A 55,545-nucleotide genomic window follows, 5' to 3' on the forward strand; every position below is an offset into this window, starting at 1 on the left:
CGAGGTTCAGCATCGCGGCGTCCTCCCCTCACACGTCCAGCAGCGGGCGGTACTTGATGTGCCGGGCAAAGACCTGCATGAACTGCGGATCAACGCGCGCACCCCACACCGCCAGCGAATGGCCGACGATCCAGAGCACAACACCCGGAATCCACAGTTGCAGGCCCAGGCCGACGGCAGCGGCCAGCGTGCCGTTGGCAATCGCCACGGTGCGCGGCGCACCGCCCAGCAGGATCGGCTCGGTCAGCGAGCGATGCAGCGGCACCTCGAAGCCGTCCGCGAAGGTGTCCAGGGCACTCATACGACCGCCCCGCCGGAGAAGCTGAAGAACGACAGGAAGAAGCTCGACGCGGCGAACGCGATGGACAGGCCGAACACGATCTGGATCAGCTTGCGAAAGCCGCCCGAGGTATCGCCGAAGGCCAGCGCCAGGCCCGTGGCGATGATGATGATGACCGCGACGATGCGCGCCACCGGACCCTGGATGGATTCGAGGATGGATTGCAGCGGGCCTTCCCACGGCATCGAGGAACCGGCGGCCTGCGCCGTTCCGGCCAGGAACAGCAGCAGCGCGGCCAGCAGCAGCCCTTGCCCCGCAGGGCGTGCCAGGCTGCGCAGCCGTGCCAGGCCGGTCAGATGAGAAAGCGGATTTACGGAAATACGGAAAGCAGGAACGTGCATCTGCGTCATGGCAGTTCTCCAAGGTGGTTGAGGGACGGGGAAGAAAAGTCGGACTGCGATGGCAGCTCGGGAAACGGCATATCCATCGCGTCCGCCAGTTGGTAGCCCACGCCGTCAAAGCCGACGACGCGGGCAATGCTTTCGACGTGGCGATTGCGGCCACGGCCAGCGATGTGGATCACCACATTGACCGCCTCGGCGATCAGCGCACGGGGCGGATTCACCGCCACTTCGAGAATCAGTTGCTCCAGGCGCAGCAGCGCACCCAGCGCGGAGCCGGCATGGATCGTGGCGATGCCGCCGGGATGACCTGTGCCCCACACCTTGATGAGATCCAACGCCTCGGCGCCGCGCACTTCGCCAACGACGACGCGATCCGGGCGCAGGCGCATCGAGGAACGCACCAGCTCGGTCATCGACACCACGCCTGCGCGGGTGCGCAGCGGAACGTGGTCGCGCGCCGCGCATTGCAGCTCCACCGTGTCTTCGAGCACCAGCACGCGGTCGCCCGTGGCGGCGATCTCGGCCAGCAGCGCATTGGCGAGCGTGGTCTTGCCGCTGCTGGTGGCCCCGGCGATCAGGATGTTCTGGCGCTCGCGCACGGCGCGAACGAGAAAGCCCGCCTGGGCGCTGGTCATCATCCCGTCGATGACGTACCGCTCCAGCGGGATCACGCCGATGGCGCGCTTGCGCAACGCGAAGGCAGGCCCCGGCGCGGCGGGCGGCAAGATGCCCTCGAAGCGCTCGCCGGTTTCGGGCAGCTCGGCCGACAGCAGCGGCTGGCCGCGATGCACTTCCGCGCCGACGTGGGCTGCCACCAGCCGGATGATGCGTTCACCGTCCGCTTCGGACATCTCCACGCCCATCGGCGCACGGCCTGATGAAAGCCGATCCACCCATAGCGTCCGGTCGGGATTCAGCATGACTTCAACCACGTCCGGGTCTTCGAGCGCGGCGGCGATCAGCGGCCCCATCGCCGTGCGCAGCATCTGGATACGGCGATCCATCGAAGTCGCAGCGGACGAACGTGGTTCGGGCGGGATTTTCGGCACCGCGCTCATGACGCGCGCTCCTGCGCTTGCGTGGCCGCCGCCGCGTCCTCCATTCGCATCGGGTCGGGATGCAGTTCCTCCACCACGTCGCGCACCAGGCTGCGGCCCCGCAGCAGGTGGCGGCCAAGCTGCTCGGTGAACTGCTCGAAGCGCGCTTTGCCCTGCGCGCGTGCCGCGTCTTGGTGCGCCTCGGGAACCGGCGTGCTCACGGTCAGGTAGTAGCGGATGAACAGAGCCAGCGTCTCGATGGCGATGTTCTGGTCGCGCTCCATGCGCTCGGCCTGGCGCGACAGACGATCCAGCCGCTTGGCAATCGCCGCTTCGCGCTGGTCGGCCGCACCGGGCGACAGCCACGATGCGAGCGCCGCCGCGACGATGGACGACTTGGACACGCCTTTCTTGGCGGCCAGCTCGTCCAGGCGCTTGGCGTGCTCGTTCTGGATGAACAGATTGAGGCGGTATTGGCTCATAGGTCGATTCCGTCGTTGGGGTTCAGCGATGCCAGCCGGGCCGTGCGCTGCATGGCCGGATCGAGCTGGCGAGGAAGTGGAAGCGGAAGGTCGTCGTCGTCATCGAGCAGCCCAAGGTCGGCCACGGGCGCGGCCAGCCCGGGGTCGTAGGCGACGGCCTCAGTTAGCTCGGGCTGACGGCGTGGGCCGCCGTCGTCGGCCGAACCCAAGTTCTCCAGGCCATCGGCAGATGCCGTGGCAGACGCTGCGGGCACCGACGGAATCGCCAGCCCGCTCCAGTCGTCGGGCCGAGACGGCGGCGTGTCTGCGTACAGCCCGTCCGCCAGCGTGGGCGGGGGCAGCACGCGCCGCTTGAAATTGGCGTCCGCGTAATAGCGCAGCTTTTTGGCCTTGATCGGCGCCACACTGGAGACCATCACCACCGCTTCATCGGGTGGCAGTTGCATGACTTCGCCCGGCGTCAGCAGCGGACGGGCCGTTTCCTGGCGCGACACCATGAGGTGCCCCAGCCACGGCGCCAGCCGGTGGCCGGCGTAGTTGCGCTGCGCGCGCAGTTCGGTCGCGGTGCCCAGCGTCTCGGAAATCCGTTTGGCGGTACGTTCGTCGTTCGTGGCGAACGTCACGCGCACATGGCAGTTGTCGAGGATCGAATGGTTCTGCCCATACGCCTTGTCGATCTGGTTGAGCGACTGCGCGATGAGGAAACTGCGGATGCCGTAGCCGGCCATGAAGGCCAGCGCCGTCTCGAAGAAATCGAGCCGCCCGAGTGCCGGAAACTCGTCGAGCATCAGCAACAGCTTGTGGCGACGCTCGATGCCGTCGGAGCCATCGAGTGATTCCGTGAGCCGCCGCCCGATCTGGTTGAGGATCAGGCGAATGAGCGGCTTCGTCCGCGAAATGTCCGAAGGCGGAACCACCAGATACAACGACACCGGATGCTCGGCGGCGATCAGGTCGGCGATGCGCCAGTCACAGCGCGATGTGACTTCGGCCACCGTGGGATCGCGGTACAGGCCGAGGAACGACATGGCGGTGCTCAACACGCCGGAACGCTCGTTCTCCGACTTGTTGAGCACTTCGCGCGCAGCCGAGGCCACGACCGGATGCGTCCCATCGCCGAGATGCGGCGTGGTCATCATCCGATGCAAGGTCAGCTCGAATGGGCTGGCTGGATCGGAGAGGAAGTTGGCGACGCCGCGCAGCGTCTTGTCCTCGCCCGCGTAGAGCACATGCAGGATGGCGCCGACCAGCAGCGCGTGCGAGGTTTTTTCCCAATGGTTGCGCTTCTCCAGCGCGCCTTCGGGATCGACCAGGATGTCCGCGATGTTCTGCACGTCGCGCACTTCGTGCGCGCCGCGCCGCACCTCCAGCAGCGGGTTGTAGGCCGCCGACTGCGCATCGGTCGGGTTGAACAGCAGGCAATGCGAGAAGCGCGAGCGCCAGCCTGCGGTGATGCTCCAGTTCTCGCCCTTGATGTCGTGGATGACGGCCGATGCTAGCCAGCTCAACAAAGTGGGCACCACCAGGCCCACGCCCTTGCCCGAGCGCGTAGGCGCGAAGGTCAGGACGTGTTCCGGACCTTCATGCCGCAGGTACTGGCGGTCGTGCTGGCCGAGGAACACGCCGGCCGGCTGCGTGAGGCCCGCCTTGCGAATGTCCTGCGCGTTAGCCCAGCGCGCAGAGCCGTAGGTGGTGACGAGGCGCGCTTGGCGCGAACGCCAGACCGACATGGCGATGGCAACGCCCACGGCGGCCATACCGCTGGCGCCCGCAATGGTGCCGCCAGTGTCGAAGACCTCCGGCGCATAGGCGCCGAAGAAGAACCACCACTCAAACAGCTTCCACGGGTGGTAGATCGACGTGCCAAGGAAGTCGAACCAGGGCGAGCCAAGGCGTACTTGATAGCCAAGGGCCGCTGCTGTCCATTGTGTGGCGCCCCACACGCCGGCGATCACGGTGCCGAATACGACGGCGATCTGACCGAACAGCACGTTCGTCCCTTGCATGACCTGGCCTCCGATTTCTCCTGCGCTGATTCCTTATGGAAATCGCGGCACAGGAACGTGCCGCAGGCGTCAGGATCGGTGCCGGGTCAGTGCCGGTCAAAGGCCGTTATGGCGGGGATTGAGGCTGAAAGAGCCAGATTTCGCGCGGAAGCGAAAGCAATAGAAACACCACAGACGCGAGCGCGTTACGGCGTGGTGAGGTATCAGCGAGAACTTCGTGCTGTGAAACGGCGGCAAGGAAGTTACTTGGATTTTTTCTCAGGCCGATCACCGAAGAAACGCCGGTTGGCGGCTTCCGCCGCACGCAAGCAGAGTTCGTCGCCGACCTTCGAGCGATCTTCCTTGCATTGGCGCTGAATCTCCTTGATGCGGTCGGGATTGGCGACGAGCGTGTCCACGGATTCCGAAGGTTGAGAGGGGCCACATGCAGTCAAGGTGGCGGCCAGCATCAGCAACATCACGTTGTTCACGGTTCCAATCCTTTCATCGGGTGGATCGGGGATTCCCGATACTGCTCAGAGGTTCTGCTGAATCAATGGAGGCTACCCGGTCGATGAATCGGGCCAACATCTCTGGAGCCTCCGTATCCCGACACAGTAGATAGGTCGTCAGCATTGGCGGTTTACCCGCCAACGGCCGAGCCACTACACCAAGCTCACGGCTGGACGCAACGTGTGCCGCTCCGGCCAAGCCCAAGGCCAGCCCGGCGGAAACCAAGGTCATCATGAGGTCAAAAGAGGCAACGTGCTGAACTATGAGCGGCTCCCGTTCGTACTTGCGCAAGATTCGATCGACCTGACGTGCATGCCCTTCGCAAATCGACGGGTCGCCCAGCACCAGCGGGTAGTGCAGAACCTCCTCCAGCGGAATCTGCTTGAAGGCCAGAACGGGATGGCGAGCTGGCACCGCCACCATCAACTCATCCTCCCAAGCAGGTGTGACCACGATGCCATCACCTACGTCTTCGGCCATCGAAAATCCTGCGTCGTATAGCTCATCGTGCAGACCCTTGATTTGCTGGGCCATCGAAACTTCAAATAACCGAACCTCGACCTCGGGGTCTTCTTCGCGGCACTGCGCAAGTAGCGCCGGCAAGCGGGATGGCGTGATGCCATCGGACAAGGCAATGCGCAATTGCCCGTGATAGCCATTGGAGGCAGACCTGACGCTATCGCGTGCTTGCTCCAGCGCAGCGAAGATGCGCGGTACGTGCTCCAACAGCAATCGACCCGCACGGGTCAATTGCGTGCTGCGGGTAGTACGAACGAACAGGCGCGCACCAAGGTCTTCCTCCAGCTCCTTGATGGTGCGAGATAGCGGCGATTGGTCGATGTGTAACCGTTCAGCAGCCCGAGCAAAATGAAGCTCTTCCGCGACTGCGGTAAAGCATCGAAGGTGGCGTAACTCCACTTCTGCCCTTCCTAGCGTTTCAGATCGTCCACGTCCCGTGGGATGCAGCCGGATGCTCCACGCATGTGAGAACACCAAGAACGCTGTCCTTCCAAACCGAAAATGCCCAAGGTGCGATGCAAGTGATTCAGCCAAGACTGCATAGTAAGTGATATATTACTTACTATGCTTCGGAAAATCAATGACTAAATTCACCGTTGGACTGGGCAGCTCCCTCCCCGGACGGAAGACGAATCAGCGGCTGTCAACCGATGCTTGGAAATATCTTCGCGCAGGATTCGCCGGATTTCGACGATGGATGCGGCGGTTTCCTGCACGCTGTGTCCGGACACGATGATTTTTTCCGACTCGGCGCCATCCAGATGCGCGCTTCGATAGGGAACCAAACCATCGTCCGATTCAGCGAGAGGACCGTTAGCCTGCCGCCTCGCAACGATCGAGTGATAAGCCACCTGATCCGAGATTGGAAGCTCGCTCGTAGCTTTGACGAAGGGGTCGTTTTCGTCGAGTTGGTCAATGCTGTTGGGGATGTTCTGCAAGATCGTGGCGTGTGCCGTGGTCTCCGCGCGCGCCGGGAAGGCGTCGCCGAGGGTTGACAGCAGCGTCAATGGCAAGCGGATCAATCCGGCAACCCAACGCCCAAGTCCTTGTCCGGCAACCACGGTTCCACGGTGCGGTGTGGCAACGAATACCACGCGATCAACACCTGGAAATGGCCGAAAGCGCAAAAGAGGGTCAAGTTGAGAGCGGGTGCTCCCAAGACGATCCAGATCGATCCTGGGGTCCGATGCGGCCCACTTCCACAGTTGCTGGTCAGCCGTGGAGACCATCAGCCGCGCCAGCATTCCTCCCATGCTGTGACCAATCAACACCAGCCCGTGGGAAGCCAAGGTTTCCTCATCAGGGTCGAAGTGATGCAAAGCGGCCGCCAGAACTTGGCGGATTGCTGCATGACTGGCTGGTACAGGCATATTCGTGGGGTAATAGACCTCCCACACTTGGAATTCGCATCGCAGCTCTTCATCGGCCAGAAGCTCATTGGCAACGTTGACCCATGCTTCGGGGCTGCTCGCCAATCCATGCATCATCACGATGATGCGCCGCCGCGGGTCGAACGGCTGCATCAGATACAGATGCGGGTGATCGATGCCACGCTCACGCCCAAACAACCCTCGCACGGATTGCTGGTTGAACCCCGAACGCGCCAACCACAAGCCGTAGCCAGCCGTAAAGTTACCAGCCAGCGGAACGCGTTGGCCGTGGAGTTGCAAATAGTCCTGGACCAGGGGGTCATACACACCGACGATGAGTTCATGCGAGGCAAGCAGCTCATCGACGGTGAGTGCATCAAAGCGAAGCACTACCGTCACGTTGGGCGTTGGCATTTCGCTCCAGGCGGGAAATGTCCTCGGGCGCTCGTTGCCGGCGGGAGACCCGTCTGAGTCGTTCAGTGATATTGGCTCTGCATCCGTTACGGCCACCAATTCGGCACCCAAGCCATCCCTGCGATAGATGCCGCGCAGGCCTTGGAATGCCAGAACGTTCGCAGGCAGCAACTCGCGTGGCGTGGTCGCATCATTGGGCAGCCGGGCGTTCAAGTCGACTCGCAAAACCCAGTCACCCAAGCGGAATACCGCTTTGGCTCCGCCAGCATGCGCACGAAGTGCTTGGTGCTGTAGGCCAAACAATTGCGTGACCGTTTTTTGCACCGCGTAGTTGTACCAATCGCGCACCTGCGTCTGCCGCTCCTCAAACGCGCGCTCGCCGGGCGAGCGCCCAGTGAAAAAGAGATACGCGTAAGCGTGCCGAGCTGTCTCGATCCAAGCGGAAGTAGAAGCGGTGCGACTGTTTGGGACTGTTGTCGAGATCGACATGGCATGCTGCAGCCATAGTTCAGCCAGTGCCGACAACCTGGTTTCTCCATCCAAGTCCTTCATCATGGTCAACGCCTCGATACAAGTGAGCGAGGCGTTCGCTGCGCAGGCCCGTTCATCGAGCCCGGTAACGCGAATCGTCTGCACGGTCAGGGCGCTGAGTTTGCCTTTGCCGAGGAGATCGCCGCGTCGTAGGGCGACGTATTCATCCGGCGTCATCGCGCGTACAGCGACAGAAGGTTTGAATTCACTGACAACCGCGCAACCACCGAGCGCAAACGCGGCAGCGATCACGATCAACCATCGCCAGAAAAATGCAAGGATCACGTGGATTACGTGGATCATGACCGGGAGCTGCGTACCAGCATCGCAGAATCAACACCTGAAGCGAGCGCGACATTACCCGTGAAATTGCATTTCATACGCGGTTCTCTTTGCCCTGAACAAGAGCACGCTGACGATGCGCCAAGATCAGCGCAATGGCGCATGAGGCTATTCGCGTGCGGCGCGAGTCCGCGCGACTGGTGAGCACAATCGGCACACGCGCGCCCATCACGATCCCCGCACTGTCGGCTTGGCCCATGTATTCCAGTTGCTTGGTCAGCATGTTGCCGCTTTCCAGGTCGGGAACGACCAAGATGTCAGCTTGCCCGGCCACGTTCGACTTGATGCCCTTGACGCGCGCGGCATCGGGAGAGACGGCGTTATCAAAGGCCAGCGGCCCGTCGAGCACACCTCCGGCAATCTGGCCGCGATCGGCCATCTTGCACAGTGCCGCTGCGTCCAGGGTCGAAAGCATGCGCGGGTTGACGGTCTCGACCGCCGCCAGGATCGCTACCTTGGGCTCGGCAATGCCGATGGCGTGCGCCAAGTCGATGGCGTTGCGCACGATGTCGGCCTTGATTTCGAGCGTTGGAGCGATGTTGATGGCGGCGTCGGTGATGATGAAGGGCCGTGGGTAGCTGGCCGTCTGCATGATGTAGCAGTGCGTCAATCGGCGCTCGGTGCGCAGGCAGGCTTCGGGCGCCAGGATGGCACCCAGGTACTCGTCGCTGTGCAAGCTGCCTTTCATCAGTGCCTGCACCTCGCCCTTGCCAGCCAGCCGGGCGGCGATGGCCGCTGCAGCGTGGCTGTGCGGCACATCGACGACCTCGCTGTCTCCCAGTTCCAACCCCGTGTCGGCCGCAACGGCACGCAGCTTGCCGAGCGGCGCCACCAATACTGGCGTGATGACGCCGGCATCGCGCGCGTCCAAGGCACCGCCCAAGCTGAGCGCGTCACAAGGGTGCACCACCGCAGTGCGAACCGGGGCCAAGGTTTTGACATGGGCGATAAGACGCTCGACACCACTTGGAGGATCGGCGCGAACGCCCTCAGGGGCTTGTTCATTCATGTGGTTTTTTTAGCTTGTTTGCGCGAGTTGGATGCCGGCGTTGCGTACCGGCGTTGTCGCTGGCCTCGACTGGCGTCCGTGCGGCTGAGCGTGTCTGGTCACCATCTCGGCTCGACTGGCGCACCAGCATTACCGGAACTGGTGCGATGCGCGCCACTTGCTCTGCATCGCTGCCCAGCAGCAGCCGGTTCATGCCGCGACGCCCATGGGTGCCCAGGATGACCAAGTCGCAATCGCTCACCTCGGCCTGCTGTGCGATCTGTTCCGACACGCGTGCGGTGCCGCTTTCAAGCAGCACCGTCTCTGTGGCAATTCCGTTCCGACGAAGCCGACTCGCAGCTTCATCCAGCAACGCCTGGCCGGCTTCGAGGAAGCGTGGGCGGACATCCTTGATGTAGACCTCGGGACGCTCGAAGCCCGTACTATGCCGGGTTGGTTCGACGACATGCAGCAAGATCACGGTGGCGCCGCTCAGGCGTGCCAGTTCTGCCGCATGATCGAGGGCCAGGAAGGATGTGGAACTACCGTCCAGCGGCACCAGAAATCGGGAATACATGGAACTCCTCCAGGAGTTGGTGACTGCCGCGTCGGAAACCGCCCGCGAGGGCCGCGGGTTCTCCCAACTCATGACATGTGCTGGCCACCGTTCATCGCCACGTTGCTGCCCGTCATGAAGGCGGCAGCCTCACTGGCGATGAAGGCCACCAGCGCCGCGATCTCGTCCGGATGACCGAGGCGGCCGACTGGAATCGCATCGATGATCTTCTGGCGCACATCCTCACGCACCGCCATCACCATCTCGGTGGCCAGGTAGCCCGGCGAGACGGTGTTGACCGTCACGCCCTTGCGCGCCACCTCCTGCGCCAGCGCCTTGGTGAAGCCGTGCACGCCGGCCTTGGCCGCCGAGTAATTGGTCTGGCCGAACTGGCCCTTGCTGCCGTTGATCGACGAGATATTGATGATGCGTCCCCAGCCAAGCTCCACCATCGGGTCGATGAACGGCTTGGTGACGTTGAACATGGAGTCCAGGTTGGTGCGCAGCACGGCGTCCCAGCCGGATTTGTCCATCTTGCGCAAGGTCGCGTCACGGGTGATGCCGGCGTTGTTCACCAGGATGTCAACGTGGTAGCCGTCCGCCTGAATCTGACGCGCCAAAGCCTGGGTCGATTCCCAGTCGCCGACATCGACGCCGTAGGCCACGAACCGGTAGCCTTTGGTGTCCTGCGCGTCGAGCCAGGCAGCGACCTTATCGTTGCCGGGCGTGTGCGTGATGATGACGCGGTGGCCCGCGTCGTCCAGGGCGCGGGCAATGGCCGCGCCAAGACCGCGATTGCCGCCAGTGACCAGGGCGGTTCGTCCGGAACTGCTCATGTGCACCTCCTTACTTTTTGGCCTTGCCCTGAGGCGCGGCGCCTGGCGCGCTCCAGGGCTGCGTCCATTGCTGACAAAACTGCGCGAAAGAGGCTGTGCCACCGCTGGCGCCGAATACTTCGGAGACGGATGCCTGCCAGGTCGTCAGCGCCTCGCGCAGGCCATCAGCGAATGCCGCCTGGCTCTTGGCAGCAGCCTGGCCGACCGCCTGTGTATCGCCCATACGGCCCTGACACAATCGCCAGAACACCTCGGATGGCAAGGTGGCAAGCGCCTGCCAGTCCGCCGCCTGTTGGAGGTTCTGGATGCGCGAGGTGGTCTCCAGCACGCCGCCAGCACTGAGCTGTTGCATGGCTTCGAACCAGTGGTGGCCGCTTTCTTGCAGCAAGCGAGTGATCTGAAGCTGCAACTCGGCATTGGCCTTGTAGAGTTGGATGGGCAGTTCGTTGTTCATTTCAATTCTCCACGGTGGTGATGTGCCCCTCTGGGGCGGGTGTGGGCCATGCCTGCGCAACGACCCGATGAAAGTTGAGTGATGTGTTCGTGGACGCGTTTTGCCATGTCATCGCATGGCCACATAGGTTCCCGGCGCATCGCCAAGCGGTGGTTGCGTCCCGCCCATGGCAGGCGGAGCGACGCGCCCGGCCGAGCGCCCGGCCAACCATTGCTGCCATGCCGGCCACCAGGAGCCTTCGTTCAGCGGGGTCTCGGCACGCCACAATTGCGGATCGATATAGCGATCGCCAGCGGCACGGGTCGCAATCTGGAAGCTGCGCCGGGGGTGCCCTGGCTCGCTGACGACGCCGGCGTTGTGCCCGCCGCTGGTCAGCACGAAGGTCAGCTCCGCATCACTGAGCAGATGCATCTTGTACACGGATGGCCAGGGAGCGACGTGATCGCGCACCGTGCCGACGATGAACATGGGCACCTCGATGTCGGCCAGCGCCACGGGTCTCCCGCCGACGCGGTAGCGCCCCTCGGCCAGGTCGTTGTCCAGATACAAGCGCCGCAGGTACTCGCTGTGCATGCGGTACGGCATGCGCGTCACGTCGGCATTCCAGGCCATCAGGTCATTGAAGGTCTGGCGCTCACCCAACAGGTATTCACGCACCCGTCGCGACCAGATCAGGTCGCGCGAGTTGAGCATCTGGAACGCGCCGGCCATCTGCCTGCCGTCGAGATAGCCCTTGTCCCACATACCGGCTTCAAGCCAGGCCAGTTGACTGTCGTCGATGAAGAGCGCGATCTCGCCCGATTCGCGGAAATCGATCTCCGACGCCAACAGCGTCAGGCTTTGCAGCCGCTCGTCGCCATCGCGCGCCATCGCGGCGGCGGCGATCGTGAGCAAGGTGCCGCCCAGGCAATAGCCCACTGCTTGCACTTTGCGCTCGGGCACGATGGCCGTGACCGCATCCAACGCGTCCATGACCCCCAGCCAGCGGTAATCCTCCAGACCGAGGTCGCGATCGGCCGCCGTCGGGTTCTTCCATGAAAGGATGAACACCGTGTGCCCCTGATCGACCAGGTACTTCACCATCGAGTTGTGCGGCGACAGGTCGAGGATGTAGTACTTCATGATCCAGGAGGGCACGATCAGTACCGGCTCCGCATGCACATCCGGCGTCGTGGGTGAGTACTGAATCAACTCGATCAGGTGGTTTCGAAACACCACCTTGCCTGGAGTGATCGCCACGTCCTTGCCCACCTCGAACCCTTCGACCCCTGCAGGCGCATCGTCGAGCGCGAGGCGTCTTGCATCTTCCAGAAAGTTCATGGCGCCGCGCCACAGGTTTGCGCCACCGCTTTGCGTGATGGCGTGCAGCACCTCGGGGTTGGTCCAGATGAAATTCGAAGGCGACCACATGTCCAGCCACTGCCGCCCGGCGAACGTGACCATGTTCTCGTGATGGCGCGACACGCCACGCACGCCCGTGGTGGCGTTGTGCCACCACTGCTGCTGCAGCAAAAAGCCTTGGTGGATCACGTTGAAGGGCCACTGCTGCCAAGCCGGGGCGGCGAAGCGCCGATCCTGCTCCAGGGGCTCGATACAGGTCGGACAGTCGTGCGCACTGGCAACACGCAAGGCATAGCGCGCAAGGCGTTGCTGTTTGTGCAAGCCCTTTTCCATCAAGCTGCGTTGCTTGCCTGGCGAAAGGCTCAGGTGCAGCGCCCAGTCGTACCAAGCCAGCAGGCCAGCCGCCGGCGACAACCCACCCGTGCTGCGCGCCCGCCAGGCGTTCGCAAGCGTATCCAGGGCGTCAGGGCGACAGACTTCGGGCTGCGTCAGATCGGCCCTGCCATGTATTGCGACGTTGCTCATTTCCAGCCTTTCATTTAGCGAGTAACATATTACTATCTTATCGCTTGCAGGAAAAGTTGCAAGCCTTCCGCAGGGGCGCAAACGTTTTCATCCTTCACAAACGCAATCACTGCCGCGGCTGAAGCTCCAGGCCCAACGATCACGCATCTTCCGATCTGCCTTGTAAGCGATCCAGCTTCTTGAGTTGCATCAAGTTGACCGATCCGTTCTTCATATGAAAGGGTCCGCAGTCCTGCCTCACCCGCAAAGTTTCCGATCTTGCGTCATGGTGATTTTGCGTGCTAAGATAGTTATAAGTCACTTACTACATGGAGTCTGAATCGTGAGCCAACGCCCCCAGTACCTGTCCGCCGAAGATCGGCGCGCAGCCACAGTGCAAGCCGTGGTCGATCTGGCAGCCGAACAAAACCCGGCCGAGATCACGACCACCGCGATTGCCGACCGAATGGGCTTGACGCAGGGCGCGTTGTTTCGTCACTTCCCCAACAAGGAAACCATCGTGGAAGCCACGATGTCCTGGGTCGGCGAACGCCTTCTGGTCAGCGTGGACAAGGCGGCCGAAGGCGCCGCATCTCCTGGCGCGGCGCTCGAAGCCATGTTCATGACGCACATCGACTTCGTGTCCAAGCACCCGGGCGTGCCACGCATGCTGTTCGGAGAGTTGCAGCGCTCTGGCGAGACGCTCGCCAAGCGCATGGTGCAAACCCTGATCCGCCAGTACGAGCAGCGCCTGCGCCGCCTGATGGAAGCGGGCAAGGCGCAGGGCGAGCTGGATGCGGATCTGGACGTGGATGCCGCCGCCGTGCTGTTCATCGGCACGATCCAGGGGCTGGTCATGCAGTCCCTGCTGGCCGGCAAGGTCAGTCGGATTCGTCGCGATGCGCCCGCCGTGTTCGCCATCTATCGCCGTGGCATCGAAAGCGGCACATGAAGCACCCGTCCAGTCCTCAAACGGCACGACGATCCAGCAAACCCTCCGAAGAACCGGGAGCAATGAACATGACAGCACACAACGGGCGCGGCATCTGGATGCGTGTGATCGCCCTGATTGCCATCGGTTTTGGCCTGATGACCATCCGGGAAGGCGGCGCCGTCCTGTTTTATGACGGTGCAGGGCGTGACGCGGCCGGAAGCTATGTGCCCTTCGTGCTTTGGTTCAACTTTCTGGCCGGGTTCGCCTACGTCATCGCTGGCGTCGGGTTGTGGATGCGTCGGCGCTGGGCCACATGGCTGGCCATGGCCATCGCAGTTGCGACGGCACTCGTATTCCTGGCCTTCGGAGTGCATGTGGCGCTCGGCGGCGCCTGGGAGCGGCGCACGGTCATTGCCATGACGCTGCGCACGCTGGTGTGGGTCGGCATCGCGGCCATTGCTTGGCGTCGATCAACGGCGAATGCACCGGCCACGCGCGAGCAGTGAGCATCTTTTTTTAGTGGAAACCCATCCATGACAACTCCGAACCTCCCTACAAAAAAAGCCCGTTGGGTCGTGATCATTGTTGTTGCCCTGCTCGTTCTTGGCGGTGCACTGGCGTTTTGGTTCACGCGCGGCCTTGACAATCAAGATGCATTGCGCCTCTACGGCAACGTCGACATCCGCGAGGTTCAACTGGCTTTCCGCCAGCCCGGGCGCGTCACGCAAATGGCTTTCGACGAGGGCGATTCCGTGACAGCCGACGCGCGCCTGGCCACGCTTGACGCGCAGCCGTATCGAGAAGCCCTTGCAGCGGCGCAGGCCCAGGTGCAGGTGGCGCAAGCGGAACTGGCCAAGCTGCGCCGCGGCCTGCGGCCGCAGGAAATCACACAGGCGCGCGAGGCGCTTAAGAAAGCGCAGGCGCTCGCCCTTGATGCCGAGCGCAACTTTCAGCGCCAAAGCGGCCTGCTGTCATCGGGTGCCAGCAGTCAGCGCACGGTCGATGCCGCCCGCACCGTAAGGGATCAAGCCGTCGCGGGCGTCGAATCAGCCAAGGCCGCCCTATCGCAAGCAGCCGAAGGCTTTCGCAAGGAAGACATCGCCGCAGCAGAGGCTCGCCTTGCAGCCGCGCAGGCAGCCGCAGCGCAAGCCACCACGTCCCTGGCGGACACCGAACTCATGGCACCCAGCGATGGAACCATCATCGCGCGGGTGCGTGAACCCGGCAGCATGGTGGCCAGCCAGAGTGCGGTCTACAGCCTGAGCCTGGACAAGCCCGTGTACGTGCGCGCCTACGTGGGCGAGCGGGATCTGGGCCGCATCGCACCCGGCACCGCGGTGCACGTCAAGAGCGATTCCGGGGAAAAGGTCTATCGCGGCCAGATCGGTTTCATCTCGCCGCGCGCCGAATTCACGCCCAAGACGGTGGAGACAACGGACTTGCGCACGGATCTGGTGTATCGCCTGCGCATCGTCATTGACGAAGCCGACAGCGACGCCGCCTTGCGTCAAGGCATGCCGGTGACGATAGAGGTCGATGCCAAACCAGCCTCCAGCACGCGCGTGGGGGAGCGTTGAGATGCAGGCAAACGCAGCCATGACTGCCACGCCGACAAGCGCGAGCGCCGATGCCGCTGCCGTCGTCATCGAAGGCGTGGACAAGCATTTCGGCAAGGTGCAAGCCCTGCGGAGTTTGAGCGCGCATATCCACTATGGGCGGCTGACGGGTCTGGTCGGCCCGGACGGAGCCGGTAAGACGACGCTGATGCGGATTCTGACCGGCCTGCTGGTGCCCAATGCCGGCCGCGTCACCCTGGCCGGCTATGACGTGGTCAAGGACAACGACGCCATTCACGTGGCCAGCGGCTACATGCCACAGCGCTTCGGCCTGTACGAAGACCTGTCGGTGATGGAGAACATGCGCCTGTATGCGCAGCTGCGCGGCATGGATGCGGATCGCAATGCCGATCTATTTGCCGAGTTGCTGGACTTCACGCGGCTGGGACCTTTTACGAAGCGCTTGGCCGGCAAGCTCTCCGGCGGCATGAAGCAGAAGCTTGGCCTGGCCTGTGCGCTCATGGCGCGGCCCAAGGTGCTGCTGCTGGACGAGCCCGGCGTGGGCGTTGACCCGGTCAGCCGCCAGGATTTGTGGCGCATGGTGCAGGCACTGACCGATGAGGGCATGGCCGTGGTCTGGTCTACCGCCTATCTGGACGAGGCCGAGCGCTGCGAGAGCGTGCTGTTGCTGAACCAGGGGCAGCTCTTGTTCGATGGCCCGCCGCAAGCACTGACCGCGCAGCTCGAAGGCCGCAGCTTCCGCCTGGAAAACGTCGGCGCCGAGCGCCGGGCGGTTCTGACCGAGGCACTCGATCTGGAGAGCGTGAGCGATGGCGTGATCCAGGGCGCCGGCGTGCGCGTGGTACTGCGCGAGGGTGCGCAGGCAAGCCAAATCCAGTCGCTGGCTGATCGTGCCCAAGTGCAGCTGGCCCGGGTGCCCGCGCGCTTCGAAGACGCCTTCATCGATCTCCTCGGTGGCGGCCCCGGCGGCACTTCGACACTGGCCGAACGCCTGTCACCGGTCGAACTGGGCTCGGACATTGCCGTCTCCTGCCGCAATCTCACCAAGCGCTTCGGCGAGTTCACCGCCACCGACCAGGTCAGCTTCGAGGTGCGCAAAGGCGAAATCTTCGGTCTGCTCGGCCCCAATGGCGCCGGCAAGTCCACCACCTTCAAGATGCTGTGCGGCCTGTTGAAACCCACTGCGGGCGAGGCGCACGTGGTGGGGCACGATCTGCGCCGCGCCACCGGCGCGGCCAAGAGCCGGCTCGGCTACATGGCGCAGAAATTCTCGCTCTACGGCCTGCTGTCGGTGCAGCAGAACCTGGAGTTCTCGGCCGGCGTCTACGGGTTGGAGGGCAACACCCGGCGCGAGCGCATCGGGGAAATGATCGAAACCTTCGATCTGGGCGACTGGTTGTCCGCCACGCCAGATTCCCTGCCGCTGGGGCACAAACAGCGCCTGGCGCTGGCCTGCTCGCTCATGCATCGGCCTCCCGTGTTGTTCCTGGATGAGCCTACTTCGGGCGTGGATCCGATCACCCGGCGCGAATTCTGGACCCACATCAACGGCCTGGCGCGCAAGGGCGTGACCATCATGGTCACCACCCACTTCATGGACGAGGCCGAATACTGCGACCGCGTCGCCATGCTCTCTCGCGCGCGCCTGATCGCGCTCGACACGCCCGATGCGCTCAAGCGTGCCGCCGCGAATGCCGAACATCCCGACCCGACCATGGAGGACGCCTTCATTCACCTGGTGGAGTCTGCCGACCGTGAGATGGAGGTTGCCGCATGAACGTCGTTGAGAAACACAAGGACGGCGCTGGCCCGATGCAGGGCGACTTGCGCCGTTTTGACCTGCGGCGCCTGGTGGCCTTGGTCACCAAAGAAAGTTACCAGGCGTTGCGTGACCCATCGACGTTGTTGATCGCCTTCGTGCTGCCGGTGGTGTTGCTGCTGCTGTTCGCTTATGCGGTGTCGCTGGACGCCAAGGAGGTTCGTGTCGGTGTCGTACTGGAGTCGCCCGGTGCGTCGGCTCAGTCGCTGGCCGCCGCCTTTTCGGGTACCCGCTTCCTGAATACGCACTTCGCCCATGACCGCCGCGAAGTGGCCGAACAGCTCGTCTCCGGTGCACTGCGCGGCTACGTCGTCATCCCGCAGGATTTCGAACAACGCTTGGCCCAGCGCGGCAGCGAGCCGCTGGTGCAGATCGTCACCGATGGCTCCTACCCAAACACCGCCAACTATGTCGAAAACTACGCCCGCGGCGTGGTGCAAACGTGGCGCGCCGGGCTGGATGTCGCAGCACCCGCGCAGTCCGTCGTGCTGGAGCCGCGCTACTGGTTCAACCCCGAGCTGGAAAGCCGGCGCGCGCTGATTCCGGGCGCGATTGCCATCGTCATGACCATCATCGGCACCATGTTGACCGCGCTGGTGGTGGCGCGCGAATGGGAGCGCGGCACCATGGAGGCGGTGCTCTCCACGCCGGCCTCGGTGGCGGAGATATTGATCGGCAAGCTGCTGCCGTACTTCGTGCTCGGCATGCTGTCCACACTGGGCGCGGCCGCACTGGCCGTGTTCGTGTTCGGCGTCCCGATGCGTGGCTCGCTGGCGGCGCTGCTGCTTTTGTCCGCCGTGTTCATGGTGCCGGCGCTGGGCCAGGGTCTGCTGATCTCGTCGCTGGCGCGTAACCAGTTCCTGGCGGCGCAGATTGCGCTGTTCACGGGCTTTCTGCCGGCTTTCATGCTGTCGGGCTTTTTGTACGAGATCGATGCCATGCCGGCGCCGATCCGCGCCATCACCCGAGCGGTTCCGGCGCGCTACTTCGTCGACTCGCTCAAAACCGTGTTTCTCGCCGGCGACATCTGGGCCGTATTCCTGCCCAATCTGGCAGCCATGGCGGCGATCGGGGCTGTGTTCTTCATGATCGCCAAGCGCGCCACGCGCAAGAACCTGGAGTGAAGCCATGTTGACCTCCGCCTTCTCGTTCACCCGCCTGCGCGCCCAATTCATCAAGGAAGTGCTGAGCGTGCTGCGCGACCCGCGCAGCCGCATGGTGGTGTTCGTGCCGCCCATCCTGCAATTGCTGGTATTCGCCTTTGCCGCGACGCTGGAAGTGCGCAACGTCGACATCGCCGTCTACAACCAGGACGCCGGACGCTGGTCGCACGAACTGGTGCAGCGCCTGGACAGCGCCCGCTTCGTCACCCACGTCCGGCATGTGGACAGCCAGCGGCAGTTGCACGAGATGATCGACCGGGGCGAGGTCATCGCCGCACTCGCCATTCCGGTGGACTTCTCGCGCACCATCGCCGCCGGTGGCAGTGGCAAGGCACAGGTGGTGGTCGATGGCCGCCGCAGCAACTCGGGCCAGATCACCGTGGCCTACCTGTCCACCATTGCCGCCGACGTCGGCGCCGAGGTTGTGCCCGACGCGCAGGCACCGACGCCGGTGGTCGTGCGCCACTGGTTCAACCCGAACCTGGTCTACCGCTGGTTCATCGTGCCCGGCTTGACCGGCATCCTGGCACTGTTCAGCGCGCTGCTCATCACCTCGCTGTCGATCGCGCGCGAGCGCGAGCTTGGAACCTTCGACCAGCTGCTGGTGTCGCCCACCTCCACGCCGGAAATCATTATTTCCAAGTCGTTGCCGGCACTGGCGATCGGCACGCTACTCGGCCTGTTCATGATCAGCGCAGGCGTGTTCCTGTTCGGCATTCCGTTCACCGGCTCGTTCGCACTGCTGCTCGCCAGCCTGGTGCTGTTCATCCTGTCGGTGGTCGGCATCGGCCTGATGATTTCCGCAGTCAGCATGACGCAGCAGCAGGCCATCCTGGGTGCGTTCGCCATCGGCGTGCCGGCGGTGCTGATGTCAGGCTTTGCGACGCCGGTGGAAAACATGCCCCTCGTCCTGCAATGGATGGCCCAGGCCATTCCACTGACCCACTTCCTCATCATCGTCGAAGGCAGCTTCCTCAAGGCCATGCCGCCCGGCGACATTCTCGCCAGCCTCTGGCCGTTGGCGGTCATCGCCCTCGCCACGCTGACGATGGCCACCGTATTCGTCCGAGGACGCCTGCAATGAAAACCAAAACCCGCCACCTCTCCTCGCGCACGCCAGCCGCACAGCCGACGTCCAGGCGCTTGCGCCCGCTCGCGCTGGCCCTGTCCTGCGCGCTGCTGACCGCCTGTGCGACCGTGGGCCCCGACTACCGCGAGCCGCCTCCGGTGGACATCGGCAACGGCTGGACCTTGCCTCTGGCGAGCGAATCGCAGTCCGCAGACCTGGCCCGTTGGTGGTCTGCACTCGACGATCCCATCCTTGACCGTCTGATGGGCGCGGCGCTGGCACAGAACCTGGATCTGCGCCAAGCCGCGGCACGCATCGACGAGGCGCGCGCCCTACGCGACCGTGTGGCGGGAGATCGGCTTCCCACCGTTAGCGCTGGGGCCAGCGTCAACCGGCGCCGTCAAAGCGAAAACGGCCCCTTACCCGTTGGCTCCATCCCTGGCCTTGACGCCACCCAGACCATTTACGACGCGGGCTTCGACGCGGCATGGGAGGCCGATCTGTTCGGCGCCAAGCGGCGCGCCCTGGAAGGCGCCAGCGCCCGCCTGCAAGCCACCGAAGTCGAAGCACAGGGTGTGCGCATGCGCGTCGCGGCCGAGGTTGCGCGCACCTGGTTCACTGCCGTTGGCGCTGGATACGAGCTGCATGCACAACAAGCCACGCTGGACACGCTGCAGCAGACCTTGGAGTTGGTGCGCCTGCGGCATGCATTGGGCGACGCATCCGCCGCCGATGTAGAGGCGGCCTACGCGCAGTGGACCGCCGTCAACGCGCTGCTGCCGGACATCCAGGCACGCCAGCGCGCCGCGGTGCTTGGCCTGGGTGTGCTGCTAGGCTCCCCGCCCGAGCGTGAACTGGCATTGCTCGACGGCCCATTGGCACCGTGCACGCTGCGTGCCTTGCCGGTGGGCGAGCGTGCCGACCTGCTGCGCCGACGCCCTGACGTGCTGGCTGCGGAACGGCGACTGGCAGCAAGTTCCGCTGACATCGGCGTGGCCACGGCCGAGCTCTTCCCCAAGCTCTCCATCGGTGTTGGAGGCGGGTTTCAGGCGCTCAGCACGGGCGATTGGTTCGATGCATCCAGCTCACGTTTTTCCATCCTGCCGCTGATTTCCTGGCGCCTGTTCGACGGCGGCCGCGTGCGCGCTGAAATCCGGGCACGTGAGGCAGCCGAGCAGCAGGCTGCGCTGGCCTATGAGCAGGCGGTGCTGGCGGCGCTGGGCGACGCCGAGCGTGCGCTTGGCGACTATCACGGCGGGCTGGACACATTGGAGCGCCGCGCCATGGCCTTGGACGCGGCACGAACCAGCTACGGCTACGCCAAGGCCCGCTACGCCGCGGGCGATGTTGCACTGGTGGAACTGCTGGCCGCCCAGCGCAGCTTGCACGACGCCGAGACCGCGGCCGCCCGCGCGCATACCAGCGCCGCGGTGCAGTTGGTGGCGCTGTACAAGGCGCTTGGTGGTGGCTGGGATGCACCTGCAATGACATCGCAAACCACGAATCCAGCCCTGAAGCCGATCGCAACTGTGCTCGCAGCACCCTCAGTTCCTTGATTCAACGAAAGGAGATCACCATGCAAATCAACGTAGGAAATCTCGACCGCATCGCGCGCGTCGTCATCGGCCTGATCCTGCTCAGCTTGCCGTTGTGGCTGGATTCACCGTGGCGCTGGCTGGGGCTCATTGGAATCATGCCGTTGATCACCGGCCTGGCGGGTCGCTGCCTAGGTTACCGCCTGCTCGGCGTGAGCACCTGCCCGATGCAAAAGAAATAACCCGAGTGAGCATCCTATGAAACTGAACTTTCTGGGCGCTGCGCGTGAAGTCACCGGATCGTGCTTCCTGGTGGAGGCGCTCAACCTGCGCTTCCTGGTGGATTGCGGCATGGTTCAGGGCGGGCGCACGGCGGCGGCGCGCAATCGCGAGCCGTTCACGTTCGATCCGGCGTCGATCGACTTCGTGCTCCTGACCCATGCCCATATCGACCATAGCGGACTGTTGCCCAAACTCACGCGCGCTGGGTTCAAAGGAGCCATCTACGCCACTCCCGCTACGGTTGATCTGCTGGGCGTGATGCTGCCCGATAGCGCACACATCCAGGAGAGCGATGCAAAACGCAGTGCCAAAAGATCCCGTGGAGAGGATGCGCTGCCGCCGCTGTACACGCTGCAGGATGCGCGCGAATGCCTGCAACAAGTACGAGGCATCGAATACGACCGGGAGTTCGCGCCCCGTGTCGGGGTGCGCGCACGCTTTCGCGATGCCGGACACATCCTCGGATCGGCCATTATCGAAGTCTGGGTCACCGAGTATGGCTACCCGACGAAACTGGTATTCAGTGGCGACCTTGGCCAGCCGGGACGCCCGATATTGCGCGACCCGACACCCATCGAGGACGCCGACATCCTCGTCATCGAGTCCACCTATGGCAACCGCCAGCACAAGGACCTCTCGGCCACCGAAGAGGAGATGATCGGCATCGTCGAGAAAACCCTGTTCGAGCGCGGTGGCAACGTCATCGTGCCGGCCTTCGCGGTCGGTCGAACCCAGGAAGTCCTCTACCACCTGCACCGTCTCACCAGCGAGGGGCGACTGCGGCAACCGAAGGTATTCGTTGATTCGCCTATGGCCACGGAAGCCACGCGCATCACACGCGAGCACCTTGAGCTGTTCGATGAGCAGGCAAAGCGCCTGGCAGGATGGCACGCGCGCGGCGAAAACCTGCCGTATCTGCATTTCACGGAAAGTGCCGAAGAGTCCATGGCGCTGAACCAGATTCGTTCGGGCGCCATCATCATTTCCGCCAGCGGCATGTGCGATGCGGGGCGCATCCGGCACCACCTGCGCCACAATTTGCCGCGCAAGGAATGCAGTGTCCTGTTCTCCGGCTTCCAGGCGCAGGGAACACTTGGCCGTCAACTGGTCGATGGCGCTCAACGCGTGCGCATCTTCGGCGACGACATTCCGGTGCGCGCGGCGATCCACAGTGTCGATGGGCTCTCGGCGCACGCCGACCAACCGGCCCTGATGGCCTGGGCCCGCGGCTTCAAGCAAGCCCCGGAGCAAACCTTCGTGGTGCATGGGGAGCCGTCCGCTGCGCAGAATTTTGCGGAACTCCTGCAACAGCAGCTTGGCTGGCAGGTCTCGGTGCCTGAACATGGCCAGGTGGTGCCCTGGCCGGATTTTCTGGCGATCGAGCGATGACCCCATCCGCTGATCCTGACGAGCGCCTGCGCGCCATCCTCGATTCACCTACGTACCGTCTTGCGTACGAAGACATCGATTTGCTTGGCCAGGAAGAGCTTCGGCCATTGCGCCTGCAGCTTGAGCTGCTCAAGCCCGAGCGCATCCTGCACGAACAAGGCGTCCATTCGACGGTGGTGGTCTTCGGCAGTGCACGCGTCAGCGACGCCGAGACGGCCACCGCCCGCCTTGACGCGCTGGAGCAGCAGGCGCGCACCACGCCGCAGAATTCCAAGCTGACACAAGAGCTCTCCCGAGCCCGCCGCCGCGTGGAACAGGCGCGCTACTACGAAGAGGCACAGCGCTTCGCCCACCTGATTTCCAAGCGCTTCCAGCAACAGGAGCGGTGCGATTTCGTCGTCATCACCGGTGGCGGGCCAGGCATCATGGAGGCAGCCAATCGCGGTGCTTTCGATGCCGGGGCTCGCTCGATCGGGCTCAACATCACGTTGCCGCACGAACAAACCCCGAACTCCTACATGTGTCCGGAGCTGGCGTTCCGGTTCCACTATTTCGCGCTGCGCAAGATGCATTTCCTGATGCATGCGCGTGGTCTGGTGACCTTTCCGGGCGGCTTCGGCACGCTCGATGAATTATTCGAAGTGTTGACTTTGATCCAAACCGGCAAGATGCAGCGGATTCCGGTGGTTCTGGTCGGTCGCATCTTCTGGCGCCGGGCTGTTGATTTCGACCTTCTGCTCGACGAAGGCTACGTATCACCATCCGATCTCGACTTGTTTACCTGCGTGGACACAGCCGAAGAAATCATTGGCGCCCTGGAACGCTTTTACATCGATAGGGCAACAGACGGTACGCCATCATGATGCGCATCGGCAGCCGTCACGCGCGCCTGCCCAAGGCCAATGCGCGGCGGCCGGTGCGCAGTGTCACGCTGATGGTTGCCTGCGCGGTGCTCGGTCCGGTTGCCGCCCATGGCACGGAACTCACACCCTCAGCTGATTCTTCCCGCTGCCTGCCAGAGCAGTCCCTGCACTGGAGAGGAGGCACCCTGCGCCTGGAGAACGATTTGTTCACCGGTACCGACCGCAACTACACCAATGGCGTGGCGTTGAGCGTGGTTTCGCGCGATCTGCAAGGCGCGCTCCGCCCGGAATGTCTGCCCCAACCGATTGCCTGGTATACCCGCTTCATCGGCTGGGCTGATCCCGAGTTCTGGCGGGACTCTGGAGCCCGGTCGGCATCGCAAAACATCGTCGTGCGCTTCGGCCAGTCCATGTACACGCCCGAGGACAAGACGCGCACCGATCTGATTTCCGACGATCGCCCGTACGCCGGCCTGCTGTACCTGGGCTTGGCATGGAATCGCCGCGTCCAACCACAGGCCGCCAGCTACGAAATGCTTGACGTGCGCGAACTGACCCTGGGCGTGATTGGCCCTTGGTCGTTGGCGGAGCAATCACAGGATCTGGTGCATCGGGTGCGGGGCATCGATCGCTTTCGCGGCTGGGACAACCAGTTGCGCAACGAACCCGCGTTCCAGATGGCCATGGAGCGCAAGTTCAAGTCGTACACGGAGGGTGCCGTCCGGCCGGGATGGAGCGGCGACGTGATCGGCAGCTATGCCCTGCGGATCGGAAACATTGAAACCGCAGCCAGTACCGGCGTGGAATTGCGTGCGGGCTGGAACATTCCGAACGATTTCGGTAGCTATCCGATTCGACCCGGCGCTGAGAACCGCCCGCCCTCGGGCGTTTCCGACCTGCGCAGGACCGAGCCGCAATCGGCGCGCGCGCCCAAACCCGGAGCGCATGCATTCCTGAACCTGGAGGCCAAAGCCGTTGCCTGGGACTTCTCGCTCGACGGGAATCTGTTTCGGCACAGCCACCACGTCAGTCGACGACCCTGGGTCGCTCAGGCAGCCATTGGCATCAGCAGCCAATGGATTGTTGCCGGGCATGGCGTGCGGCTTGCCGTGATGCGCGTCTGGAGAACCCGCGAGTTCGACCAGCAGATCGGCCATCACGCCTTCGGATCGATTGCGCTGAGCATGGAATTTTGAAAGCCCGAAGTCATGCGCTCGTCTGCGAAGCATTCACCAACAACCTCAATGGAGAACCTCGTGAGTCACCTCTTGAACCATCGACAGCTTTTGACGATCGCCTTATCAGTAGCCTTGGCTACCGCCGCCACGGGGCTTGGTGCGCAGTCCGCCGAGGCCGCAAAGCCGATGGCGCTTCGCAGCGTCATGGAGAAGCTTGGCCGTGACATGCAAGCCGTCACCGGCGCGATTTCCAAGGAGGAATGGACGTTGGTCGCCGAGTTGGCGCCAAAAATTGCCAAGCATGCCGAACCGCCCCTGGGCGAAAAGATGCGCATTCTTGGCTGGCTTGGCTCGGACGCCGGCAAGTTTCGGGGTTTCGATGGACAGGTCCATGACGCTGCGAGCTCCATGGGGGATGCCGCCAAACGCGGTGACGGCCAGGCCGTGATCGCGGCATTCTCCAAGACGCAACAAAGCTGCCTCGCTTGCCACCAAAGCTTCCGACAATCGTTCATGAAGCAATTTTATGAGAGTCGCTGACACGCATTTGTCCCAGACCGGTTTGTATGGGACATCACGATTGGGAGCGTCACGATGAGCAACTCACAGCCGAGCCTCATCCTGGTACTCAATTGCGGCTCCTCAAGCATCAAGTTCGCCTTGTTCGATGCACAGGCGCGCCCGTTGCCGCGCAAGCCGTTCTGGCACGGCAAGGTGCAAGGGATTACTGGGCTTGTGCCTGAATACAGCGACAGTGGCACTGCACAGCAGCGCATCCATCTGGATCACGAACACCCTCACACCGCCGCTCTGGCGTTGATTCAAGCGCGCATCGTGGCCCGACTCGATGGCCGCCGCATTGTGGCCATCGCGCATCGTGTCGTTCATGGCGGCAGCAGGTACTTCGAGCCAACCCTGGTGACCGCTGGCACCATCGCGGAGCTGCGGGCCTTGATTCCTTTGGCGCCGCTGCACCAACCCTTTCCTCTGAAGGCCATGAGTTTGCTGTTCGAGCAGTGGCCCGGAATTGTTCAGGTAGCGTGCTTCGATACAGCCTTTCACCGCACGGTGCCAAAGGTGGAGCAGATCCTGCCGCTGCCGTACTCGGCCTGGGAACGCGGTCTGCGCCGTTACGGCTTCCACGGCCTTTCGTACGACTACATGAGCCACGTTCTCCCCGAGCGCCACGGCGATCTGGCACGCGGCCGCACCCTCGTCGCGCATCTCGGCAGCGGGGCCAGCCTGTGCGCGATGCAGAACCTGCAAAGCGTCGCCACCACGATGGGCTTTTCCGCACTCGACGGCCTGATGATGGGCACCCGCACAGGTTCGCTCGATCCGGGTGCCTTGATCTACCTGATGGAGATCGAAAAACTCTCGCTGGAAGAAGTGGGCCGCACGCTTTACAACCAGTCCGGCCTGCTCGGTGTTTCCGGAATTTCGGCCGAACCGCGCGTCGTGGTGATGCACGAGGCTGATCCTGGCGAAGCCGGCGAACGAGCCCGCATCGCGTTAGCGCTCTACGTGCGCCGCATCGTGCGCGAGATTGGCGCGCTGGTCGCAGTCCTTGGCGGCCTGGATCTGTTCGTGTTCACTGCCGGCGTCGGTGAGCACAACGCCTTCGTGCGCGAGCGCGTCTGCCGCGACCTGGCCTTTCTCGACATCAAACTGGATACGGATGCCAACGCCATTGATGCCCCAGTCATCTCCACCACCGACAGCCGGGTACTGGTCGCGGTGGAGCCTACCAACGAGGAATGGGTCGCAGCACGCTATACGCAGGAATTGATGACCGCTGCGTGATGTCCCAGTCAGGCCGAGCGCGCTCAGCTCAACGGACTCTGTAGCCACATAGGGATTCGTCGGCACCAAAGAAGGAAAATCACATGACCACCGCTTCCACCCTCCGCCAGCGCTGGCTGACCGGCCACGGCCCCATCGTCCATCGCGACGAGACCGCCGCACGTGTCGAGGCGCTGGTGGCTCGCTTGATCGCTGACGGCCGCGTTGCAGACGAAGCAACGGCCTACACCCTGCTTGCCGCCGCCGACCGCCTGGGCTGCGTGGCCATGAACGTGGTCGCGCACATGACCTATGCGCGCCGCATCGATCTTTCCGGCGCGGTGCTGTCAGCCGAGGACTTCAAGCCAACGCCCGAAGGCCACACCGGCGGCTCACTGAACATGGTGCTGGCCTTCGTCGGCTACCTGCTCGCCAACGCGCTCACCGGTAGCACGCGCGGCTGGATCATGGGCCAAGGCCATTGCGTCGCCGCCATCGAAGCCGTCAATGCGCTGACCGGCGACGTCTCGCCCGCGCAGCGGGGTCGCTACGACCGCAGCGAGGAAGGCCTGTCGCGCCTGTGCGCCGATTTCTATTCCTACGCCATCGATGCGCAGGGCCTGCCGGCGGTACCGCTGGGCAGCCATGCCGGCCCCAACACCGCCGGGGCCGTTTCCGAAGGCGGTTATCTCGGCTTTGCCGAACTGCAATACATCCACATGCCGCTGCCTGGCGAATCGCTGGTCGCCTTTCTCAGCGATGGTGCCTTCGAGGAACAGCGCGGCCCGGACTGGGCGCCGCGCTGGTGGCGCGCGCAGGACAGCGGCTTCGCCGTGCCGGTGATGATCCTCAACGGCCGCCGCATCGAGCAGCGCACCCAGATCATGCAGGAGGGCGGTGCGCAATGGCTGGCCGAAGACGTGCGTCACAACGGCTTCGAGCCGGTGATCGTCGATGGCCGCGACCCGGCCGCAATCGCTTGGGCGATCATCGAATCCGAGGACGCACTGCGCGCCTTCGCCGCCGATCCGGATCGCCGCTATCCGGCGCCTCTGCCCTACGTGATCGCCGATACCGAGAAGGGCTTCGGCTTCCCCGGCGCAGGAAGCAACGTCGCGCACAACCTGCCGCTGGGCGGCAACCCTCACACCGATGCCGCCATGCGTGAGCTGTTCAACGAAAGCGCGGCTGCGCTGTTCGTTGCGCCGGCCGAACTCGACGCCGCGCTCGCCGCCTTCGCGACCCACGCCACCCAGCAACGTCCGCTGGAAAGCGCGCATCCGATGGCGCACCGCCATCCCGCCGCGCCCAAGCTGCCCGAACCGTGCTGGGAAACACCTGGCAGCAAAGGCAGTGCGATGACGGCGCTGGACCAGTGGTTCGTAGAATTCGCCAAGGCCAATCCTGAGATGCGCATGCGCATCGGCAACCCTGACGAATTGGCCAGCAACAAGATGGGCAGCACGCTGGCGCTGCTCAAGCACCGCGTCAACGAGCCCGAACCCGGCGTGCCCGAGGACCTGCACGGCGCCATCATCACCGCGCTCAACGAAGAAGCTGTGGCCGCCGCCGCACTCGGCAACAAGGGCGGGCTGAACCTGATCGTCAGCTACGAAGCGTTCGCCGTGAAGATGCTCGGCCTGATGCGGCAGGAAATAATCTTCGCCCGCCACCAGCGTCAGGTCGGCCGACCAGCCGGCTGGCGGTCGGTGCCGCTCATCGTCACCTCGCACACCTGGGAAAACGCCAAGAACGAACAGTCGCATCAAGACCCGACCATCGGCGAAGCCCTGCTGGGCGAGATGTCGGACACCTCGCGCGTACTGTTCCCGGTGGATGGCAACACCGCCGCCGCTGCGCTGCGCGACGTCTATGCCGGACGCGGCCAACTGGCCTGCCTGATCGTCTCCAAGCGCGACGTGGAAAACCGCTTCGACGCCGAATCGGCGCAACGCCTGATCCGTGACGGTGCCGCCCATCTGATCGGCGACCCTGCCAAGGCTGAGGTGCAGCTCATCGCGCTGGGCGCCTACCAGCTCGACGAGGCCATCAAGGCGCAGCAGCACCTTGCCGAGCTAGACAGGTGCGCCTGCGTCACCGTCATCCTGGAACCCGGCCGCCTGCGCATCCCGCGCGACGCCATGGAAGCCGAATTCGTCGATGACGACGCCACTGTCAACGCACTGTTCCCGCCGGGCCTGCCGCGCGTGATCCTCACTCACACCCGCCCCGAACCCATGCTCGGCATCCTGCGCCGCATCGACAGCGGCCCCGCCAGGACGCACGCCCTCGGCTACATCAGCCGCGGCGGTACCTTCGATGTTGCCGGCATGCTGTTCGCCAACCGCTGCACCTGGGCGCATGCGGTGGATGCCGCAGCGACCGTGGCCGGCTGGAATCGTGAAGCACTGCTCGACCATGCGCAGCGCGCAGCTCTTGATGGCACCGGCAAACCAGGTGATTTACTGAGCCCGTGAGTCAGGCGCGCGAGCCCTGTGCCGACCACGAAGTGTGCCGACAGCACTGCCTGACGATATGCCACGGAGACGTCGTGATGAACTTTCTCTTGAGGTGGTTTCAGCCGATCGACATCCCACGTCCCCGCACCACATCCCACGACACAACGCCGCCGCGCATAGTCGCCGCGATCTGCTGCCCCAGTCGCTGCTCTATCACCGGCTTCCACGGCACCAGGCTGAACCCCAGGCCGTCATCAAGCATGGCGTAGCGCCCACTGGCGAGCATCACGCTGCGCCGATAGATGCCGGCCACGCGCTGCGCATCGGCTACCGGGCGATGCTCCAGACCAGTTTCGACGGCAATGTCCTTGGCGGCCTGCGCCAGTTCCCGGTTGCGTAACGTGCCCAGCAGGTTGCGCGCCAAGATCACGCGCTGCCCGCGCCGCTCGGCCAAACCCTGTTCGGCCAGGAAATCGGCGCGCTGCTGCATCGCCTGCTTGGCTTCGCCGCCAAAGCCCAGATCGCCCAGGCCCGAACCACCACCGATCAACTGCTGGTCGAGCCAGGTGGCCCCGATCACGCGCGCCTGTCGCTCGATGGGCAGGTGCGATTTCAGCTCCACTGCCACGCCGCCCAGGCGCTGCGCGTCGTACTGGCGACCACGCTCGGGCAGGTCGTCCGGCACCTTCCATAGCCCTTCGGCCACGCGCTCCACGACGCCGGCGCGGCGCAGGGCTTCCAGCCGTCGAACGTGGGCGGCTACAACCTCTTGCGGATCGCGGCCAGGAACGGCCTGACCTTGCACCACGGCAAGGTGATGATCGGTGCGGTACAGGCCACCGCTTGCCAGCGCAGCGATGTTGCGGTCGGCCGCGCGCACGTCGGCCGATCCCTTCACCTCCACCACGGCGCCGGCCGGATAGTTCGCCAGTTCGTCGCGGGCGTTGAGCGCGACATAGTGGGCCTTGCCGTCCACCCCGTCGATGACCAGATAGCCCCGGTCGCGCAGCTCGTCGGCCAGGCCCTTGGCGGCCACGCGCCCGAGGATGGCTCGGCCATCGTCCCCAGGCTCGAACACCTCCAACTCGCGCGTCTCGCCGCGCATGGCCCGCTGCATGGTGCGGATGATGTCGCCGCGCTCGCCCAGGGCGCGCAGGGTCTTTTCCGCGTCGGCATGGACGGCCCAGGTGCCGGGCTGCATCTCGTCGGCCAGGCCCAGGCGCTGCAAGCGTTGCAGGCGGCCGATCAGCAGCAGGCGCTGGCGTTGCAGCCGGGGTTCGTTGAACCGTTCGATCTGCACCCGACCATCCTCGCCGGCCTCGCGCTGCAACGTGCGGTCGAGGCTAGTCCACCGCTCTTGCTCCACCTCGCGCTGCAAGGTCTGCTGGATCTCCAGTTCGGTGCGCGGCCCCAGCCATTCGGTTGCCAGTTCGGCGGCGCGATGGCGGAAGCCATCGGCGATGTAGTCGCCAGCGATGATGAGGTCTTTGCCGGTGTCGTCGCGTCCGCGCACGACGATGTGCGTATGCGGGTTGTCGGTGTTCCAGTGGTTGACGGCCACCCAATCGAGGCGCGTGCCTAGGTCGGCTTCCATCCGGCCCATGAGGTGCCGCGTATAGGTACGCAGGTCTTCCAGCTCGGCGCCATCCTCGGGCGAGAGGATGAAGCGGAAATGGTGCCGGTCGTCAGCGCAGCGTTCCCTGAAGGCGTCGAGGTCGGCGGCATCGGTCTGCGGCCCGTAGGCTTGGCCCGGCTCGCCATCGCGGCCCACGCCGTCGCGCTCGATGTAGCGCAGGTGCTTGGCGAGCGACTGCGGACTGGCCCGCTGCTGGTTGACCAGCAGCGTCTTGATGGTCACGCGCCGCGACATGGGCGTGAGCTTCGCGCCCGCGAAGCGCGCCGCCGTGTGGCCGCGCCCCAGGCGCGAGCCGGGCCGCTGGCCGGTGCCGGCGCCCTTGCCACTGCCACCAGGACGGCGCACCGTGGACTTGCCGCCGCTGGCCTTGCCCGCCTGCTTGAGCACCTCGGAGACGAAGCCCTGGCCCCGGTTCTTCGGTGCACTGGGGCGGACGCGGAAATCATCGTCGCGGCGTTTGGTCATGGCTGCGCTCCCTGCAAGCTATGGCGTGTCCGGGCGTGCGAAGCACGCGGACATGCTTGCATCGGCGCGGGCCTCGCGCCCCAAGCGGCACGGCGGCGAAACCGCTCCGTGCCGCGCCACCCCCACGTGCAGACTGGCTTTGCGGGCCGACAGGTGCCGCCCCCTTTTGTCTTGCCTTCCGCCTTTGCCCTTCGCTGTCGTTCCGGGTGTCGGCGGCCCGGCGGCGCTGTGCTGCTTGCAGCCAGCCCGTCGGCGAACGCGCCAATGGCCGCAGGCCGGGCGTGTTCAAGGCAAGACGCCTGCACGTTGGACGGCTGCGCCGGATGTTGCGCGAAGCGCGGCGCGGATGCGCTCGCGCTGCACGCGCGACGACACGGCGGCAGCAACCGGGACGACATGCCTGATGGCACGATGAGAGGCACGGCAACGTGCAGCAAATCGGCGGCCATCATGGGCGTGTCTCCAGCCAAACCGGATGCGCGACGCCGATCACGGCGGATGCGCTGACCGGCCCGAAATAGCGGCTGTCGAACGACGCCGGATTGGTGACACTCAACAGGAACAGTTCGCCCTCGGCCAGTGGCCGGCAATGCGGCCAGGATGGCAGCGGTCGGCCCAGCCGATCGGCAGGCAGCGCGGCGGCCGCAGGCACGCCGTCGATGCGTACCTGACCGGCGACGATGCAGACGTGTTGCGGCGCGACCGCGCCCACACGTTTGAGCAGCGGGATGTGCGATGGCAGGTAGCCGCGCTGCGCGGCGAGCGCGGCAGCGTCGGCAGGCAATCTGGTCAGGACGATGCTGCCCACGGACAAGGAACGTGGCAGCAAGGCGGCCCGATGGTCAAGCGGCTGCACGCGATACCAGCCGACCGGCACGCTGTCGGACGGGTTGTAGATCAGGCGCGGCAGCGGCTGCACGAACGCCGCCCAGGCCAGCGCAGCAAGGCCGACGGCGGCGAAGCCCGCCAGCACGATGCGAGCGCGCCAACGTGCGCGGGGCGAGCGAGGACGCGATGCGGTGCCGTCAGTGGAAACGGCGGTCATGGCAGTTCTTTCCCGATCAGCCATGCGGCGTGCCGCTCGGCGGTGTATTCGGGCAGCGGCAGGCGCGCAGCGAGTCGGTTGGCAAGCGTGCGCCAGTACGCGGGCGAGACGGCGACGGGCGCGATGCCCAGCGCCTCGATGGCGTCGATGCGTGCCAACACGCCGCGCACATGGTTTTCGCCCTCGGCGTGCAGCAGCAGGCGCGCGCCCGGCTGCACGCCAGGGATGCGCTGCGCCGCATCCAGCGGCGTGCAAGCCTGCATGACCATGAGCTGCCAGCGCACGGTGCCGTAGTCGTTGGCCTGCCAGCGGATACGGCACAACATGGCGCCCGGCAGGAACACCGCGCAGCGCCGCCAGCGGTCGAGCTGGTGCGTGCGCGCGGGTTCACCGAAGCGCAGGTAGATCTTGAAGCGCAGTTCGATGTAGGCCAGTGCCACGCGCGTCAGCGGCGCGCTGGCAGGCCGGCCGGAAGGTGCTGCGAGCGCAGCCGTGGCCGCGCCAGCGGCAGGCGAAGCGGATGCGGTCATGGGGTGTTCTCCCTGCGGTGTTCTGGAAACTCCCGCTCCAGCAGGCCGCGCAGCAGGTCGGCCACGGTCACGCCTTGCGTGAAAGCCGAAACCTTGATGTGCGCCCGCATCGCGGGCGTGATGTCGAGGGTCAGGCGGGCCGTGTAGAGGTCGCCTTTGTTCAGCGCATCGGCGTCGCCTTGGCGAATCCACGCCTCGGCCTGTGGATTCGCGGGCGGACGCGCGCCAATACCGACGCGCTTGGTGCGTGGTGCTGGCTTCGCTGTCATGCCGGCCACCGCAGCAGTTCGTCCACCAGCGCGGTGATTTCGCGCGCGGCAGCGCTATCCGGCGCCGTCTCGCGGGCGAGCCGGCCGGCGGCCACGCTGTCGGCGAATACGATGCGCTGACGAACCTCGGCGCGCAGCGCAGGCAGCGGCTGCTCGGCGAGCGCGCCGCGTGCCTCGCGTCCGATCACGGTGGTGCTGACGCGCCGATTGATGACGAAGGCTGCGGCGAGCAGCGGCCGAAACACCTGCGCCTCGCGGATCAGTGCCACCATCTCGGCGCTAGCCCACAGGTCGTAGGGGCTGGGCTGCACGGGAATCAGCACGCGCTCTGCCGCCAGCAGTGCGGAGCGCGCCAGCGCCGCGATGCGCGGCGGGCCGTCGATGACGACGTGATCGGCCCGCCTGGCGAGTTCTGGTGCTTCCTGATGCAGCGTTTCGCGTGCCAGTCCCACGGCGCTGAACAGCCGTGGCAAGCCTTGCTGGCTTCTGCGCTGCGTCCAGTCCAGCGATGAGCCTTGCGGGTCAGCATCCAGCAGAACGACGTGCTGGCCGCGCATCGCCAGCTCGCCAGCGATGTGGGTGGCGAGCGTGGTCTTGCCGACGCCGCCTTTCTGGTTGAGCAGAGCGACAATCATGGCGCGGCCCTCCGTGTTGGAAAGCCGGGCTTTTGCTGCTGCGCTTGTGGCCGCGTGGTGGTTATCCACCGCAGCGGCGTTTCCCTACTAAAAGTTAGAGAAATTAAGTTAGGGAAGTTAGAGGGCGCGCAAACCCAATGCTGGCGCGGGTTTTCGGCCGATCGGCACGCCTGATAGCACGATAGTCCCACGCCTGATAGCACGATACCCGGCACGCCTGATAGCACGACACCATTCACAGGCTCTCCCGGAGTTATCCCCGTGCCGTCTGCGGCACGGGCCGGAAGGTCAGCAATTCCGTTCCGTCGTCCGGCATCCGCTCGATTCCCAACACGTAGCCGGGCAGCGACTGCCGCGCGACGAGCGCGCGCAGGTCGCAGGCGAAGTCGTAAGGCTTCGCGGTGCTGCCCGATTTCTGGTGCAGATAGCGAAAGTCGAACTGCCAGCCGTATGCCTGCTTGCCGCCGTGCTTGCGCACCAGCCGGTATAGCCACCGCTCGATGCCGCCGGTCAGCCGAAAGTACAGAGGGTCGATCGTCAGCACCAGGGCGGCGTCGAGCACGCCGGCATAGAACCAGTCCGGCAGGATCAGCTCGATACCCAACGGCGTGCCGCTTTGATCGGCCAGCTCCTTCCATTCGTTGATCCACGAGAAGCGGTGTAGGCGTCGCCCGGTCGTCTCGCGGATGGACGTGGCCACGGTGGTCGATTGCAGGCGATCCAGCGCGGCCTTCAGGCGCTGGTAGTCGCGCAGCGACTTGCCGCGCCCGATGAAGCGCAGGATCTCGTAGGGCGTAGCGCGCATCAGCCGCGACGGGCGCAAGCCTGCGTCCTTCGCCTCCACGATCTGCGAGGCCGCCCATATCAGCACGTCCGCATCCCAAATCGTGGCGATGCCGTGCTCCTGCGTGCCTTCCACGCGGATCGTCACGTTGCCCGCACGGAAGTCGATGGGCTTGACCCGCTTGGACTTGCCGAGCGAGAAGAACGGATAGGCCATCAAATCCTGGCTGTCGCGCGGCGCCATGTCGCCGGGCAAGGCGCGGAACAGGTCGAGCTGTTCGCGCTCCTGCATCGGCCGCTGCCGGGACGGCAACGCGGTGCTGGACATGGCGATGGCCTGCCGCGCGCCGCCGATCAGCGCGCACGGCTGTCGGCCGAGTGGTGCTCGGCGTATTCGGGATCGGAAGTCGTCTCGAAGCTGCGGTCGGCGGCCCAGGCATCGAGGTCGGCCACGGCGTACATGACGCGCCGGCCGAACTTGCGAAAGCGAGGGCCGCCGCCGATCACGCGCTGCTTTTCCAGCGTGCGCGGCGACAGCCGCAGGTACTCGGCGGCTTCGTCGTTGGTGAGATAGCGTTGGGGCTGCGCAGCAGCGGTTGAGGCAGCGGCTGCAGGCCGCAAGGGAGCGGGACGCATGGTGTGAACCTCCATCGGTTGAAAGCGCCCGGCCACACAGCGCGACCGGATGGAGGCAGTCTCAAGAAGCGAGGGGTTTTCGATCAGGGCCGTTTTGCGTCCACATCAAAACGACCCTTCTCAAGCAGCGGAAGCTGTGCTAGGCGGCGATAGCCGCCGCGCATCAGCGCATCGCCGCGCCGCACCAGGCGGCGCACCTTCGAGCGCAGGCCGCCGTCGCTGTACCAGTCGGCCACAGCGTCGGCACCGAACAGTCCTTCGCCCACATCGCGCAAGGACGCGCCCGCCAGGGTCGCGTCGAGCGCCTGCAAGGTGTGCAGCTCCAACAGCGCGGAGGGTGTTGGCCTGGGCGTGGTGGCAGCGAAGGTCGCGCCGGGCGCATGACTGCGCACAGGCGCGGCAGTGCCGCCCCGCCGGGCATAGGCCACGGCCATGCCGTCTTCGAGGCCGGGCGCCAGCGCGAAGCGCAGGCAATGGCCGGGGCTGCGCGCGGTCAGCGCCAGACCTTTGCCGTCGTGGAGCAATTGCTTGTGGCCGGGGATGCGCCAGAACGCGAAGGCGGTGGCATCCTGCGGCGGATCAGCGTCGGGGTAGAGCTGCACCACGGCAGCATGACCAGGCAGCCAAGCTGGATGTGCGTCACGCGCATCCAGCATTGGATCTTCCAGCAGCCGCAAACCCCAGCGATGCGCGTCTCCAGGCCGGCGATGACGGCGCAGCCAGTCGAGCCGGTAGTCGGGATGCCTGCGCAGGTATTCCCAAGCGAGCGCGAGCGCATCCAGCCAAAAGACATACAGGTATGCGGCAGTGGGATACCAATGCGCGAGGTGGTGAGGATTGACCATGACGCCTCCTCCTGCGAACAGGACTCGCCGCCACGGAAGAACTACGCGCTACATTGCCCTCGTCGGAACGTCATGGGTTAAAAAGGCGGATGGGGCTGTCAAGACCGATTGGCTCCGATGTGTTGCGGTATTCGTCTCAATGCTGCGGCGGCAGCGCCCCGACCGGGGATGCTGCACAAGCCAGCCTGCCGCAGCCCGCGCCACGCATCATGGCTATTTGGATCAGACTGGTGCGGCTACGCCGCAAGAATCCCGATTGAGACTTACCCGGTATGACACCAGACTGAAAAAGTCACAGTAGGCCGCATTCAGTCCGGGATCGCTCCGTCGCGCTCGGCCAGCCGGGTGTACTCCGACAGCGTGCGCGTGGGGCGGAAATGGAGGTCGCGCATCACGGGCTGCTGGCGCGGCCCGACGATGCTGGCCAGATCGGACAGCTTGACGGTGCCCTGCGTCGGCATGCCGATCCCCAGGTCGATGAGGCCCCAGGCGGTGTCACCATCGGCGGGATCGAGTGCGGCCAGCAGCCAGGTCACATGCGCGTCCGGCGTGAACAGCCGCACCACGGGCACCAGGTCGATGGCCTGGCCAGCGGCGCGGACCTCGCCGTTGGCGAGCAGTTGCGCGCGTTCCGGGGCGGTGGTGAGCGGCTGCGGCATGGTCGGCAATCCCACAAATCCAATGGTGCACGAACGCGGTTCCACGTCGAAGCGCAGAACCGCGAAACCGGATTTGCGCCTTCGTGCGCAAGCACGGATGCGGTTCCGTGGCTCTACAGGAACCCGCCGATACGGATTTCCGTAAAAGCACAGGCATTGAATGAACACTATAGATTGTAGCTCTATAGGATGCAATGGGGTGTCATCTTGGTATTTGTGGGGAACCCAAGGTGGCAACAACTTACTCGCTGGCGAAGGCATTGAAGACGGTCAGGAAGGCGCGCGGCTTGAGCCAGGAAGCGTTCTCTGACGTGTCTAGCCGCACCTACATGAGTACCCTGGAGCGCGACCTGAAAAGCCCGACCTTGCACAAGCTGGCCGAACTGTGCGAAGTGATGAAGATCCACCCGCTCACGTTGCTGACCTTGGCGTACGCCGGCGACAGCGAACAGAAAGCCGATCACCTTTTAATGTTAGTTCGACAGGAACTCAAAGAATTGGCTGTGGATGATTCCGGCCAAAGATAGGTTTCTTCAAGGGACTTAAAAACAAACTCCGCACACCATGCCTAAGACTCAACTAAAAAAGCTAACAATCGAGAAATTCCGCGCATTGAACGATGTGGCGGTTGAGTTCGGCGATTACATCACTGTTGTTTGCGGGAAAAATGGCACATCAAAGTCCTCGATACTGGGCATAGCTGCGCAAATTTTTAGCTTTGAAAAAGATTACGTCAAGGATGAGTCCCTTGCATTCCGGCAGATTGCAGGAGGGATGTTCAAGTCTCAATACAGTGACCATTTCAGGATATCCGAAAAGTTTGATGTCCCCGGCTCCATGTCCGTGAACATTGATTTGCTTGATGGATATACAAATCAGGCTGCGACCGCCAAACTTGAGCTGATGAAAAGAGGGAAGTCACCCAGGCCTGTGGTTAGGAATAATAGTACAGCGGCCGGAAGCAGCAACACGAGCAGGAATTTTACTCATCCGGTGATTTTTCTTAGCTTGAAGCGTCTTTACCCTATCGCGGCCAGAGACTACAAGCTAGGCGACTTTGATTATCTAGAGCAACACAAGAAAGATTTCATTGCGCTAACGAACGAACTTCTCAATCGCAACGCATCGCTTGCAACAGGGACTGATGGAACAATCAGTTCTGCGGTGGCGCACGGGGAGAACTACGACCAAGACTCTGTTTCGGCGGGTGAGGACAATGCAGGCCAGATCATATTGGCCTTGATGTCTTTCAGAAAGCTGAAGGAAGATTATGCTGACTATAAAGGCGGTTTGCTTTTAATCGACGAGGCTGATGCTGGGCTATTTCCGACTGCACAAGTAAATCTACTGAAGATGCTTGATCGCGAGTGCAAGAACTTGGATCTTCAAGTTGTCATGACTTCGCATTCGCCAGTTCTGATTGAGTATGCATATGAGCAAAGTCGCCAGTTCAGAAGAAAGTACAAGACCATTTATTTGAGCAACACCTATGGCAATGTCCAGGTGATGCAAGACTGGTCATGGGCGCAGATTAGTGCAGACATCAACACAAAGACCATCGATACATCGTCTGGAGTTTCACTGCCTCGCATCAATATCTATTTCGAAGATAAAGAGGCTGAAGACTTTTTTGCAACTTTGCTGTACAGGCAGCCAATAAAGAAGTTCACAAACCCGATGTCGGAAGTGTCACTCGGATGCTCCAACTATCTTCAGTTGATCCAGAAGAAAATCCCTGAGTTCTCGGAAAGAAGCATCGTCTGTCTGGATGCAGATCAAGGCTCTCAAGTTACAGGGAAGAGCTATAAGACAGTGACTCTCTTGCCCGGGCATCTCCCGCCTGACCAACTTGTATTCGAGCACTTGTACAATCTCCCTGCCGCCCATCCATTTTGGAAAAATGACTTGCAGTTCACAAGAGATGTTTTCACCAATGCAGCTCGCGAGGTTTTGAACGAGTTTTCAATCAACGGGGATTCTGTTGAGGTGAAGGAGCGGGTGGCTGCATACACTGGAACCAAGAAGCCGAGAGAGGTTTTTAAGCGTTTTTATAAGAGTGTCGAATTTCAGAAATTGCTCACCTCTGGAGCCAAGCCCTACAATCCTTGGAAGCATTGGGCAGATAACAATCCAGTGCTTATTAACGAATTCTTGGAAAATTTCAAGACGGCTGTTCACGGTGTGATGAGCATAGGGTATGCTGTGGACGTCACCAAGTTGGCCGCCTTGGAAGTTAAGCCAAGAAAGGTATAACGATGTTCTCAAACAGACTGTATAGCCCTCTGCGCTACCCTGGCGGGAAGGCGCCATTTGCTCCATTCATTGCAAAAATAATGGAAACGAATGGTGTCACGGGAGGGCATTACTTGGAGCCATACGCTGGCGGGGCAGGCGTTGCACTTGATCTACTCTTTCATGGGCACGCAAGTCATATCCATATCAACGATGCTGATCCTGCCGTATACGCTTTTTGGGTTGCTGTAACAAAGCATTCAACTGAGCTTCTTGATTTACTCGAATCCACCCCTATTACCATTGAAGAATGGTTTAGATGGCGAACCATTTTGCGCGAAGATTGCGTTGCCAGCCTAGTCGAGAAAGGATTTGCGACTTTATTCATGAATCGGACGAATCGATCTGGAATTCTCAAGGCAGGCGTCATTGGCGGAAAGAGTCAGAACGGGAACTACAAGCTGGATGCTAGATTTAAGAAGGACGTTGTTGCTTCACGCATTCGTGAAATCGCCCGGCGACAGAGTGACATATCGGTGTATCGTGAAGATTCATTGCGCCTTCTGAATCGCTGCTCGGATTTTCTGCCAAAACAATCTCTGATATACCTCGACCCCCCATACTACGTTAAGGGAAAGGGGTTGTATCGAAATTACTACGAGCATGATGACCACGCGGCCATTGCCAAAGTCATTCAACAGAAGAAGTTCAAATGGCCTTGGGTTGTGTCTTATGACAACGCGGAAGAAATTTGTGCCATGTATCGCATGAGCCAATCGTTGAGCTATGGTCTGAACTACACCGCACAAAGACGATATGTTGGTAATGAGGTAATGTTCTTCAGTCAGAACTTGACAGTGCCTGATGAAGCCATTCCTCAAACTAGGGCCGTGAGCTAAAAACGCCCCGCCGCAATGGGTGGGGCGCTGCGGCGGTCACGCCGCCTGGGGCTTGCTGCGCGACCAGATCAGGTCGTGCGTGCCGTCCTCGCCTTCGATCAGGCGGGCATAGACCGTTGCCGGGAACGAAGGATCGTCGAGGGTCACGGACAGGTACTCCCGGCCGGCCTCGCTGGTCTTCTTCCACGCCGCGCCGATGTCGTGGCTGGCGGCCTGAACGCGGAAGTCCGGGGCTTTCTCGCTGTCCCCCTTGTCGTTGGGAACCAGCTTGACCTTGACGTTGAGCGTCAGGGTGCGCAGCGTGCCGGTGAAGCCGTCTTTGTCTGCGGTGAAGGTGCCGATGTTGGCCATGATGTTTTCTCCTTTCGGTTGAACAAGGTTCGCGCCCATCGCGTCCTTGTTGTGATCCGGCCGGCGGGGGACGGGCGGGCTGCACCGCTTGCGGTCGAAACGCAGTGGAGAACCGGAAGGCGAAAAGAATTTGGCCCGCGAGGAATGCGCGCAGCGCAGGGAAAATTGTTTTCGCCGCACGGTTGCAGCCATGAAGCCCGAGGCACAGCCGTGCCACCGCCAGGATTCACAACGAGACAAGGACGCCTTGGGCCGAACCGCTCCGAAAGGAGATGGGGCCGGCTCGGCATCCCCGTATGAAGGTTTCTCCGGCTCGCCCGCTGACGCGGGCCAGGTCAACCACCCGACGACAGGCGAGAACGCCTCCGCCACACCTTGCGGTGCCGGTCTTGAGGCGTGGCGTGGAAGCTCCATAGCGATGCCGGGCGGGTTGTCCGTGAACCGTCCTTCGTGACGTGATGGGCGAGAACCGCCAGCGTTGAGGACGGCACGCATCTGCACAACCTGCCGCAGCAGGCTCCAGCGTGTTCGCCATCGCCCCGTCCATTGCGGCGGGGCGCTGGCCGGGCCGATCCGGCGCAGCCGGTTCGGCAGTGCCGAGGGGCGCCAAGCTGCGCGCGGCGGGGATAGCCCGCAGGGTTTTCCCCTGGAGGCAAGCGAAGCGCGCAGCGCCGCAGGCGCGAAGGCGTGAGGGATTGAAGCCGAATGGCCGTGACAGCGAAGTCGGCACGGGGTGCAGCCCGAAAGCCCGGCGGCGCCGTGCGCCGACACGCCCTACCATGACGAGTACGAACAGCGAAGTCCATACCCAAGGAAGCACCGATGAAAGAAAAGCGCATCCATGAGTTCTTCAAGCGATACCAGGACTTCTTCCGCCAAGGATTGAAGAACGAAGCGGACATGGAGCAAGTCGCCTCGTCCTACGCCACTGCCTTCATCGCGGCCTCACCGGCCGGGGTCATGACGGGCCAGAACGACGGGCAACTGAAACAGGTCATGCGCCAAGGATTCGAGCGTTACCGCCAGCTCGGCACGAAGGACATGACGCTGCGCGGCGTTCGCATCAACCCCATCGACGAACATCACTGCGTCGCGCACGTCGCCTGGACGGCGACCTATGACCGGGGCGAGGCCCCGGGCGTGTCCATCGACTTCGACGTCCACTACCTCGTGTTGCAGCTTGACGACGAACCCAAGATATTCGGCTGGGTGTCAGGTGATGAACAGGCGCTGCTGAGGCAGCACGGCATCGTCTGATGCCGCCGCCGGGAAGGCGGCGGCGTTCTGATTCGGCTGTTGGCCTTGAACACCGGGCGCGGCCACTGCCGCGCCCGGATTTGCGTTTTACCGCGCCCAGGACGGAACGGCCTGGGCGCGGTGCTGATCACGGTTATTCCTTCGTCTCGATGAACCACCACACGGCACGCAGCAAGGCGCGGCCCGTGATGGGATGAATGTCGGTGAGATTGGCGCGGGCCGACCAGCCCGAGGGCGGGCGGTAGCCGCGCACGTCGCCTTCGCCGTGCCAGCGGCGGGCGCGTACCGTGCCGGGGGCGGCTGGTGGTGGTGCGGGTCATGGGGGCTTTTCCTTCCAGCAAAGCGCCCCGATCGAGGCCGGGGCGCTTGCCTTCGGCACGGGTCAAGCGGCCAGCGCCTCGGCGGGTTCATCCGTCATTGCCACGGTATCTTCCGGGGCGTCCTGCTCCGGGTCTGCCTCCTGCGCGGCATCCTGCAGGCCTGCGGCCTTGAAGATGGCGGGCATCCAGCCCGTACCATCGGCCAGCCACTCGGCTTCGCTGGCAATGTCGGCCTTCTTCAGCTTCGCCAGCCGGGTGACGGATTCCGGTGCAAACGCGCCCACGGCATCCAGAATCACGGCCTTGGAAACATGCTTGAAGTAGCCTTCTGCGGTCGGCTTCCACCATGCGGCCATGTCGAGGCCCACGGCCTGCGCCAGTTCCGCGCCAGGCTGGTGCAGCGTGGCGCGAGGCGTCACCACGTTCACCGTGGAAGCCACGCACACGGCCAGCAGCCGCACCAGCTCGTCTTGCGACTTCGCCAGCAGCGCGGCGAACAGTTCGGCGCTGTCCTCCGGCAAGGCAACACCTGCCACCTGTTGCAGTTCGCGCAGCGCCACGGCGGCGGGCGATTCCGGCCAGTCCGGGGCCAAGCCTTCCAGCCGATCTTGCACTTTCAGGCTCACGCCCAGCGGCAAGTCGTGGCCGTAGTGGCTTTCCTGCAAGACGGTCTGCACCATGCCATGCACCAGCGCGGCCAGCGCAACATGCGGATGCCGGGCGACTTCGATTTGCAGCGCCGCCGTGCGGTGGGCGCTCAAGCGCTGCGCCAGCCGGTCGGACAGACTCGCGGCCTTGGGCGCGTCGTCGGCGTCCTCGCCTTCGTCGTTGGTGGCTTCGCCTTCCACGCTGCCGAAACCGCGCCGCAGCTTGTCCAGCGTGCGCAGTGCCTTGGCCTCGGCTTCGCGCAGCAGGCCGCGGTGAATGACGGCCTCGCCGCTGCGGTCGATGGTGACGATGGCACCGGCCACGTCGCGCACTTCGGGCGCGTAGCCCTGCAAGGCATCCTCCGCGTCTTGCAGTTCCCCGGCCACCTGCTCGCGCCGCTGTTCCAGCTTCTCGGCCTCGGCCTCGTCCTCGCTGCTTTCACCTTGGCAAGCTTCTTCCAGTTCGGCGTCGATCTTTTCGAGGCGGGTTTCCAGCGAGGCGATGCGGCGGGCCTCGCGGGTGGTCGGCTCGCGGCGGTGGCGCGGGGCGTTTTGGAACGCCTGCCGTTCCTCGTAGGCCAGATGCGGCACGGCCTCCACCCATGCCCAGCCTTCGGCGCGCACGTCCTCAGCCAGTGTTGCCAGCTTGTCGCGCACCAGCGTTTCCAGCACTGCGGTATCGGTGAGGTAGGTTCCGGCATCGCCTTCCGCGAACAGGTCGCGGCGGATGCCGCCGCCTGCCTGCTGGTAGGTGTCCAGCCCGACGAAGCGCACCAGCGCGTGCGTGGCGTCGATTTCGCGCTCGGTCAGGCGCTCGCGCAAGTGCGAGGGATGGCGCTGCCACTGCGGTGCATCGTAGAACGCGGCTTCCTGCGCCGCGTGGTCGTCGGTGATGGCAAGGGCCATCAACTGGTCAAGGCTCACGGCATCGGCGCGATAGTCGGCCATCAGGCGCGGGGAGACATTCGCCAGCTTCAAGCGGCGCTGCACCACCAGCGGCGTGACACTGAAATCCGCTGCAATGTCCTCGATGGGACGGCCTTCGGCCACCAGTGCCGCAAAGGCTTCAAACTGGTCTGCGGGGTGCATGGCTTCGCGCTGTACGTTCTCGGTGAGGCTGGCCGTCCGGGCCGTGCCATCGGCCACCTGCAGGCAAGGCACCTCCCATTCCTTGCTGATGCGGTGCTTCTTCGCCAGCAGCTTGAGCGCTGCAAGGCGGCGGCCACCGGCGACCACCTCGTAATGCTCGCCATCGGCGGATGCAATCACGATCAGGTTTTGCAGCAGGCCCACGCGCTGGATGCTCGCGGCCAGTTCGGGGATGGACATGCGCGGGGTCTTGCGCACGTTGCGGCCGGTGGGGCGCAGCACCAGCCGCGACAGCGGAACCAGAATCAGGTTCTTGGTCGGGTCGGCGGCTTCCAGCGGGACAGCGGCGGTGGTATTGACGGCGCGGGCTTCGGTTTGGGTCATGGCGTTCATGGTGATAACTCCTATCGGTTCAGGGATGCAGCAGCGAGAAAGACGGCAAGGGCTGCTGCCTGCCCCTGCCGTGGGGGAATCAGGCTTTCAACTGGCGCAGGCCATCGGCCAGCAGCCACAGGGCGCGGTTCAGGCGTACATCGGAATCAATGCCCTGCACGGGGCGGGTGCGCTGGCGGCGTCCGTTGGCGCTGCGGCCATGCAATCCGCCCTTGGTCAAGTTCTCCTGTGCGCGGTTGAACACGCTCCACAGGTCGGGGCGGCGGTCGTCAAACCGGCGCGGCATCAGGATTTGCGACTCGGTGACGGGCGCGGACTTATTCGGGTCGTCGTACTTGAGGGCCAATGCGGCACGGGCGAATACTTCGGCCTCGCCATCGTCGAGCGTGACGGCCCGCATTGCTTCGCGGTTTTCCTTCACGCGCTCGAAGCCGCTCAGCACTTGATAAGCGCCTTCGATGACGTGCCCGGCCACATCGCCTTTGTGGGGTACGCGCACGTCCGCCACGGTGTCGCCGCAGACAAGGCCATTGCTGCACACGAAGCGGAACATGCCGGCCAGCATCTGATAGCTGCTCGTGCCATCGTGCGAGTTCAGCAGCACGATTTCATTGGCTTCCGCGCCGTTGATCTGGCTGGCATGGCGCAGGCGCAGCATGTGTTTCGTATGCTCGCGCTTGCCTTCATCGCGCACGCGGGTCTGCGTCGCCATGAAGGGTTGAAACCCCTCCTTGCGAAGCTCGGTCAGCACGGCGGCGGTGGGGATGTAGCTGTACCGCTCGGAACGGCTTTCGTGCGGTGCGTCCGCGAAGATGGATGGAGCCACCCTGCGAATCTGGTCATCGGACAGCGGGTAGTCGCTGCGCAGTGCCGGGGAGTGGGAAGCGAAACGGGATGCGAGTTGCATGGTCTTTCTCCTGACGAAAAGGGTTTGCTGTTCAAACCGCACACCGGATTCCTAGATTCGGAGCCCAGCCTTTCGGCTGTTCGGTGCGGTCGGCACGAGGAACCCGGTTGGCCCTGTTGCCACCGTCTTTCCTGAGTTCATCGCCCGCGACGGTCAGGAGCGCGCGGACGAGGACCGTCAAGGAGGCAAGCGCAGGGTTGGTGCGGCCCGCAGGCGCAGCCGAGGACACGGCCCTGCGCGCCTTGACGGCACACGGCCGCGGGCTACAGTCGCGGACAAGGTGATGAAGTCAGGGGAGACGGCTGGACAAGGCAACGGCCGCCTCTATGTGCCGACCGCACGGCAAGCGAAGCGCGCAGGCCCGGATCTGGAAGCCGGGCCGGAGGCGTCAGCCGAGCAGCGCGAGGGAACGATGGAAGCCCGAATGGGGCGAGACGCCGCAGGCGGCTCGATGCGCAGCACGACAGCGCGACCGGCCATGTTTCTAGGCCAGGGACGCCCGGACTTCAAGGCTCGATGCACAAGCTCATGCGCCAGTCATCGGGAAACAGGTTCGACAGCGACTGCCGTGGTCTGGCCGAGCCGGCGCAGCCGGTTCGGCAGTCCTTGAGGGGCGCCAAGCATTGCGCGGCGGGGATAGCCCGCAGGGCTTTCCCCTGGAGGCAAGCGAAGCGCGCAGCGCACTAGGCGCGAAAGCATCGGTACCGGGCGCAGCAGAAAAAAAGTGCGCCGCTCCCGCAGAGACGACGCACCCGAGGCAGCGCGGCGCGATCAGTTCGCCGCCGGCGCAGTCATCGACTGCAACTGGTCGATCACGCCAGGCTCAACAAACACGCAAGCCTGCTCGGCCGCGATCGGCACGTTGAACACCTGCGCAAACACCGTGCGCCGCAGATGAGCCAATCGGCCCGTCCGGTACGCCTGCTCGGGCTTCATGTGCCCACCGGCCTGCAAGTCGCTGCGCTGTGGATCGCATTCGACCAGCGCGACAAAACCATCGTCGGCCAGCTTCTGATGATCGGGGCACAGGCCCCAGCCGGTCGCCGTGTGGCGCTCCATGCTCGCGCGCAGGCGCTTGTCCAGCAGGATGGCGCCGGTATCGAACGCCGTGCCGCAAACAAGGCAAACATGCTGTTCGAGGGAAACGTGTGATTTGTCGTTCATGACTGTTCTCCAGTTGCGCGGGCGGAATTGCCCGGAACCGTCGCAGTCACGGCGCAGCGCAGCAGTCAGGGGTCGGAGACGGCCACGGGCCGCAAGCGTGCTGGCACGCGCCGCCCTTGAAGGCGAGAACGCCGTGATACGGTGAAGGGACACAGCAAGACCGCCTCCCCTCACACCATCCACGCACTGGCTTTTCGGCAAGCGGAGCGCGTAGGCCAGAAGCTGCTAGCAGTAAACTGAGCAGCACTCGGACAGGAGCCGAATGGAGGGTGATCTAAAGATGGCTAATGAGCTTTCGATACAGGCGGAAGCCTTGCAAAATCTATTGATCTCTCAAGCCACTGGCGGGAGCGAAGATGATGCGGAGTTCGTTCGCCTGAGGCAGGCTCTGCTTTCCAATACAGCCTTGGATTCACTGGTTCCCCAGTTTCTCCGAACCTGCCGCAGCCTTGCCCAGTTTTGGCAGTTCATCAAGTACAAGTACAAGACTTACGCCGAACGCCGAAACTGTCTGTGGAGCGAATTTCGTCCGATATTGGATGCCCTGGAGCGTGGCGGACTGGCACCTTCTGATTCCTCAGTAACCACGGCCTTGGAGAAGTTCGATGCCGCCCACGTGCAAGCAGCATGGTCGAAGGCATTGGATCGACGATCATCCGACCCAGAAGGTGCAATCACCTCGGCGCGGACACTGATCGAATCAGTATGCAAACACATCTTGGACGAGGCCAAGGTCAGCTATGACGATACGGCCGACCTTCCCAAGCTATACAAGCAGACAGCAGAAATACTCAAGCTGGCACCTTCTCAGCATACAGAGCAAATCTTCAAACAGATCCTCGGTGGCTGCACGTCGGTGGTTGAAGGTCTTGGCTCTCTTCGCAACAGGTTGAGCGATGCTCATGGCAAAGGGCGGATCGGCATCAAGCCTGCACCCCGTCATGCTGAATTGGCCGTCAATCTTTCCGGCACACTGGCGAATTACCTCTTGGCGACGTGGGAAGCACGCAACGAGGCTGCGACCTAATATCCTCGGACGCAGCAAAAAGGGGGCCGAAGCCCCCTCGGTCAAACCAGGCCGCGTTCGGCAAATGACGTGATGCTGCTGCCCGCCACGATGATGTGATCCAACGTGCGAACATCCACCAGCGCCAACGCCTCCTTGAGCCGCTGGGTCAGTACCTCGTCGGCTCTGCTCGGCTCTGGATTGCCGCTCGGATGGTTGTGCGAAACGATGACCGCCGCCGCATTGAGCCGCAGCGCCTGCTTGACCAGCTCGCGCGGATACACCGATGCGCTGTCGATGGTGCCGTGGAACATCTCGGCGTATTCGATCAGGCGATGCTGTGTATCGAGGAAAAGCACGGCGAACACCTCATGCTCGAAGCCAGCCAGCTTGGCGCGCAGGTACTCCTTGACCGCCGCCGGCGAACTGAACGACGCACCGCGCTGCATCTTGTGCTCGATGGCCTGGCGCGCGGCCTCCAGAATCTGGTCGGCCGTCGCCAGCAGGTAGCGGCCTTGTGCATCGCGCACCATCAGCGAGGCATTGAACGAGGAAAAGGACAGTTGCGACATGATCGTGCTCCGGTTGCTCGGGCGGAATTGCCCGGAACCGTGGCCAGCACGGCGCAGCGCAAGCAGTCAGGGGGCGCAGACGGCCGCCAGGACGCAAGCGCGCAAAAGCGCGTGCCGCCCTTGACGGCGAGAACGCCGTGATACGGTGAAGGGAACAGCAAGACCGCCCACACCCGCCCACTGCACACAGTCGGCTTTTGGGGCAAGCGGAGCGCGCAGGCCCGGATCAACAAGCCGGGCCGGAGGCGTCAGCCGAGCGAAGCGAGGGAACGATGGAAGCCCGAAGGGGCGAGACGCCGCAGGCGACTTGATGCGCAAGCACGACAGCGCGACGGCGGCACGCCGGGACGCAACATCGAAATACCACATCGAACCCGCTCCACTACGCCACAGCAAGTTGTCCCGATAGGTATTGAACTTCACCATGTCTCCATGCAGCAGAACCATGGAGTCCGAGGTGGAACAGCTATCGCAAGCCCCCAATACCGCCGGCACCGATGTCGGCCTCCCCTTGCCAGGCACGGATGCCTACGAGGCTTTGCCGCAATTTCCAAAGCGCAGTGTCCTTCCCTTCCGTCGCACCATTCGCCGGCAGGAACTGCGGCAGATCGTTCCCCTCGCCGAAACGACGATCTACGAAATGGAGCGTCGCGGTGAGTTCCCACGTCGCTTCAACCTGACGCCACGCTGCGTCGTATGGGACTTGGCAGAAGTGGAAGCCTGGGTCGAAGAACGAAAGCAGGCTCCGCGCGCCGGCGTGTCGAAACCGGATGTCCACCTACGAAAAACCCGCCCTGTCCGGGCGGGTTCGAGCAAGGCATAAGGCCAAGCAGCGGCACTCATCCAATCAAAGCCTCCAGTGCCTTCGATGCCGAGCGCGGCAATCGCCGCCCCTCCTTCGCCACGTTGACCTGCAAGGCCACCCGCGCCACCTCAAACACGTCCTTGGCCAGCGAGTAGCTGCCTTTGGCCTGCAACCACGCCAATACGTCTGCCAAATGCCAGATCGACGCGCTGCCCTCATGCACCGGCGCCGGAAAGCTGCCCGGATGCGCCAGCATCAGCTTGCGCATGTTCTGCCGCGACACGCCCACAATGTCGGCCACGTCAGTCAGACCCACCAGATCCGGCGCTACTTCGATCAATCGCGCGGTCGGCGCGGCGCAGCGCACATCGGCCAGCGCGCTACGCACGGCCTCGTCCGCATCCGCAGCCTCGCGGGTGAACTCCAGCGCCAATCGACCCGGCTGCCCGATGCCGACCAAGGCATCGTCGCAGCCGGCTTCGCCCAGGCGCTCCACCAGTGCATCGGCGTCGCGGTCATCGTCCGTGAGCTGGTATTTCAGAGTGAAGGTGTATTCCATCGCGCTACTCCTTGGCACCATCATCAGCGTCGCGCTGCGACCGGTGCGTGGTGCAGTTGTCCACGACGCGCCGCAAGGCGCGCGCGTGGTTGCCGGGATTTTTCGGCGTGCTCCATACGCTGGTGATGCAGAACTCGCCGCAGCGACATTCTTCATCGTTGTAAGGGCAATACATCCGCCCCCAAGCGTGGCTGCCGCCGACTTCGACGCGCCAGCCCTGCCCTTCGGCGTGCCTGAGAGCTTCCTCAACATCTTTCTTCGGATGAGGGGAACGAGCCATCAATAATCTTCAGTATGGGGATGAATGGCTTAGTTGTCAAGTGACAACCAAGCCACTGTTTCAGGCTATCGCGCTCAACGCCGGCACCACTACGTTCGCCGGTAACAGCTTCGGCACGTAGGTCTGCCCACCGCCCCAGGCATCGACTAGGTTGGCCCACTCTTGCAGCATGTGGCGCCGCTGCTCGGCGTACTCGGCCTTGTTGTAAACCGAGCGCGAGGAACGCCCGTCCTCGTGCGCCAGGCACTTCTCGATCCAGTCGCGGTTGAAGCCGATTTCGTTCAACAGCGTCGAGCCGGTGCGGCGCAGGTCATGGACGGTGAAGGGTTGCAGCGGCAGCCCCTTGGTCTTTGCCGCCTCCACCACGAGCCCCGTGACGCGATTCAAAGTGGCGTTGGACATGCACCGCTCTGCGTCATAGCGAGACGGAAAAACGAACCTTGATCCCGCCGCGCAGGCGTGCAACGTCACGAAGATGTCGAGCGTCTGGCGCGATAGATAGACCACGTGCGGGTTGCGCCCCTTCATCCGCTGCTTAGGAATCGTCCAGGTCTTGCTCTCGAAATCGACCTCATCCCAGGTGGCGTGGATCAGTTCGCTCTTGCGTACCAACGTCAGCAGGATCAAGCGCAGCGCCAGCTTGATGGTCGGATAGGTCGCCACCGATTCCATCTGCTGCATGAACAACCGAATCTCCAGCGGCGACAAGGCGCGATCTTTCGGCACAAAGGTGGCGATCGAGGCCGCGCCCACGCTGTCGGCGGGGTTGTCCACCTTCTCACCGTGGGCGATGGCGTAGATGTAGACCTGCTTCACGATGTCCCGAATCTGTACCGCCGTGGCCGGCGCCCCACGCTCCTTGACCTTGTTGCACAAGGCCCGCAGGTCTTCGGCCTGGATTTCGGTCAGCAGGCGATTCTGGAAGACCGGCAGGATGTCCCGGTCGATGATGTGCTTGCGCATGGCGCGGGTGCTGTCAGCCAGCCTTGCGTTGGCCAGCCACGTCTCCATCGCCGCGCCGAAGGTCTTGATGGCGACCATCCGGCGTTTCTCACGCTGCTTTTCCAGCGCGGGCGAGACACCCTTGAGAACGGCTTTGCGCGCGTCCAGCAGCAGTTCGCGCGCCATTGCCAGCGAGATGCCACCAGGGCCATAGCGTCCGAGGGTCAGCGTCTCGCGGCGGCCGTGGAGCCGGTAGTCGTAGCGGAACGTGATCGTTCCGCCAGGCGATACCGTCACATACATCCCGTCTCGGTCAGAAGCCTTATAAATCTTGGACTTAGGTTTGAAATTGCGTAGTGCAGCGTCGGTCAGCATCGAGGTTTCCTCCGGCATGTGACGGATTTACCGTCAGGTTTTACCGTCAGGGACCTGGAGACCTGCTGATGCCCGGAAAGCCCCATGAAACAAGCTTTCCCGAGAAGGCTTTTACCGTCAAAGACGGTAAAAGTCTGAATAGTGAACGAGAGTGTCTTAATCCAGCCTCGATTTTTACCGTCAGCTCTACCGTCAACTTTTTCTGCTGGCCGGCGATAGCCACCGATAGCTGTCGTGACGTATTTCTTTCTAAATCAACACGTTATATCAGTTCTTCGATAGCTGGCGATAGTCCCTGAAGGACCTGATTTCACTCCCACTCAATTGCTTATAACACAGTCAAATCATTGATTTAACTGTGTTTTTTCTTGTCCGCAGCATCAAAAGCCGACCCATAGGCCGTCAAAAACTTACGGTGTTGATTTTAAAGGGAAATTCCCCTGAAAATTTTTTTGCGTGGCTTCGGTATCTATCGAGGTCGATCGCCTCTTGAGACCCGTTTTCGACCGCACGGATAGCTCTCACTGCGAACCAAGAAAGTACCGTCGCGAAGCTCATATCACGGTACGCTCTGCGATGCGATCCGCCACAGCAGTGTCATCCAAGCGCCATCCCTTCATCCGGCGACCAGACAACTACGTCACGCGGCCGCCCACGGAAGGGCTCTCCCAAGAGCGCCAAGCCGTCGCGGAAAAGCGCATAGTGGTAAGGCTCGTCGGCCTCGGCCACGGCAGCGCGATCTCCTGCGGAGAGCGCAAACCCCGTTGGTTCGACGGTTGGAAGCCTCATCGTCGCTGGCGGCCCCACGCCTCGGCCGCGGATCGCATTGCTCAGTGTGTTCAGGAATTCAGCCCCCGCCTTCTCCTCGATCGCGAACGAGCCGAAATCAGAACGAGGATGACCTGGTCGCGAAAACCGTGTGCGCTGTGCAAATCGCCACCAACCGTGGTGATCGAAGAAATCATCGATCCACCATGGAGGGCCTTCTGGTCGCGAAAGCCACGGCGTCGCCGCCAGATAGGTTCGACCGGCATAGTCAAATCGAAGAAGCGGAACATCGGTTCGCTCCGGAGGAGCGGAATCCGGAAAACGGAGCCAGTCGATCCAATTTGTCACATCCGGCGCGCCCATCAGCAGAAAGTTAGACCGATGAGTCGCCAACGCCATCGACGCAGGCGTAGCTTCGGGTGCCTCGTCAGCATGAACGACATCCGTGGATGCGGTCCGTTTTCGCGGCTTGGAGATCCGCGTCTCCGATACGGCCAGGAAGCTCCCGGCTGTCGTCGGCTTTGACCCGAATGCAATCGAATAGCCGTGGATTACCTTTCCGAACGGCGACGGCTTCGCGACAAAGGGCTTTACCTGCTTGATGTACTTTTTCTTCGCCGAGTTCGCTATTTTCGCTGCGCTCGCATCTTTGGCGAACGAGCCGTGCGCCTCGGCAAGCACAACACCGTGGCCGGACGCGTTGCCGCCTTCGTAGATGAAATCCGCATGGGGATCGAGCGACGACGACAGGCACGCCGCGTTCGCTCGCCATGCGTAGCCGAGAGCGTCCATGTAGAGGTGGGCAATGCCAGCGCCGACCTTGGCCGCAAATTGAGACCCGGCAGTATCCGCGAGAAATTTGAAATGAGATTCGAGCGCAAACGCCGATCCATCCTGGAGCAGCGTCTGCAGTTCGATCAGAGCACTTTGCTGCAACCCGTCGAGCAAGGCGACGGGCGCATCATCCCAGGTCGTTGCAGTCCTCGCGATCGCGGCCGCCAACGCCATCGGGTTGAAAGATAGACTCGACTGGGCCGGCGGCGCCACGAAATGCGGAGAGACCGGGTTTGGTACGTGACCGTGTTTCGTATGCTTCGTCAAACCAATCAGCTTGGTCGACGTTCCCAGCCCCGAGGTCGACACGAGCCCGCTCATTCCTTCAACTCCGTAGCCTGGGCTACAAGGTCGACGAGTTTCCACCCTTGATCCGTGGCAGGCCCCATCAGCGCCGTTGCTTCAGATTTGCGCAACGCCAGGCCAAGCAATTCCCGCGGTCGAGTCACACCCACGAAGACGTTGGTCGCGGCGGTGAGTCCCACCCCCGTAAATGGCTGGTCGGTAACGCCGAATGCACGGGGAAGCACTGTGGTAAGATCGATGCACTGCTCGCCTGCGCTGCTGCCTTTCCATACCTCGCTCTCGACGACGAGAATTCCGTCCACACTCTTTCCCTTGACCGAGTGGATCGATCCCAGCCGCAGTGTGAGCTCGTCGAACCGCACCTGCTTCGTGGAGCGGCGTTCAGGGTCGGTAAGGTCGGCCTTTTGCTCGGCGACGAACCCACAAAATGCGGCGATATCGTCCTCAGCACCGTCAGGATGCGGGGCGAAGAGAGGCAGCAATAGTTCCGTGAACGCTTGCCATGCTCCCTGATCCCACACGGCATCGCCGGCAAGCACATAGTCCCGTAAAACTCGCCGTACAGCGCGCGGCAACGCGAGGTCGCGACGCGATAGTGCCGCCCACACATTATGCGCGGTAATCGGACGTTCATTTGCCGCTTTCCACCCATGGGCGCGCGCCAAACCGGAAATGCCGACCGCGAGCATCTCGCCAACCTCAGCGGGAGGGCGTGCTGCGGCATGGTGTACCGCAGCCTTCCGAAGCTGCCGGCAAAGGAGGTTGGCCTTCCCGCGAGAACCACCCTCGCTGCGATATGCCGGATGATAGTCGACGAGACTCTTCGGCTGCCACGCTCCCTTCTTGGCGGGCAGATTATGACGCGATGCGACCGCCCAGACGTCGCGCCTACTGCAATCGTCGCCCCACAGCGCGCGCGCTTCTTCGGCGAAGGCTTCCAGAACCCCGCCGATCGTACCCTCGTCGAACAGAAACATCACCCGCGACGCGGGCCGTATGCCCAAGCCCACAATCGTCTGAGCCTGGCGCGCCGTCAGCCGGCTTGCAAAACCGGCGATCTCCCCACCGAACCTGCGGCTCGTGTCGAGAGGGATACAACCGGGCCCCGGTGTCCAATAGGCTGGCGCCGTTCCATCGTCCTCATAGAGCGTTTGATTGCTGTCCCCGAGGCGTTGGAACGCCGCCCCGTCTTGCTTGAAGACATGCTCCAGCAACCGAAGTTGTTCGCCATGGGTGTCCTGTGCCTCATCAAGAATGACGAGCGGGAAGCGATCGCGAAGCCGCTCGGCAAGAGCCGGGTTTTCACGGAGCGCACGCCACGCGAGCGCGGTCATGTCAGCGTATCGATAGAGCCCGCTCTTGACCATCGAAGCCTTGAGCTGGGCCAATGCTTTCCCGCAAGGCGTGTCGACGCCGTGCTGCCCCTTACGCCGGCGCACCGCTAACGATGAAGGGGATATCGCAGCGTCGGTGAAGGCGGGATCGAGAACCAGGTTAGCTATCCAATCCTCAAGCCCTCGCTTCAGCTTGAGTTTCGGATTCTTGGCGAGACTGTCGAGTACACCCCAGTTTGGATAACGTCGCAGCGCCTCGGCCGCGAAGGCATCGTCGTCAATTTGCCGCACGCTCCAACCCAGGCCCCGAAGATAGGGCAAGGCAAGATATTGGTTGATGAAGGCCGTGACCGTGCCGGTAAAATGAGGATAAGCCGTTAGCCGTGCTGCGGTCGGGTGGCGGGCGATCAGGTCTTCGACCTCCGTCCGTGCGGCATTGGTATGTGAGATCACGCAGACGCCTCGCCTGCGGGTCAACCAGTTACGCGAAAGCAGCGCGAGCTTCGCCGCCAGCAGCGTCGTCTTACCATTGCCGGGCGCAGCCTGGACGTCACATGGGGTGGCCTTCGCCAGAAAGTCGGCCTGGCTCGGGTCAGTAAAATCGCAACCGCCCAGCTCGGCGCCAAGTTCAGCAAGCAGTTCGGGTGTGAGCGGCAGGATCTCGAACATGATGTTACCCCTCCACCGCCGCCGCGCCTTCAATCCCGGCGGCCCCGATCTCTTCATCTTCAGCATCCGGCTCAGGAGCAGTCGCTGGCGCGCCGGGAAGATAACCACCCGTCACGTAGTCGATCGCGCGCACCAGATAAGGAGGAAGCCAGTCGCGCATCTGCTCCGGTGTATCCGCGCGCTTGCGCAGGATGGCGGCGAGTTGTTCGGCGACCTCGGCCTTGGAGGCTTCCTTGTCATGGACGGGCTGGTAGATCTTGACGGCGATCTCGGTCGCAGAGTGTCCAGCCTCTTTCCAGCCCGCGTAGGTTTCACTGGCCTTCTTCACGATCTTCGCGAGCCACTCGGGCTTACGGCTGCTGGTCTTGGCGAGTTGGACGGCTTGGTGAACGCTCTCGGCAAGCTCGGGCCGAAGCGCGAGATCGAATTCAAGTGTCCAGCTATCGGCGATGAAAGCGTCGACGGGATCTCCGACGTCGCGCCGCAGCGTCTTCAGCCGCGCTGCGATCTCGTCCTGAGTCAACTCGTTCTCGGTCTTACGGTCGCCGACGAGGTCTTTCGCTTCGGGCGGCGGGATGTCCCTGTCGGGGATCAGCGCCACGGGCACCGGGATCGCGTTCCCGGCCTTACGCTGCAGAATCCGGCTGTAGCGGAACAGACCACGGTGGCCGACATTGACGATCGACACGCCGTGACGGCTGAGCGGACGGTCGAGCTTCTCGGCGATTGCCGGCAGCAACAGGTGCTCACCGTCGCCCTCGACGACAATCAGCGCACGGGCGAAGAACAGGTTGGCCTTGGTCGCGTCGAGGAACCGACGAAGGAACTCATAATCGTCCACTTCAAGCCGGGTATGGGCCGCTCCCAGCGGAAAGGCGCGGTGACCGACGATCATCGTCATGGTCTCAAGCTCGGCGCCGGCAGCGAGCTGAGGGCTATGGGTGGTGAGTAGCACCTGGACCTGCTGATGGGTCTCGCCCTTGTCGGGGTCCGGCTTGGCAGCACGGGCCGCCAGCACTTCCATGAAGAGCGTCTGGTGTTGCGGATGTAGATGGGCCTCGGGCTCCTCGATCAGCAGAAATGGCACCTGATCGGGATGGGACTGGAGCAACAACAGCTCGGCCGCCATGAATAGCAGGTTGTTGTAGCCCAGGCCGCGCTGGATGCGCTCGGTGCCCGCCTTGGCATTCAGGTAGAGTTCGAACCGCTCAAGAATCTGATCGAACGAACCGCCAGCGCCGAGATCCAGCGTCGCGACGAGGCGGTCGTCCACGAATGACAGCTTGTCGAGGAAATCCGTGTTGACGCTGCTGGCGACGCCGCCAACCGCGGCGTTGTTTCGGACGGCCACATCAGCCGCCGTCAGCGTGTCATGGAGCGTTGCATCGCTACCCTGCGCGGCGGGTTTGCTTTGCGGCCCCATCGTGGGCATCGCGCCGAGGATTCGCGACAGGCGTGACCGTCGGCCCGCACGCATCTCGCGCTCGGCGTCGCGCAACGGTTTGAGATAGGTGGCCTTCAGATACTCGCGCAGTTCCCCGTCGAGCGGCAGACCTTCGCCTTCCGCGCCGGCGCGATGCTGGCTGGAAATAATGCTGCCGCCACCTGGCGAGACGCGCCGGGAGCCGCGCATGCAAACGTGCAGGCGAAGCTTTCCCTTTTCGTTGGCGCACCATTCAAGAAACCGGGCCTCTTCGTCAGCACTGAGATCGTCGAAGGTGCAGCGA

At 63.3% G+C, this 55,545-nt stretch carries 54 protein-coding genes (2 of these 54 running past the window's edge); 20 read left to right on the forward strand and 34 right to left on the reverse strand.

Annotated elements, in window-relative coordinates:
- From trbE to ACM1PE_RS14250, 14 genes are all read right to left on the reverse strand, one after another.
- Positions 1-13: the 5' portion of a conjugal transfer protein TrbE gene (gene trbE / locus ACM1PE_RS14185; RefSeq protein WP_054666146.1), read on the reverse strand. Its footprint begins 2,453 nt before the window's first position; only the first 13 of its 2,466 coding nucleotides appear in the window; its start codon is at positions 11-13; its stop codon lies beyond the left edge, outside the window.
- Positions 14-28: 15 nt separating this feature from the next.
- Positions 29-301, reverse strand: coding sequence for a VirB3 family type IV secretion system protein (locus tag ACM1PE_RS14190; RefSeq protein WP_054666156.1), 273 nt, complete (start codon positions 299-301; stop codon positions 29-31).
- A complete protein-coding gene (locus ACM1PE_RS14195; protein WP_054666159.1) occupies positions 298-690 on the reverse strand; it encodes a TrbC/VirB2 family protein in 393 nt (130 codons plus the stop codon). Before ACM1PE_RS14195 ends, ACM1PE_RS14190 begins: the two co-directional genes overlap by 4 nt.
- On the reverse strand, positions 687-1,742 hold the full coding sequence (gene trbB, locus ACM1PE_RS14200; protein WP_054666162.1) for a P-type conjugative transfer ATPase TrbB: 1,056 nt from the start codon (positions 1,740-1,742) through the stop codon (positions 687-689). The genes ACM1PE_RS14195 and trbB overlap by 4 nt, the downstream gene beginning before the upstream one ends.
- Positions 1,739-2,203 carry a ribbon-helix-helix protein, CopG family gene (locus ACM1PE_RS14205; RefSeq protein ID WP_054666163.1) on the reverse strand — a complete coding sequence of 155 codons (465 nt, stop codon included), beginning with the start codon at positions 2,201-2,203 and terminating at the stop codon, positions 1,739-1,741. The genes trbB and ACM1PE_RS14205 overlap by 4 nt, the downstream gene beginning before the upstream one ends.
- Complete coding sequence (locus ACM1PE_RS14210) at positions 2,200-4,209, reverse strand: conjugal transfer protein TraG (RefSeq protein WP_054666165.1); 2,010 nt, start codon at positions 4,207-4,209, stop codon at positions 2,200-2,202. The genes ACM1PE_RS14205 and ACM1PE_RS14210 overlap by 4 nt, the downstream gene beginning before the upstream one ends.
- Positions 4,210-4,451: 242 nt before the next feature.
- The gene (locus ACM1PE_RS14215) at positions 4,452-4,679 is read right to left on the reverse strand and encodes an EexN family lipoprotein (protein ID WP_054666167.1); all 228 of its coding nucleotides are present in this window, start codon (positions 4,677-4,679) and stop codon (positions 4,452-4,454) included.
- A gap of 13 nt (positions 4,680-4,692) precedes the next feature.
- Complete coding sequence (locus ACM1PE_RS14220) at positions 4,693-5,619, reverse strand: LysR substrate-binding domain-containing protein (protein WP_054666170.1); 927 nt, start codon at positions 5,617-5,619, stop codon at positions 4,693-4,695.
- Positions 5,620-5,810: 191 nt separating this feature from the next.
- On the reverse strand, positions 5,811-7,838 hold the full coding sequence (locus tag ACM1PE_RS14225) for an esterase/lipase family protein (protein ID WP_123676507.1): 2,028 nt from the start codon (positions 7,836-7,838) through the stop codon (positions 5,811-5,813).
- A gap of 73 nt (positions 7,839-7,911) precedes the next feature.
- A complete protein-coding gene (locus ACM1PE_RS14230; protein ID WP_082394021.1) occupies positions 7,912-8,886 on the reverse strand; it encodes a bifunctional enoyl-CoA hydratase/phosphate acetyltransferase in 975 nt (324 codons plus the stop codon).
- Positions 8,879-9,442, reverse strand: coding sequence for a universal stress protein (locus ACM1PE_RS14235; RefSeq protein WP_082394023.1), 564 nt, complete (start codon positions 9,440-9,442; stop codon positions 8,879-8,881). The genes ACM1PE_RS14230 and ACM1PE_RS14235 overlap by 8 nt, the downstream gene beginning before the upstream one ends.
- A gap of 68 nt (positions 9,443-9,510) precedes the next feature.
- On the reverse strand, positions 9,511-10,257 hold the full coding sequence (gene phbB / locus ACM1PE_RS14240; RefSeq protein WP_054666176.1) for an acetoacetyl-CoA reductase: 747 nt from the start codon (positions 10,255-10,257) through the stop codon (positions 9,511-9,513).
- Positions 10,258-10,267: 10 nt separating this feature from the next.
- Positions 10,268-10,711 (reverse strand): phasin family protein, encoded by a 444-nt coding sequence (locus ACM1PE_RS14245; protein ID WP_054666179.1) that lies wholly within the window; start codon positions 10,709-10,711, stop codon positions 10,268-10,270.
- 108 nt (positions 10,712-10,819) lie between these two features.
- A complete protein-coding gene (locus ACM1PE_RS14250) occupies positions 10,820-12,577 on the reverse strand; it encodes a PHA/PHB synthase family protein (RefSeq protein WP_054666180.1) in 1,758 nt (585 codons plus the stop codon).
- Positions 12,578-12,899: 322 nt separating this feature from the next.
- Here ACM1PE_RS14250 and ACM1PE_RS14255 point away from each other — a divergent pair, with 322 nt between their 5' ends.
- The 14 genes from ACM1PE_RS14255 to ACM1PE_RS14320 all read left to right on the forward strand — a co-directional run bounded on the left by ACM1PE_RS14255 (position 12,900) and on the right by ACM1PE_RS14320 (position 28,624).
- Positions 12,900-13,508 carry a TetR/AcrR family transcriptional regulator gene (locus tag ACM1PE_RS14255; protein ID WP_419343654.1) on the forward strand — a complete coding sequence of 203 codons (609 nt, stop codon included), beginning with the start codon at positions 12,900-12,902 and terminating at the stop codon, positions 13,506-13,508.
- Between the two features lie 68 nt (positions 13,509-13,576).
- Positions 13,577-13,996 carry a hypothetical protein gene (locus ACM1PE_RS14260; protein WP_054668692.1) on the forward strand — a complete coding sequence of 140 codons (420 nt, stop codon included), beginning with the start codon at positions 13,577-13,579 and terminating at the stop codon, positions 13,994-13,996.
- A gap of 27 nt (positions 13,997-14,023) precedes the next feature.
- Positions 14,024-15,067 (forward strand): secretion protein HlyD, encoded by a 1,044-nt coding sequence (gene hlyD, locus ACM1PE_RS14265; RefSeq protein ID WP_054666184.1) that lies wholly within the window; start codon positions 14,024-14,026, stop codon positions 15,065-15,067.
- A 1-nt stretch (position 15,068) separates the two neighbouring features.
- The gene (locus tag ACM1PE_RS14270) at positions 15,069-16,844 is read left to right on the forward strand and encodes an ATP-binding cassette domain-containing protein (RefSeq protein WP_054666185.1); all 1,776 of its coding nucleotides are present in this window, start codon (positions 15,069-15,071) and stop codon (positions 16,842-16,844) included.
- The gene (locus tag ACM1PE_RS14275) at positions 16,841-18,010 is read left to right on the forward strand and encodes an ABC transporter permease (protein WP_054666188.1); all 1,170 of its coding nucleotides are present in this window, start codon (positions 16,841-16,843) and stop codon (positions 18,008-18,010) included. The genes ACM1PE_RS14270 and ACM1PE_RS14275 overlap by 4 nt, the downstream gene beginning before the upstream one ends.
- 4 nt (positions 18,011-18,014) lie before the next feature.
- On the forward strand, positions 18,015-19,133 hold the full coding sequence (locus tag ACM1PE_RS14280) for an ABC transporter permease (protein ID WP_054666191.1): 1,119 nt from the start codon (positions 18,015-18,017) through the stop codon (positions 19,131-19,133).
- A complete protein-coding gene (locus tag ACM1PE_RS14285) occupies positions 19,130-20,674 on the forward strand; it encodes an efflux transporter outer membrane subunit (protein ID WP_054666194.1) in 1,545 nt (514 codons plus the stop codon). The genes ACM1PE_RS14280 and ACM1PE_RS14285 overlap by 4 nt, the downstream gene beginning before the upstream one ends.
- 20 nt (positions 20,675-20,694) lie before the next feature.
- Positions 20,695-20,895: a YgaP family membrane protein gene (locus ACM1PE_RS14290; RefSeq protein ID WP_015912930.1), complete on the forward strand. Its 201-nt coding sequence runs from the start codon at positions 20,695-20,697 to the stop codon at positions 20,893-20,895.
- A 16-nt stretch (positions 20,896-20,911) separates the two neighbouring features.
- Positions 20,912-22,324 (forward strand): MBL fold metallo-hydrolase RNA specificity domain-containing protein, encoded by a 1,413-nt coding sequence (locus ACM1PE_RS14295; RefSeq protein ID WP_054666197.1) that lies wholly within the window; start codon positions 20,912-20,914, stop codon positions 22,322-22,324.
- Complete coding sequence (locus ACM1PE_RS14300) at positions 22,321-23,187, forward strand: TIGR00730 family Rossman fold protein (RefSeq protein WP_054666200.1); 867 nt, start codon at positions 22,321-22,323, stop codon at positions 23,185-23,187. The genes ACM1PE_RS14295 and ACM1PE_RS14300 overlap by 4 nt, the downstream gene beginning before the upstream one ends.
- The gene (locus tag ACM1PE_RS14305) at positions 23,184-24,383 is read left to right on the forward strand and encodes a lipid A deacylase LpxR family protein (protein WP_015912927.1); all 1,200 of its coding nucleotides are present in this window, start codon (positions 23,184-23,186) and stop codon (positions 24,381-24,383) included. Before ACM1PE_RS14300 ends, ACM1PE_RS14305 begins: the two co-directional genes overlap by 4 nt.
- Positions 24,384-24,431: 48 nt before the next feature.
- Positions 24,432-24,905 (forward strand): cytochrome c, encoded by a 474-nt coding sequence (locus ACM1PE_RS14310; protein WP_054666203.1) that lies wholly within the window; start codon positions 24,432-24,434, stop codon positions 24,903-24,905.
- A 54-nt stretch (positions 24,906-24,959) separates the two neighbouring features.
- Positions 24,960-26,168, forward strand: coding sequence for an acetate/propionate family kinase (locus ACM1PE_RS14315; protein WP_054666204.1), 1,209 nt, complete (start codon positions 24,960-24,962; stop codon positions 26,166-26,168).
- A gap of 83 nt (positions 26,169-26,251) precedes the next feature.
- Positions 26,252-28,624, forward strand: coding sequence for a xylulose 5-phosphate 3-epimerase (locus ACM1PE_RS14320; protein ID WP_054666205.1), 2,373 nt, complete (start codon positions 26,252-26,254; stop codon positions 28,622-28,624).
- A 100-nt stretch (positions 28,625-28,724) separates the two neighbouring features.
- On the opposite strand, the gene ACM1PE_RS14325 is transcribed toward ACM1PE_RS14320, so the two are convergent.
- From ACM1PE_RS14325 to ACM1PE_RS14365, 9 genes are all read right to left on the reverse strand, one after another.
- Complete coding sequence (locus ACM1PE_RS14325) at positions 28,725-30,707, reverse strand: relaxase/mobilization nuclease domain-containing protein (RefSeq protein ID WP_054666206.1); 1,983 nt, start codon at positions 30,705-30,707, stop codon at positions 28,725-28,727.
- Positions 30,708-31,155: 448 nt separating this feature from the next.
- Entirely contained in the window at positions 31,156-31,752 is a 597-nt protein-coding gene (locus ACM1PE_RS14330; RefSeq protein ID WP_054666207.1) for a S26 family signal peptidase, read from the reverse strand.
- Positions 31,749-32,282 (reverse strand): DUF2840 domain-containing protein, encoded by a 534-nt coding sequence (locus ACM1PE_RS14335; protein ID WP_054666208.1) that lies wholly within the window; start codon positions 32,280-32,282, stop codon positions 31,749-31,751. Before ACM1PE_RS14335 ends, ACM1PE_RS14330 begins: the two co-directional genes overlap by 4 nt.
- Positions 32,279-32,551, reverse strand: coding sequence for a hypothetical protein (locus tag ACM1PE_RS14340; RefSeq protein WP_054668693.1), 273 nt, complete (start codon positions 32,549-32,551; stop codon positions 32,279-32,281). The genes ACM1PE_RS14335 and ACM1PE_RS14340 overlap by 4 nt, the downstream gene beginning before the upstream one ends.
- Positions 32,548-33,186 carry a ParA family partition ATPase gene (gene parA / locus ACM1PE_RS14345; RefSeq protein ID WP_054666209.1) on the reverse strand — a complete coding sequence of 213 codons (639 nt, stop codon included), beginning with the start codon at positions 33,184-33,186 and terminating at the stop codon, positions 32,548-32,550. Before parA ends, ACM1PE_RS14340 begins: the two co-directional genes overlap by 4 nt.
- Before the next feature lie 253 nt (positions 33,187-33,439).
- Positions 33,440-34,297, reverse strand: a complete 858-nt coding sequence (locus ACM1PE_RS14350; RefSeq protein ID WP_054666210.1) for a replication initiator protein A — start codon at positions 34,295-34,297, stop codon at positions 33,440-33,442.
- Between the two features lie 26 nt (positions 34,298-34,323).
- Positions 34,324-34,605, reverse strand: a complete 282-nt coding sequence (locus ACM1PE_RS14355; RefSeq protein ID WP_054668694.1) for a helix-turn-helix transcriptional regulator — start codon at positions 34,603-34,605, stop codon at positions 34,324-34,326.
- Between the two features lie 83 nt (positions 34,606-34,688).
- A complete protein-coding gene (locus tag ACM1PE_RS14360) occupies positions 34,689-35,450 on the reverse strand; it encodes a DUF2285 domain-containing protein (RefSeq protein WP_054666211.1) in 762 nt (253 codons plus the stop codon).
- Between the two features lie 308 nt (positions 35,451-35,758).
- On the reverse strand, positions 35,759-36,109 hold the full coding sequence (locus ACM1PE_RS14365; RefSeq protein WP_054666214.1) for a DUF2958 domain-containing protein: 351 nt from the start codon (positions 36,107-36,109) through the stop codon (positions 35,759-35,761).
- A gap of 230 nt (positions 36,110-36,339) precedes the next feature.
- Between ACM1PE_RS14365 and ACM1PE_RS14370 the strand changes: the two genes are divergently transcribed.
- From ACM1PE_RS14370 to ACM1PE_RS14380, 3 genes are read left to right on the forward strand one after another with little or no spacing between them, the layout of a single operon-like run.
- The gene (locus ACM1PE_RS14370) at positions 36,340-36,636 is read left to right on the forward strand and encodes a helix-turn-helix domain-containing protein (protein WP_054668695.1); all 297 of its coding nucleotides are present in this window, start codon (positions 36,340-36,342) and stop codon (positions 36,634-36,636) included.
- A 37-nt stretch (positions 36,637-36,673) separates the two neighbouring features.
- The gene (locus ACM1PE_RS14375; RefSeq protein ID WP_082394029.1) at positions 36,674-38,362 is read left to right on the forward strand and encodes an AAA family ATPase; all 1,689 of its coding nucleotides are present in this window, start codon (positions 36,674-36,676) and stop codon (positions 38,360-38,362) included.
- 2 nt (positions 38,363-38,364) lie between these two features.
- Positions 38,365-39,240: a DNA adenine methylase gene (locus ACM1PE_RS14380; protein WP_075806994.1), complete on the forward strand. Its 876-nt coding sequence runs from the start codon at positions 38,365-38,367 to the stop codon at positions 39,238-39,240.
- A gap of 36 nt (positions 39,241-39,276) precedes the next feature.
- On the opposite strand, the gene ACM1PE_RS14385 is transcribed toward ACM1PE_RS14380, so the two are convergent.
- Positions 39,277-39,591, reverse strand: coding sequence for a DUF736 domain-containing protein (locus tag ACM1PE_RS14385; protein WP_054666217.1), 315 nt, complete (start codon positions 39,589-39,591; stop codon positions 39,277-39,279).
- A gap of 822 nt (positions 39,592-40,413) precedes the next feature.
- Here ACM1PE_RS14385 and ACM1PE_RS14390 point away from each other — a divergent pair.
- Entirely contained in the window at positions 40,414-40,848 is a 435-nt protein-coding gene (locus tag ACM1PE_RS14390; RefSeq protein WP_054666219.1) for a hypothetical protein, read from the forward strand.
- Positions 40,849-41,230: 382 nt separating this feature from the next.
- Here ACM1PE_RS14390 and ACM1PE_RS14395 read toward each other — a convergent pair whose 3' ends face one another.
- From ACM1PE_RS14395 to ACM1PE_RS14405, 3 genes are all read right to left on the reverse strand, one after another.
- Complete coding sequence (locus ACM1PE_RS14395; RefSeq protein WP_054666222.1) at positions 41,231-43,297, reverse strand: ParB/RepB/Spo0J family partition protein; 2,067 nt, start codon at positions 43,295-43,297, stop codon at positions 41,231-41,233.
- A gap of 79 nt (positions 43,298-43,376) precedes the next feature.
- Positions 43,377-44,204 carry a DUF932 domain-containing protein gene (locus tag ACM1PE_RS14400; protein ID WP_054666224.1) on the reverse strand — a complete coding sequence of 276 codons (828 nt, stop codon included), beginning with the start codon at positions 44,202-44,204 and terminating at the stop codon, positions 43,377-43,379.
- A gap of 771 nt (positions 44,205-44,975) precedes the next feature.
- Positions 44,976-45,368 (reverse strand): hypothetical protein, encoded by a 393-nt coding sequence (locus tag ACM1PE_RS14405; protein ID WP_054666236.1) that lies wholly within the window; start codon positions 45,366-45,368, stop codon positions 44,976-44,978.
- A 262-nt stretch (positions 45,369-45,630) separates the two neighbouring features.
- On the opposite strand from ACM1PE_RS14405, the gene ACM1PE_RS14410 reads away from it, so the two are divergent.
- The gene (locus ACM1PE_RS14410; protein WP_082394030.1) at positions 45,631-46,395 is read left to right on the forward strand and encodes an abortive infection family protein; all 765 of its coding nucleotides are present in this window, start codon (positions 45,631-45,633) and stop codon (positions 46,393-46,395) included.
- Between the two features lie 41 nt (positions 46,396-46,436).
- Here the strand turns inward: ACM1PE_RS14410 and radC are convergent, their stop codons facing one another.
- Positions 46,437-46,946, reverse strand: coding sequence for a RadC family protein (gene radC, locus ACM1PE_RS14415; RefSeq protein WP_054666238.1), 510 nt, complete (start codon positions 46,944-46,946; stop codon positions 46,437-46,439).
- A gap of 445 nt (positions 46,947-47,391) precedes the next feature.
- Between radC and ACM1PE_RS14420 the strand changes: the two genes are divergently transcribed.
- A complete protein-coding gene (locus tag ACM1PE_RS14420; RefSeq protein ID WP_082394032.1) occupies positions 47,392-47,769 on the forward strand; it encodes a helix-turn-helix transcriptional regulator in 378 nt (125 codons plus the stop codon).
- 16 nt (positions 47,770-47,785) lie between these two features.
- Here the strand turns inward: ACM1PE_RS14420 and ACM1PE_RS14425 are convergent, their stop codons facing one another.
- The 6 genes from ACM1PE_RS14425 to ACM1PE_RS14450 all read right to left on the reverse strand — a co-directional run.
- Positions 47,786-48,310 carry a helix-turn-helix transcriptional regulator gene (locus ACM1PE_RS14425; protein WP_054666242.1) on the reverse strand — a complete coding sequence of 175 codons (525 nt, stop codon included), beginning with the start codon at positions 48,308-48,310 and terminating at the stop codon, positions 47,786-47,788.
- Positions 48,311-48,314: 4 nt separating this feature from the next.
- Positions 48,315-48,590, reverse strand: a complete 276-nt coding sequence (locus tag ACM1PE_RS14430) for a hypothetical protein (protein WP_082394034.1) — start codon at positions 48,588-48,590, stop codon at positions 48,315-48,317.
- 60 nt (positions 48,591-48,650) lie between these two features.
- Positions 48,651-49,907: a tyrosine-type recombinase/integrase gene (locus ACM1PE_RS14435; RefSeq protein WP_054668696.1), complete on the reverse strand. Its 1,257-nt coding sequence runs from the start codon at positions 49,905-49,907 to the stop codon at positions 48,651-48,653.
- 597 nt (positions 49,908-50,504) lie between these two features.
- Positions 50,505-51,830, reverse strand: a complete 1,326-nt coding sequence (locus ACM1PE_RS14440; protein ID WP_151690315.1) for a hypothetical protein — start codon at positions 51,828-51,830, stop codon at positions 50,505-50,507.
- A complete protein-coding gene (locus ACM1PE_RS14445; RefSeq protein WP_192799397.1) occupies positions 51,827-53,818 on the reverse strand; it encodes a UvrD-helicase domain-containing protein in 1,992 nt (663 codons plus the stop codon). The genes ACM1PE_RS14440 and ACM1PE_RS14445 overlap by 4 nt, the downstream gene beginning before the upstream one ends.
- A 4-nt stretch (positions 53,819-53,822) precedes the next feature.
- On the reverse strand, positions 53,823-55,545 hold the 3' portion of the coding sequence (locus tag ACM1PE_RS14450; protein WP_192799398.1) for an ATP-dependent nuclease. Its footprint extends 236 nt past the window's final position; the window shows 1,723 of its 1,959 coding nt (coding positions 237-1,959); the start codon falls outside the window, past its right edge; it ends in the stop codon at positions 53,823-53,825.

It is taken from the genome of Achromobacter sp. PD1 (assembly GCF_048541815.1).
Classification (GTDB): Bacteria; Pseudomonadota; Gammaproteobacteria; order Burkholderiales; family Burkholderiaceae_B; genus Achromobacter; species Achromobacter bronchisepticus_A.

What these genes read in the sequence shown, in the direction of transcription:
- ACM1PE_RS14190 (WP_054666156.1), bottom strand. Translation starts at nt 301, where the DNA reads ATGAGTGCCCTGGACACCTTCGCGGACGGCTTCGAGGTGCCGCTGCAT.
- ACM1PE_RS14195 (WP_054666159.1), bottom strand. Translation starts at nt 690, where the DNA reads ATGACGCAGATGCACGTTCCTGCTTTCCGTATTTCCGTAAATCCGCTT.
- trbB (WP_054666162.1), bottom strand. Translation starts at nt 1,742, where the DNA reads ATGAGCGCGGTGCCGAAAATCCCGCCCGAACCACGTTCGTCCGCTGCG.
- ACM1PE_RS14205 (WP_054666163.1), bottom strand. Translation starts at nt 2,203, where the DNA reads ATGAGCCAATACCGCCTCAATCTGTTCATCCAGAACGAGCACGCCAAG.
- ACM1PE_RS14210 (WP_054666165.1), bottom strand. Translation starts at nt 4,209, where the DNA reads ATGCAAGGGACGAACGTGCTGTTCGGTCAGATCGCCGTCGTATTCGGC.
- ACM1PE_RS14225 (WP_123676507.1), bottom strand. Translation starts at nt 7,838, where the DNA reads ATGATCCACGTAATCCACGTGATCCTTGCATTTTTCTGGCGATGGTTG.
- ACM1PE_RS14230 (WP_082394021.1), bottom strand. Translation starts at nt 8,886, where the DNA reads ATGAATGAACAAGCCCCTGAGGGCGTTCGCGCCGATCCTCCAAGTGGT.
- ACM1PE_RS14235 (WP_082394023.1), bottom strand. Translation starts at nt 9,442, where the DNA reads ATGTATTCCCGATTTCTGGTGCCGCTGGACGGTAGTTCCACATCCTTC.
- phbB (WP_054666176.1), bottom strand. Translation starts at nt 10,257, where the DNA reads ATGAGCAGTTCCGGACGAACCGCCCTGGTCACTGGCGGCAATCGCGGT.
- ACM1PE_RS14245 (WP_054666179.1), bottom strand. Translation starts at nt 10,711, where the DNA reads ATGAACAACGAACTGCCCATCCAACTCTACAAGGCCAATGCCGAGTTG.
- ACM1PE_RS14250 (WP_054666180.1), bottom strand. Translation starts at nt 12,577, where the DNA reads ATGAGCAACGTCGCAATACATGGCAGGGCCGATCTGACGCAGCCCGAA.
- ACM1PE_RS14260 (WP_054668692.1), top strand. Translation starts at nt 13,577, where the DNA reads ATGACAGCACACAACGGGCGCGGCATCTGGATGCGTGTGATCGCCCTG.
- hlyD (WP_054666184.1), top strand. Translation starts at nt 14,024, where the DNA reads ATGACAACTCCGAACCTCCCTACAAAAAAAGCCCGTTGGGTCGTGATC.
- ACM1PE_RS14270 (WP_054666185.1), top strand. Translation starts at nt 15,069, where the DNA reads ATGCAGGCAAACGCAGCCATGACTGCCACGCCGACAAGCGCGAGCGCC.
- ACM1PE_RS14275 (WP_054666188.1), top strand. Translation starts at nt 16,841, where the DNA reads ATGAACGTCGTTGAGAAACACAAGGACGGCGCTGGCCCGATGCAGGGC.
- ACM1PE_RS14280 (WP_054666191.1), top strand. Translation starts at nt 18,015, where the DNA reads ATGTTGACCTCCGCCTTCTCGTTCACCCGCCTGCGCGCCCAATTCATC.
- ACM1PE_RS14285 (WP_054666194.1), top strand. Translation starts at nt 19,130, where the DNA reads ATGAAAACCAAAACCCGCCACCTCTCCTCGCGCACGCCAGCCGCACAG.
- ACM1PE_RS14290 (WP_015912930.1), top strand. Translation starts at nt 20,695, where the DNA reads ATGCAAATCAACGTAGGAAATCTCGACCGCATCGCGCGCGTCGTCATC.
- ACM1PE_RS14295 (WP_054666197.1), top strand. Translation starts at nt 20,912, where the DNA reads ATGAAACTGAACTTTCTGGGCGCTGCGCGTGAAGTCACCGGATCGTGC.
- ACM1PE_RS14300 (WP_054666200.1), top strand. Translation starts at nt 22,321, where the DNA reads ATGACCCCATCCGCTGATCCTGACGAGCGCCTGCGCGCCATCCTCGAT.
- ACM1PE_RS14305 (WP_015912927.1), top strand. Translation starts at nt 23,184, where the DNA reads ATGATGCGCATCGGCAGCCGTCACGCGCGCCTGCCCAAGGCCAATGCG.
- ACM1PE_RS14310 (WP_054666203.1), top strand. Translation starts at nt 24,432, where the DNA reads ATGGAGAACCTCGTGAGTCACCTCTTGAACCATCGACAGCTTTTGACG.
- ACM1PE_RS14315 (WP_054666204.1), top strand. Translation starts at nt 24,960, where the DNA reads ATGAGCAACTCACAGCCGAGCCTCATCCTGGTACTCAATTGCGGCTCC.
- ACM1PE_RS14320 (WP_054666205.1), top strand. Translation starts at nt 26,252, where the DNA reads ATGACCACCGCTTCCACCCTCCGCCAGCGCTGGCTGACCGGCCACGGC.
- ACM1PE_RS14325 (WP_054666206.1), bottom strand. Translation starts at nt 30,707, where the DNA reads ATGACCAAACGCCGCGACGATGATTTCCGCGTCCGCCCCAGTGCACCG.
- ACM1PE_RS14330 (WP_054666207.1), bottom strand. Translation starts at nt 31,752, where the DNA reads ATGACCGCCGTTTCCACTGACGGCACCGCATCGCGTCCTCGCTCGCCC.
- ACM1PE_RS14335 (WP_054666208.1), bottom strand. Translation starts at nt 32,282, where the DNA reads ATGACCGCATCCGCTTCGCCTGCCGCTGGCGCGGCCACGGCTGCGCTC.
- ACM1PE_RS14340 (WP_054668693.1), bottom strand. Translation starts at nt 32,551, where the DNA reads ATGACAGCGAAGCCAGCACCACGCACCAAGCGCGTCGGTATTGGCGCG.
- parA (WP_054666209.1), bottom strand. Translation starts at nt 33,186, where the DNA reads ATGATTGTCGCTCTGCTCAACCAGAAAGGCGGCGTCGGCAAGACCACG.
- ACM1PE_RS14350 (WP_054666210.1), bottom strand. Translation starts at nt 34,297, where the DNA reads ATGTCCAGCACCGCGTTGCCGTCCCGGCAGCGGCCGATGCAGGAGCGC.
- ACM1PE_RS14355 (WP_054668694.1), bottom strand. Translation starts at nt 34,605, where the DNA reads ATGCGTCCCGCTCCCTTGCGGCCTGCAGCCGCTGCCTCAACCGCTGCT.
- ACM1PE_RS14360 (WP_054666211.1), bottom strand. Translation starts at nt 35,450, where the DNA reads ATGGTCAATCCTCACCACCTCGCGCATTGGTATCCCACTGCCGCATAC.
- ACM1PE_RS14365 (WP_054666214.1), bottom strand. Translation starts at nt 36,109, where the DNA reads ATGCCGCAGCCGCTCACCACCGCCCCGGAACGCGCGCAACTGCTCGCC.
- ACM1PE_RS14375 (WP_082394029.1), top strand. Translation starts at nt 36,674, where the DNA reads ATGCCTAAGACTCAACTAAAAAAGCTAACAATCGAGAAATTCCGCGCA.
- ACM1PE_RS14380 (WP_075806994.1), top strand. Translation starts at nt 38,365, where the DNA reads ATGTTCTCAAACAGACTGTATAGCCCTCTGCGCTACCCTGGCGGGAAG.
- ACM1PE_RS14385 (WP_054666217.1), bottom strand. Translation starts at nt 39,591, where the DNA reads ATGGCCAACATCGGCACCTTCACCGCAGACAAAGACGGCTTCACCGGC.
- ACM1PE_RS14390 (WP_054666219.1), top strand. Translation starts at nt 40,414, where the DNA reads ATGAAAGAAAAGCGCATCCATGAGTTCTTCAAGCGATACCAGGACTTC.
- ACM1PE_RS14395 (WP_054666222.1), bottom strand. Translation starts at nt 43,297, where the DNA reads ATGAACGCCATGACCCAAACCGAAGCCCGCGCCGTCAATACCACCGCC.
- ACM1PE_RS14400 (WP_054666224.1), bottom strand. Translation starts at nt 44,204, where the DNA reads ATGCAACTCGCATCCCGTTTCGCTTCCCACTCCCCGGCACTGCGCAGC.
- ACM1PE_RS14405 (WP_054666236.1), bottom strand. Translation starts at nt 45,368, where the DNA reads ATGAACGACAAATCACACGTTTCCCTCGAACAGCATGTTTGCCTTGTT.
- ACM1PE_RS14410 (WP_082394030.1), top strand. Translation starts at nt 45,631, where the DNA reads ATGGAGGGTGATCTAAAGATGGCTAATGAGCTTTCGATACAGGCGGAA.
- radC (WP_054666238.1), bottom strand. Translation starts at nt 46,946, where the DNA reads ATGTCGCAACTGTCCTTTTCCTCGTTCAATGCCTCGCTGATGGTGCGC.
- ACM1PE_RS14420 (WP_082394032.1), top strand. Translation starts at nt 47,392, where the DNA reads ATGGAGTCCGAGGTGGAACAGCTATCGCAAGCCCCCAATACCGCCGGC.
- ACM1PE_RS14425 (WP_054666242.1), bottom strand. Translation starts at nt 48,310, where the DNA reads ATGGAATACACCTTCACTCTGAAATACCAGCTCACGGACGATGACCGC.
- ACM1PE_RS14430 (WP_082394034.1), bottom strand. Translation starts at nt 48,590, where the DNA reads ATGGCTCGTTCCCCTCATCCGAAGAAAGATGTTGAGGAAGCTCTCAGG.
- ACM1PE_RS14435 (WP_054668696.1), bottom strand. Translation starts at nt 49,907, where the DNA reads ATGCTGACCGACGCTGCACTACGCAATTTCAAACCTAAGTCCAAGATT.
- ACM1PE_RS14440 (WP_151690315.1), bottom strand. Translation starts at nt 51,830, where the DNA reads ATGAGCGGGCTCGTGTCGACCTCGGGGCTGGGAACGTCGACCAAGCTG.
- ACM1PE_RS14445 (WP_192799397.1), bottom strand. Translation starts at nt 53,818, where the DNA reads ATGTTCGAGATCCTGCCGCTCACACCCGAACTGCTTGCTGAACTTGGC.